Genomic DNA, 57,671 nt, shown 5'->3' on the forward strand with positions numbered 1-57,671 from the left:
CCATGTTAACTAAAGCATCAAGGTGATCGAGACGATACTCGATGAATAAGTCGAAGTCTCGCGCGAAAAATACCATTGATGGTCTCACGCGTACTGGCAATAGAAATTGACAGTCAAAAACGTATGTGTGGGAAAAGTTAAAGCGACGTTTTCATTGTGCGTATTAATCTCGGCCCCCAATTGGCCAGCTTTCCTTCTGACAAAGGAAGCAAACCAGCATTACACGGAGTCGTGGGGTCGTTTGGTGAATCACTACTATTCCGTCAAGGAATGCGGAAACCACCTAGCAAACTCACGATTCCATCCCACCCGCTGAGAGCTGGTGAGGGATTAAACAAAGAAGGAAAGGCTGTTTGACATGACGAGGATCAACACCAACGTTGCATCATTACGAGGCTTGAGGAGTGTCGAACGCGCCAATTCACTCCTTAACACTTCACTCCAAAGACTTTCAACCGGTGTGCAAATCAACTCCGGGAAAGACGACCCGGCCGGTTTGATCGCCAGTGAGACGTTGAAGTCTCAGATTGTCGCGATCGAAACGTCGATCAAGAATAGTAATCGCGCCAACAACGTGATCGCCACCGCCGACTCGGCGTTGGGCGAAATCAGCGGGTTGCTCAATCAGATCCGCGGCTTGGTCCAAGAAGGACTGAATACCGGTGCCCTGTCGCAAACGGAAATCGACGCGAACCAGTTGCAGATCGATTCCGCGCTGTCGGCCATCAACCGGATTTCCGCCAACGCGACCTTTGGTGGCGATAAGTTGATCGACGGATCAAAATCGTTCACAACGCAACTCACCACGGCAAACTCAGCCAAAATCAGCGAGTTCCAAATCGACGAAGCGGTGTTCGGCTCCAGCTCGACAATCTTAGTCGATGCAACGATCACGACCGCAGCCGAAAAAGGATCACTCGTTTATACCGGTGGAGACCTGACCCAGGAAACCACGGTTGAAATTGCAGGCTCCGTCGGCAGCCAAGTGTTGTTCTTCGGTTCCTCCAGTACTTACGAAAACATTCGCGACGCTATCAACGCCGCGACCGACGTCACGGGTGTCGAAGCGACATTTGTCGACGACGCTGGGACTGCTGCGGCGACAGCTGGTACGGTGACCCTCGCAGCGACAGGTGCTGCCGCAACCGCCGGGACCGCCACGTTTACTTCCGCTGGTAATGAAAACGACTTGTCGTTTACAGCAGCGACCGCCGGAGCCTTTAGTGGAACGAACGCCGTTTCGGTCGTCTTCTCGCTGAACGCCGATACGAACGATGCATCTTCGGTTTCAGTGACTGGTAACGAAATCACCATCTCACTGGAAAATGACACGAATGCTGCGTCGGTTGCCGTTGCATCGGACATCGAAGCATTGTTCAATGCCAATACGAACGCGACAGCCCTGGCCAGCATCAGCCTCCCGGATGACTCAGGGACAACCGGTTCAGGTGTTGTGTCGGGTGGTTTGACGAATGCAACGTTGAATAACGGGACCGAAAACTTCGATACCAACAACGACATCGTTATCACCAACGATACCTCAGGACTGCTGACCGGTACCAATATCCCGTCCGTCGCTTTCTCGCTGCAATCGGACAGCAACGACGGCACCTCGGTGAGTGTTTCGGGTTCCGCCATTACAGTTGCCTTGGCTGTTGACGCCACACAAACGGACACTTCCAGTGTCCAGGCTTCGGACGTGATTGCGGCAATCAATAGCAATACTTCCGCTGCTGCTCTTGTGACCGCTTCGAATGCCTCGGGCAATGACGGCTCTGGAGTCTTTAACTACACCTCTGCAGCGCAAACGATCAACGGAACGGATGCATCGTCAGGCAGCACTGCAGCGTTGACCCTCACGTCCCAGAACTTTGGGTCAGCTGAGTTCGTTGAAGTCAACGTCCTGGCTGGATCATTCGACACGTACGATTCCACAGGAACATCGGCCGTCCAAATCTCACGGGACTCCGGTACCGACGTCGTCGCCAATATCAACGGTCAAGTTGCTCAAGGGACCGGCCTGAAAGCCTCTGTCTCCAGTGCCAACTTGGTCGCCTCCTTGACCTTCAATGCGGTCAACAACGTGGCTGCTGAAACAGCTCAGATTACGATCACCGGCGGCGGCTCGCTGTTCCAGATCGGTCAAGAGGTTTCCGCTGCCGGCCAATTGGGCATGGGGATCGAAGCGATCAACACGGCCCGTCTGGGTGGAATCTCGGGTAAGATTTACGAACTCGGCTCCGGCCGGGGCAAAAGCCTGAACGATGTTGGTCCCAACGTCACTGGTGCCGACTTGGTGAACATCATCGATGAATCGATTAACCGTGTCTCCAACCTGCGTGGCCGGTTGGGTGCGGTGCAAAAGAACGTGATCGAAACGAACATCACCTCGCTGGGTGTGGCTTTGGAAAACATTTCCGCCGCCCGTAGCGAAATCATCGATACCGACTTTGCCGCGGAAACGGCCCAACTGACGAAGAGTCAAATCCTCTCGCAGGCGGCCATCTCCGTTTTGCAGATCGCCAATAACAACCCGCAGCAGGTCTTGACCCTCCTCGGTTAAGCTCTCACGCCGTAAGGCGAAACGCGGAACTAGACAAACGGCGTCATTTCTTCACCGAAATGACGCCGTTTTTTCGTTGGTATTTCCAAGTCACATCATGCTGTAGCGGCGGCCTTGGTCTTGAGATACCCGTTGCCGGGAAAACTCGGCTCATTCCACACATTGCCCCTAGCCGATAAATTCATTACCGCCGCTCGAAGTCCGTGGCTGCGCCGTCGTTATGACTAAGCGGGAATAAAACAAGACAGGCGTGAATGACACAATTCACGCACAAAACCAAATTGGATGATTTGTCGGTTACGGGCCTTGCGCGGTCTATCTCGGAACGGATTCCGTCGGAATAAATACGATGTTGACCACCTCAAAACAGGGCACGATGCCGCCGCGATTTACGAATCCGGCAGATCTGCAAAACGCGGAACGACTCTGCCGTCAGATTCTTCGCATCGAGCCTGCGCAGCGGGATGCGTGGCATTTGCTGGGTATCGTCGCACATAACCAAGGCCGCAATAGCGAAGGCGTCGACGCCATTCGCCATGCCATCGCGCTACCTGCAGCGAACCCTACCGCCTTAAACAACGAACCGGCTGCCCAACAAACACTGGATCGAGCCGTTAAATTGTATCGCGGCGCGCTGGAACAAGATCCGTCGAGTGCAGCGGTCTATTACGAATTGGGCCGTGAGCAATTAAAGGCCGGTCAATGCCAAGAGGCGATTTGCAGCCTCGAACATGCATTGGCGATTCGCGGTGACTGGACCGAAGCTCAGGAGGCATTGGCTGAAGCCTCTCTCAAAACTGGTCATGCTGAACAACCGGTTGATCTGTTGCAAACAGCGAACCAGCACTATCAACTCGGTCGGACCCATTTCTCGCAGCAACGATTCCAATTAGCGGATCAAAGTTTTGCGGCTGCTCTGCAAATCGATCCAAATCATCAGGCAGCGTGGCATGATCGCGGCGCCGTTTTCTTAAATCAAGGAAAAATGGACGAGGCCCGACGGCACTTCGACAAGACGCTCGCGCTCAATCCTCAACACGCCGATGCACTTTGCAATCTGGGGCTGATTCATCTATTGGACAACGAATTGGAGATCGCGCTCGATTATTGCCGTCGTTCGGTCAAAATAAATCCCCAGCATGCCAACACGCGTAACATTCTCGGAAATGTGCTCCGCGGACAGGGAAAACTGGGGGAGGCGGTCGCGGAATTTCAATGTGCGATCCAATTGAATCCCGCATTCACCGAAGCGCACAACAATTTGGCCCTTTCGTACCAAACCCAAGGCCGGATCGAAGAGGCTGTGGCGCATTATCGCCAGGCGGCAGAAGTCCGCACCGACTGCGCCGCCACGCATAGCAATTTGTTGTTGAGCCTCTTTTACGTACCGGAGAATGATCGTGAGGCGCACTTTCGCGAACACGAAAAATGGGCCGCGGTGCATGGGCGGTGTTCGCAGATCGAGCACTACGAGAATTCGCGCGATCCCGACCGAAAACTCCGCATCGGATACGTCTCACCCGACTTCCGGGCGCATCCGGTGGGAACATTTATCGAACCGATTCTCAAACTTCACCAAGCGGCGGACTATGAAATCACCTGCTACTCCAACGTCACATCTCCGGATGAAGCAACAGCGCGATTTGAATCGCTCGTGGATCGTTGGCGGGTCACGAATTGGCAGAACGACGACGACCTAGCCGCGACGATTGTTGCCGATGGGATCGATATTCTCATCGATTTGGCGGGACATACCGCCGGAAACCGACTGGGACTCTTTGCCCGCAAACCAGCGCCGGTGCAAATGACCTACTTGGGTTATGGCGGCACGACCGGCTTGGACACGGTGGACTATCGTTTGACCGATGCCGTCGCAGATCCTGCTGGAGAACCGGTCTCGCATACCGAGCAACTCATCCGCTTACAGCACGGGCTATTGTGTTTTCAACCGCCGACCGCCGCGCCGCTGGTGGCCGAAGCGCCGCTACTGCGCAATGGATGGATCACTTTCGGGTCATTCAACAATCCCGCCAAAATCAATGCAAAGACTGTGGAACTGTGGGCTGATGTTTTAAAGAACGTACCGACCGCGCGTTTTCTGTTGAAATATCCGACGTTCAATGATTCCGAAACAGCGGACTACTACCGTGAACTGTTCGCTCGTCACGGGATCGCTCCGAGCCGCCTCGACATTCGCGGTGGAAAACTACCGTTCGATGAACATTTGGCGGTTTATGGCGAGATCGACATCATGTTGGACTCGCTGCCGTATACCGGTTCCACCACGACCTGTGAATCGTTGTGGATGGGCGTGCCGGTGCTCACGCTCTGCGGCGGAAGTTTTGTGCAGCGGATATCCGCTAGCATACTCACGCAATTGAACATGCCGGAATTAATCACTGCCACAGCGACGGAATTTGTCAGTCGCGCCACACAACTTGCCGCTGCCACGGAAGATCTATCTCGAATTCGCCAAGCGATCCGCGAAGAAATGCGCGTCTCGCCGTTGTGCGATGCGGACGGTTACACGCGTGAATTGGAAACCGTTTACCGCCGGGCATGGCAACGGTGGTGTCACCACAATCGACAATCTCCTCAATGAATATTCGCACCCCAACGACATTCATGAACGAGAACCGTGACCTCTTTAAAGTCGCGTTCGAAAATCATCAAGCAGGGCGACTCGGTGAAGCCGAAGGCCTGTATCGTAGCGTGCTGCGCGTAGATCCGGCTCATACGGATGCCCTGCATTTGTTGGGAGTCGTCGCCCACCAATCGGGTCGGCATCAAATAGCTGTGGAAATGATCCAGCGAGCGATCGCAATCAACGGAAACAATCATCTCTATCACAGCAACCTGGGTGCCAGCCAACTGGCCATGGGGCGGCTGGGCGATGCGATTGCCAGTTGCCGACGGGCGGTCGAATTGGCTCCCAACTACGCAGCCGCACAGTTCAATTTGGCCCGCGCCTACCAAGCTGCCGGTGAGACTGCAGCTGCGGAAGCGGGTTATCGCCGCACATTGCAGGTCGATCCCCGGCATGCGGAATCGCGGCTGAATTTAGGGAACCTGTTGTTCGACCGGGGCGAGATTCAAGCCGCGATTGTGGAGTTTCGCGCGTCCGTTCAATGCAATCCCAACTTTGCGTATGCGCATTATAATCTTGGAAATGCCTTACTTGAAATCGGACGGACCGACGAAGCGATTGCCTGTTTGCAAACAACGATCCAACTCAAACCGGACTACGCTGAGGGATACAACAATCTGGGCAATGCCTACCGCAGCCGCGATCAACTTGATGAAGCCCTGACATTCTTCACCACAGCCTGCCGACTCAACCCTCAACATGCGATTGCGCACAACAATCGCGGCTCGGTTTTACAATCTCAGGGATGTCTAGCCGAAGCGTTTGCGGCCTATACACGGTCACAACAAATCGCGCCGGCCGATGCAGCCACGCATAGCAACGCTCTGGTCGCAGCGAATTATCTCGCAGAGCAGTCGCCGCAGGAGCTGTTTCAGCGACATCGCGATTGGGCTGAGCAACATGCGGTGGACTGTCCGCCAAGACAATTTCTCAACGTGGCTGATCTGGAGCGTCGATTGCGGATCGGATATGCGTCGCCCGATTTTCGCACGCATCCAGTGGCCTCTTTCTTTTTGCCGTTGCTGCAGCAACATGACCGCACTGTTGTCGAAGTGACCTGCTACAGCAATACCCCTCGCCCGGATCGCATGACCGCCCAGTTCGAAGCAGGTGCGGACCGTTGGCGGGACGTTCGCCGTTGGAGCGACGAGCAGATGGTGCAAGCTGTACTCGCCGACGAGATCGATATTCTGGTCGATTTGGCCGGGCATACAGCCCATAACCGATTGCAAGTCTTCGCACAAAAGCCGGCGCCGGTGCAAGTTAGTTTTTTGGGATATCCCAATACGACCGGTTTGCCGACGATCGACTACCGCATCACCGACGGGATTGCCGACCCTGCGGGCGAAGCACGGACGCACAGTGAAACATTGATCCGACTGCCCGGGCCATTTTGTTGTTATGCGCCGCCAAATATTGACGTCGAGGTTCGCTCGTTGCCCGCGGACCGGAAGGGCTATGTGACGTTTGGGTCGCTACACAACTTGGCGAAACTCAATCCGCAGGTCGTCGAAACCTGGAGTGCCGTATTGCGCAGCGTGCCACAATCGCGGTTGCTGATTGCTCGATCGACGTTGTCGCGGTCCTCGGCCGAACGTTTATCTGCTGAGTTTGCTGAACGGGGAATCGCGACAGGACGGATCGATTTCCGCCAACTCTCTACGGCAGAAGGCAGCTATATGCGTGTCTATGATGAGATCGATGTCATCCTCGATGCGTTTCCTTGGAGCGGCCACACGACCACTTGCGAAGCTCTCTGGATGGGGGTCCCGGTCCTCACGCTCCGCGGCAATCGACACGCCGGTCGCATGGGAGCCAGTTTGCTAACGCACATTGGACTGCACGAATGGATCGCTAAATCGCGGGAAGACTACGTGTCTCAAGCAGCGACACTGGCTACGGATGTGGCTGCTCTGCGTAGCCTGCGAAGTTCCTTGCGTGACCGATTTTTAACGTCGCCCCTCTGCGACGCGCGGCGCTACGCTGCCAACATGGAAGAGGCTTACCGCAGCATGTGGCGACGTTGGTGTCCTGTAGAGACGTCGTTTGTCATTGATACTTGCGAGCAAATTTTACGATGACCGAAGTGGTTTCAGAATTGCGTGAAGCGTTTGACAGGCACCAGGCTGGTGACCTGCCGCAAGCGGAACGTCTGTACCGGGCAGTCTTGCAGGACGATCCCACACACGGCGAGGCGCTGCATTTGTTGGGTGTGCTCGCGCACCAAAGCGGTAACGCCACGGCTGCGATGGACTTGATCGGCCGCGCGGTGCAACACGTCGATCCACCGCGGGCGATGATGTACAGCAACCTGGGCGCCGCGCATCAGGCAACCGGCGATTTCGACATGGCGATCACACACTATCGCCGCGCTGTACAATTGCAGCCTGACTTTGCCGATGCCCAGCACAATCTCGCAACCGCATTCGCGGCACAAGGCAATCACGATCAGGCCGTCGGCGCCTACCAACAATTGCTCGCAACGCATCCCCAGCATCGCGCCGGCTGGACGAATCTCGGCAAATCACTCCAAAACCTCAAGCGGTATGAAGAGGCGGCGCAGTGTCACCGAACGGTGCTCGACAATCATCCTGACGATTGTGAAGCGTGGCTGAATTTGGGAGTGGTACAGGCATCGTTAGGGCAACTGGACGCGGCAGCGGACTGTTTCTCCCAACTGTTGAAACGTGCACCGCAACATGCCCTAACGCACTTCAATCTGGGCCGGATCCGCCAGGACCAAGGCCGACTCAAGGAGGCGGTGTCACACTATCGTCAAGCGGTCCAATGCGACACAGCCTACGTCGATGCCTGGAACAATCTCGGCGTGTCACTGAAATCTCTGCAACAGTTTGCCGAAGCCGAAACATGCTTCCGGAACATCGTGACCCTGTCGCCAAACTCTGCGACGGCCCACTTCAATCTAGGCAACGTGCTCCGCGCGCAAGACCGGTTTCAGGAAGCGGCCGCAAGTTATCGCCAAGGACTGCAGTTGGATCCGCAGCATGTCGAGTCCTACATCAATCTGGGGACAGCTTTGACGTCGGCGGGAGATTTCAGCGCTGCGGAGCATTCCTACCGCACAGCGCTGCAGGCTTGTCCTCAATCGATCGAAGTTCATCTAAATTTGGCATCCGTTCTGCAACTGCAGGGACGTATGGACGAGGCTGCGGCGGTCTATGAACGGGCGGAGGAAATTGATCCGACCTGTGAGGCCGTCAAGAGCAGTGCCCTCATGCTGCCGTTGTATCAACCAAATATCTCGCAAACAGAGATTCTTCGCCGACACTGTGAATGGGGTGCGCGGCTGTCGAGTTTGGCCGCAGCGGATTCATCATTCAACCACGACTGCAATCCGCAGCGTCGTTTGCGAATCGGATATGTCTCGCCCGACTTTCGCATGCATCCGGTCGGGTTTTTCATGGAATCGATCCTGCGAAACCACGACCGTGAGCGTTTTGACGTAACGTGCTACGCCGAACATCGTGACGACGATCATGTGACGGATCGTTTGCGGCCTTTGTCGCACGCTTGGCGATCGACGTGTGGGCGGACGGATGACGATGTGGCGCGGATGATTCGCGACGATCAAATCGATATTCTCATTGACCTAGCTGGTCACACGTCGGGCAATCGGCTGGCGGTCTTCGCCCGTCGTCCCGCGCCGGTGCAAATGACCTACTTGGGATACGGGACCACGACCGGATTAGCAGCAGTCGATTATCGGATCACCGACGCCATCGCCGACCCGCCCGGAGAAACCCACGGACATGCCGAAGAACTTCTGCGCGTTCCCGGTGGAATCCTCTGTTACTCACCACCGCCGAATGCGCCCGAAGTGGTCTCGCTACCGGCGCTACAGAGCGGACAGGTTACGTTCGGTTCGTTCAACAAACTGAGCAAACTGAGCCAACCGACCCTCGACGTCTGGGCAGCTGTCCTGCAGGCGGTCCCCGCGTCTCGACTGATCCTCAAAAACCGCTCATTCGCCAACGACACCGTCTGCGCACGTTATGTCGCGGAATTCGCAGCACGGAACATTGACGTCGACCGCATTGAACTGATTGGCCCCACGGATTCAATCACGGAACATTTGGAGCTCTATGGCCGTATCGATGTGGCATTGGATCCATTTCCATACAACGGGGCGACGACGACGTGTGAAGCGTTATGGATGGGTGTCCCCGTGATTTCTCTTCGCGGTAATGCGTTTGTCGAGCGAATGACGGCGTCGTTGCTGACCACAGTTGGATTGACCCAGTTCATCGTTGAATCACGGGAAGAATACGTCGCCGCCGCATGTCGCTGGGCAGATTCGATCCAACCATTGGCGGAGCTGCGACAACGACTGCGCTGCATGGCGAGTGAGTCCCCGCTGTGCGATGAACCGGCCTACGTGCGCGGATTGGAAGAACAGTATCAAGCAGCGTGGCAACGGTGGTGTGCGACACCGGTTGTGTGATCGTCGAATTCGGTTAGGAGAGTTCCATGGATGGACAACCTGTCACAATTCAAGCGGCTGTCGCGCTGCATCAAGCAGGAGCGTGGGACCGCGCCGCTCAGGCGTACGAACAAATCCTGACTGCCGATCCGCAAAACGTTGATGCGCTGCATCTCACCGGTGTCATTGCTCATCAACGGGGAGAGTACGAAGACGCGATTCGGTGGATTCAACGCGCGCTGCAACTGCGCCCGCGGAACGCCACCTTTCACAACAATCTGGGCAATGCGTTCCAAGCCGTCGGCCGTTATGACGCTGCCGAACAACACTTTCAAACCGCTTTGGAAATCAGCCCCCAATCTGTTGATGCCCGTTTCAACCTCGGCGCACTCCGTCAGGAACAAGGCCAGTGGAATGCCGCCCTGGCTGAATTTGCCGCAGTCGTTCGCCAACAACCCGGTATGGCCAAGGCCTATCATCGGCTCGGTATGATCTTCAAACGTCAGGGGCAACTCGCCGAAGCTGAGCGATGCCTCAGCGAAGCATTGGTGCACGACCCCGACTTCGATGAAGCCGCTTTGCTACTCGCCAAAACGCATTGCGCGGCAGGCCGTACAGATGAAGCGCTCGAACAGTTTGAGCGGTTGTGTGCAAAATCCCCCCAACAAATTGACGCCCATTTTGAATTGGCTGCGACGCTACTGGATTGCGGGCGATACGATGAAGCGATTGTGCAACTGAGCAATGTGATCCAGCGCGCGCCGGAGCATGCTCGCGCTCATCATCACTTAGGGGTCGCCCATCTGCGGCGCCTGCATTTGACCGAGGCCGAGGTATGCTTTCGAGAAGCAGTCCGCTTGCGCCCCGATTTTGCGATGGCACACAACAGTCTGGGCAGCCTGTTGCGCGAACGGGGCGAATTGTCAGCAGCGGCTGACTGTTTTTCAGAATCGTTCCGCCTACTCCCACAAGCTGCCGAGCCCCGCGCCAACTTGGCAGGCATACTCCAATTACAAGGCCGACCCACCGAGGCAATCGCCGCCTATCGCAGCGCACTCCAAATCGACGACAGCTCCGCGCGGATTCATAGCAATCTGTTGATGACTCTTCACTACGATCCTGAACTGTCCGCCGAAGAGATTTTTGAGGAGCATCAACGTTGGTCCCGACGACACGTGGTTCCGACAGCGGCAGCTCCGCGACTGAAGAACAATCCTCTGCAGTCACGTCCGCTACGAATCGGATATCTCTCCGCTGATTTTCGCGCACATTCCGTCGCCTCTTTCATCGAACCCTTGTTGAAGGCCCACGACCGCCGCGCAGTCCACGTGAGCTGTTACTCCGACGTGACGGCTCCCGACGATGTGACCGTCCGGTTGAAAACCCATGCCGATACTTGGCGAGATGTGCAAGGAAAAACCGACCAGGAAGTTCTCAAGATGATCATCGACGATGAAATCGACATCCTCGTCGACCTGGCGGGGCACACCGGTGGTAATCGGCTGCAAGTCCTCGCGCAGCGGGCCGCCCCGGTGCAAATCACGCATCTGGGTTATGGCGGTACAACGGGGATCCCTGCGATCGACTATCGCCTGACTGACGTCGTCGCCGATCCGCCCGGTGAGTCGCGACGGCATGTCGAGGAGTTGGCCTATCTTCGCAGCGGAATCTTTTGTTATGCCCCCCCACTGAATGCCCCGCCGGTGGCGCCCGCGCCCTGTCTCGAAAACGGTTACGTCACGTTCGGCTCATTTAACAATCTCGCCAAGATCAACAGCAGCGTGGTGAAACTGTGGGCGGCCATTCTTCACGACATGCCGACCAGCCGGCTGTTCATGAAAAGCCATTCATTCCTCGATGCCGCTACCCGTGAGGACTTTCTCCGGATGTTCTCACAACACGGCATCAATCCCGCGCGGCTCGACCTATTGGGACAGGTTGCAACATTGCGAGAACATTTGGAACTGTACGGCCGCATCGATATTGCGTTGGACTCATTCCCTTATACCGGCGCCACCACGACCTGCGAGTCGCTGTGGATGGGCGTTCCCGTGGTGACATTGCGCGGACATCAATACGTCGGCCGATTGTCCGCCAGTCTACTGACGCAAATCGGTTGCCCGGAATTGATCGCAGAGACACCACAGGCCTATCAAGAGATCGCCTGCACGTTGACGGAGAATTTGCCGCGATTAGGGAATGTTCGCACGCAATTGCGAGAACAAATGGCACAATCACCGGTCTGTGATGCAGCGAACGCAGCCCGGGAGATGGAGACGTTGTATCGCGACATGTGGCAACGTTGGTGTCGGGGCAATCGTAAGGCAGGTTAGAGAGTTCTTGAAGCCGAGAGAGCAAACAGGCATCGGAAAAGCGGACCGGAGAATTCGGTATGGCGTTGAACTACAAACTACATGCTCCTGCAGCAAACGCGGCTGCTGATTTGTCGGGACACTTTCTGCGCGGCAATGAATCGTTGGCCGCCGGTGACTATCGACAAGCGGCGGAGTGTTACCATCAAGTACTGGCGGTATCGCCCGATTTGGCCGAGGCGCACAACAATTTGGGTGTCGCCCTCAAACGACTGCAGCAATTCGATGACGCCGGTATTGCGTTTCAGCGCGCCGTCGCCGCGCGCCCCGATTTTGTGGATGCCTACGTCAATCTCGGCGACACATTGCGGCAGTTAGATCGCCTGGAAGAGGCCCGTATCTGCCTACAAGCGGCCCTCGATATCGATCCCACCTGCCCGGCCGCTTACAACAATCTGGGCATCGTGCATCGGCGATTAGGAGACAACGAAGCGGCGATCCAGTTTTTTCAACGGGCACTCCATCTGCAACCCAATCACGCCAGCGCAGCCGACAACTTAGGGAACGTGCTAGCGCAAACAAACCGCCTGGAGGAAGCTGAAGCCCAATTCGCTCAAGCGGCCTGCAGCGACGCGCAGTCACTCAGTGCGCACAATCACATGGGACTATTGCGGCAACGACAAGGACGTTTGCGCGAAGCGGAACAGGAATTTCAAACGGCGATTCAGCTCGATGCAAGCTATGCGACGGCGCACCTCAATTTGGGCGTGCTCTATCTCTATGAAGGCCGAGTACAGGAGGCACAGCATTGTTTTCGGAAAACGCTGCAACTCCAACCGCAATTCATCAAAGCGCATAGCAATCTGCTGATTTCGCTCGGATACGATCCCGGCGTCGACCTGGATGAGTTATTTGCTGAACATCTCCGTTGGCAACAGCAACATGCCGCCGATGTTCCTCACATCACAACGCATGCGAATTCGCCTCAGCCGCGACGGCGTTTGCGCATTGGGTATATTTCAATCGATTTTCGCCGTCATCCGGTGGCGTCGTTCATTGAACCGATTTTGAAATTGCGTAACCCTTCTGAGGTCGAGGTCGTTTGCTATAGCGATGTCCCTGCGCCTGATGCGGTAACTGAACGTTTAGAAACGTTGGCGGATGAGTGGCACAACGTCGCCGGCATAGCGGATACGGAACTCGTTGAGCGGATTCAACAAGACGGCATCGACGTGCTCGTCGATTTGGCGGGGCATACCGCTGGAAATCGACTGATGGTCTTCGCCCAAAAACCGGCGCCGGTACAGTTTTCGATGCTGGGATACGGCAACACGACCGGGTTAACCACAATCGATTGCCGCATCACCGATGCCATCTGCGACCCGCCGGAGGAACCCTGCCGACACACCGAAACGCTGGTCCGCATTCCCTCGGGAAGCTTTACCTTTGCCCCGCCACAAACCGCACCCGATGTGCAGCCGCCGCCGGCGCTGAAGAACCGATATGTCACATTTGGTTCGTTCAACAACCTCGCGAAAATCGGGCCGGATGTGATCGCCGTTTGGGCTGAAATTCTGGCGGCGATTCCCAACAGTCGCCTACGCTTAAAAAACGGGGCGCTGGGGGACGAGAAGGTGCGCCAGCGATATCAGGAACTGTTCCGGCAACATCACATCCCGGCAGAGCGGATTCTCTTTCAAGGATTCGTCGAATCAGCAGAGGAACATCTAGCGGCGTATCACGATGTCGATGTCGCGCTCGACCCCTTCCCCTACACCGGTGCAACGACCACTTGCGAAGCTCTTTGGATGGGCGTGCCGGTGGTCACTCTGCGCGGCACGAATTACGTCGGCCGCATGTCCGCCGGCATTTTGAACCAAACCGGCTACGGATACTTAACCGCTGCGTCGAAACCACAATACGTTTCGACAGCCATCGGGATTGCCAGCGACGTCGCCCAGCTCAGCGAAATCCGCAACGATTTACGTCAGCAACTGCAATCCTCGTCGCTCTGCCAACCGGAATCGATCGTCGCAGAAATCGAAGCCGCATACCGCACCGCTTGGCAACACTGGTGCCAAACACAAGTAGACGCCTAAGACATGCCGTGCACGGCGGCCTCGTCCTCATACGAAAGTGCTAAGAGGAGCAACTGCCCCCTCTTTCACCTCTGTGCCCTCCGTGCCTCCGTGGTGCCCCCCCTGCCCCATCAAATCGTCAACTGACGGTCGCGGGCAACGATGTCCCAGTGGTCGACCACTTTGCCGCCTGAGACGACCACAATTTCCTTGTGCATGGCTGATGTGGGGCAGATGTGGGTGGGAATGGCCAGCAATTCGTCGCCCGGTTGAAAATCACCGGCGCGATCGGTTTCGAGCACGAGGTGTTCTTCGTTTTGCAGCACTGCCACGGCATCGGGCAACTCGGGAAAAGTACATCGCTTGCCGGCCGGGGGGTCGGAGGCGACCGCCTTATAACCCAAATCGAGAGTGATACGATTCTCCGTGGGGCGACTGATGACGCGGGTTAGCACGCCCGTCGCAGGAGGGAACTTGAGATCAGGAAAGGCAGCGGAGTAGCCCGCATCGTTGTAGACACAGGTCCCGGGACTCAGTTCAATCGTCGGATCGTCTTTGGTAGCATAAACCGGAAACGAACCGGTGCCGCCGGCGACAATGCGCGGAACGGGCAATCCGGCAGCGACCAATTTGTCGCGTAGCTCGATCACCTTGGCCCACTCAACATCAATAGCGGCTTTCCGCTCTTCGTGCGACTGTTGGTGTTGATGCCCATCGTAGACATGAAATCCGCCGGGAATCAAACCCTCCGTCTCGGCAATCAACTGATACAACCGTTCCGCTCGTTCGCAGCAAGTGACGCCGGTGCGGTGCTGTCCGGTATCGACGTCGAGCAAGACTTCGATGGTCGTTCCCGCTTCGGTCATCGCATGGCCGAGAGCGGCAATGGGAATTTCGTGATCGGCAGTGACGGAGAAAGTGACATCGGGATACTTCTGTCGAAACGCCACCGCTCGGGCGATGTTGGGACCGACAAGGTTGTACGCCAAACAGATATCACGGCACCCAGCCTCAGCGACCATCTCAGCTTCGGCAAACGTGGCGCATTTTTGTTTCGTGATGCCTTGTTCAGCCTGCAACCGGACGACCTCAGCTGTCTTGTGCGTCTTACAATGCGGCCGCAAACGCGAGGCATCGCCGGCGATTTCGATGATATGGCGAATGTTGTCATCCAGCAATTCGCGAAAGACGACCAGCGCGGGTGTAATAATGCCGCTCGTGTCGTCGATCTGGTATTTGGCATCCATGGGAGTGGCTCGTTCATTTGGCGTGAGATTCGGGTACCCTGTTACGCCAAGATAATGGGCGAGCAGCAGGTTTGCCACAGAAGTGACCGGCTTTTGGCTCTAGACTGTAGTCCGTTGGAAAAGCTTCGGCACCGAGTCCCGAAAGCCCAAGGTCCAAAACCTCCAAACTTTGCCCATCCCCCCGTGTCCTCCGTGCCTCCGTGGTGAAAAAAGGCACGAAAGATGCCTCAGTCACCGACACAACGGCAAAAACAGCGTGGCGCAGGCTTTTCGCGGGGCTCGATTCCTGTTATTCTGCCTGTTTCCTGACCAAAACCATTAGGTCGCCTCGCGACCGGTACGTACGATCGAAAATAGCGGAGAAGTGTAGTCATGGCACATAAGAAGGGCCAAGGGTCCAGTCGGAACGGTCGCGATTCGAATGCGCAGCGGCGCGGCGTCAAAAAATATGGCGGCGAAAGCGTTTCGCCCGGCAATATTTTGATTCGTCAGTGCGGCACCAAATGGCATCCGGGTCGCAATGTCGGCATGGGAAAAGATTACACAATCTTTGCCCTGGTCGAAGGGACTGTTGTCTTCGACCAAAAGGGTCGTCGCATCAACGTCGAAATGGCCGAAGCCAACTAATAATCGCGACCCGGGAGGGCGAGGCTCCTGCCGAGCCGCGCGCGACCAAACTGCGAAAAAAAACAACTCACAACGGCGGCCCAATATTTCGGTCCGCCGTTGTTTTATGCGCGAGCGCCAACTCAAAGAAAACAATCCAGGGTGCCACTGGCGGCTTGCCCGCCAGTGCTTACAGCTAAGCAAGACTGTGCCCCAAAAGATTGAGCTTTGAGTGTGCGCTAGTCACCCAGTACGGGTAGGGCTGATGACTGAATTTGTCCACCAACGCTACAAGCCGCTCAGCCCGCTCGATCAACCTCGCGAACTGATCGTCGCTTGTCCGCCACTCCGGAGCAACGTGAACCTCTCCCGCATCATCCGCGCCGCCGGCTGTTGCGGGGTGACGCGCGTGCTCTGCACGGGCACCGCCAAGGTGATCCGCAAAATCGCCCGCGACGGCGCCGATGCCGTCGAAGTCGAAGTCCACCGCACACTCGAACCGCAACTCGAAAAACTCCGCGGCGAAGGCTACGCACTGGTCGGCCTCGAACAAACCAGTGGCTCACAATCCCTGTTCGACTACCCCTTCGCCCGCAAGACAGTCCTCGTCCTGGGCAACGAACGGACCGGCATCACCGAAGAGATCCTCGCACTCCTCGACGCCACCGTCGAGATCCCCACCTACGGCATGCCCTACAGCCACAACGTGGCGACAGCGGCAGCGATGGGGGTTTATGAGTACTGCCGTCGGTATCCGCGCGGGTGATGGTGGGGGGCGAAATTTGACTGCTTGGGGATGGCCAGATCTGGGCGCCCGGGTAGTTCGGGTGCATGCAAACTATAGCAGACCCCCATGGCAAAAGCCATTCTCGGACAATGAGTTGTGGCTTGTTGTCCTTTCCTTAGATGCTAGACATGCATCAGATTCGTTGCGCATACGTGAGGACATCGGTTACGACTCATTTTTCGTCTTTTGCATTTTTTCAGCCAGACGGGACATTACGAGATCAACGTCCAAGTTGGGTGTACCGAGCCGGCCATAGTATCGCGAGAACCCCGCGAGCATAGATTCTGCAAATGGGCTATCAAGCGAGGCAACTCGATTGTCTAGCGAAAGTTTTTCCGTCGGAACTTGCTTCAACGCCTGGAAATCGACGACCAAATCAGGAAATCGGAACGTACCTGCAAGGAATCTATATCGCTCACGTTGGCCCGAGCGATTATCCCCGATCAGGCTTTTCAGTTTTTTGAGCACATTATTGGATGGATCTTCTTTTTTGTGAATCGAATCGCTGTAATCTTTAAACTCTGTTTGCTCTGAAAGCAAACCGCATTTTGCAAGAAGTGTTTGGTGAGCTTTTCCTTGTTCAAAATCGCACGACGGCGTCAAAACAATCCAGTACTCCTCCTTTTCGCTGACGGTGAGAAAAAGCAAGTCTCCAGCAAGTAATTCAGGGTTATTCGGCGGAATGACGTACATTTCCATCGGATGCACAACACTCAAGTCATTCGGGGTCGGCGCGGCTTGTCCATGATCCGTCAAGAAGCGACGGATCGACTCACGACTCAGCGTGCTCGCCAATCGCCGAGCAAGAAGCATAGAAATATCGGTCTGCTCATTGCTCCTATTCATATCCGTCCAGTGATGGTCGACGAACTCCCACATATATATACGCAATTCTTCGTTCAGGTGACGTAATAACTGAGGCAGCTTGGTCGAGAATAACGCTTGAACCGCAACTCTTAGATCACGTGGTGAATCCCGACTCACCACTCGAACAAACGGATTACTGATATCGTCAACTTTCTGCGGATAAGCAGTAAAGAAAATGACTGGAACGAATCGTCTTTCGCGTATCTGCTCGTAAACTTGCAACCCTGGCAAGATACTCTCATCTTCCAATTCAATGGAGTCGTCTCGAAGATCGAGGACAACCAAGTCAACTCGCTGAGAATCAAGCACTGAAAATGCTTGGTCAAATTGATCGCAAATTCTACACTCTGCTAGAGCATCAGGAAAAACGCCTTCGACGGATAAAAGCTCACTAACATCGTCACCTTGGCTGTCGTCGACAATTAGCACGCGCCAAGTCGTATTGGGCACCATCTTTAAACTCGCTTTCTCAAGCTGATTCGAAAAACGGCACCAGGCAATGGACCGTGATTTAGCAATTCAAGTTTCCCACCGTAAAAGTCACTGATGATTTCGCCTGCAATCGCCAATCCCAAACCAACACCGTTTGGCTTGGTTGAGAAGTAGGGCTCAAATATATATTTGCGGTTTTCCTGGGGTACTCCTGGTCCGCTGTCAGCAAATAGCACTTCAACGTGATCCGATGCCACTCGCTTTATTGCTATAGAAATACGACGGTCCTCAACCTTTTGAAGCCAAAACATGCTATTTTGAATCAAATTGGAAAACACTTGCTGCATTTCCGCAGCGTCCAGACGTACAAGTGTTTCCGTGTTCGGCAATGTCACCACAATGCCGAGCTTTTCGATTTCCGTACTGAATATGCCAACCGAGTCTCTGATGATCTTCTCCAGGTAAAGTTGAGACGGTTTGCCGCGACGTCGCCCACCGAACGGTTCAATTCGCCGAAACACCGTTTTCAAGACTTCGCCTTGAATTTCAATTTCTGCAAACCTGCGATGCAAGGTAGGAAAGAGACGTACGTCATCTCTCGACGACTTGTCAATTTCCTCTTGCCCGAGCAAGGATTCTTTCTGGATCTTCCCAACTGGATGCCTGCCGTCATGCAACACGACGTCGATAAGTTGCCCCAAGGTCGCAAGGCTATGATAACGTGCCAATACAGTTTGAACTTCTTCGATTTGTTTGGCGATCTCCCGTTCCGCACGTTCGATTATTTTGGGCATCTCAGTGTCTTTCGGATGCGCCTGCGCAAGGTGTTCACGCAAGGGCGCCAGGTCAAAGGCCGCGAACAAGCTGCCGAGCGGTCGTTTTGACTCTTCGGAGATCTTCCGAGGCCGTACGGCAAATCGCGTCTTCTCCATAAAGGAAAGTACTTCAATCAGGATTTGCCGTAGATCATCCAGCGCTTGATTTTCATCCAAGCCCTCGCGGTTCGACTGATCTCGCAGCTTAGGGTTTTCATCAGCTGTAATACTGACATACCCAACGATCTGATTATTTGAAAGGCGCAAAGTCGGGTTTTGTACGCGGCGCATATCCAGACGCAACCAATCGTCGCGTGGTTCACCGTAGGGCAGAACGCGAAACTCGTCACGGTAGATGTTCACGCCCGCCATTGCATCCAAATCTCGCCGTACATCGGAAATCGTGGAACTCGTCTGTTGGACAACATTGCCAAGTTCGTCACGATCCCAAACTCGCAGCTCCAGCTCGAATGGTCCACATTCAGGACGCTGCCTTTTGTCCTCGTCCATCTCCCCTTCAGCAGCATCAGGCTTCAAGAGTTTCTTCGTGTATTTTCTTGCCTCCTCACCCTCTATTTTAAGGAGTTTTTCAGCATCATTTGCCTCATGAACGAAGTACCCTGATTCTTTAAATGTTTGCCCCTCGGAGTAAACACGGTACGTGAAGTTGAATTTGCCGGTGGCGTCAACCGACCCTTTAACGGAATAATGCGGATACTTGATAATTTTCGGCGGCGATACATCCTGTGCGAATTCAGCAAGATTGTCAGGAAGTTCCAGTTTTATCGAAAACTCTGACTGTTTTCTGAATGGTGAGACTAAGCGAGCCAAACCTCGCTGCAACTCTTCAAAGTCCCTTTTACTCCAAACCTTCTTCAACCCATTCATTCGGAGAATGGTTCCGTGGCTCAAATCTTTGCCATGGGGCTGCTCCTTGGATTTCCAAAGCGACTCAATAGCCCCATTTCGGCAGATCTCTTTTCGGGGACGCTGTTCAATAAGGATTAGAATCTCGTCTAGATATTTCTGCTCGTCATCAAATTGTGTCCAGTCGAAGACGCCGTAGATCTCGAGAGAGGATGACACTTGTTTCGTCACCAATTCCAACTCATCGGCAAGACGCGAAGCTGCAAATCTTCCTATCCCTTTTTCCCCCAGGACTCGCCGACCAAGTTTTGAGCTACTTTTCTTATTGTGTTTGTTGTAGGTCGCCGGTTCCATCCAAGCTTGATCAATAACATTTAGAGACATACCAGTTCCGTTATCGATTACTTCAATTGCTCCCTTACCAGGCTCAAGCTGCCCGGTAAAACGTATTAGGACGCGTTCGGCATCTGCGTCATACGAATTCTTCACCAACTCAATAATCGCAACAGTCTCACTGCTAATCAACTCTTCACCGAGCGTGCGGAGAATCCTAGCTTTTGGGCGAAGCGCTAGGTATTTAGGTTCGTCTGTTGTGTTGGACATAATCTTCTTCGCTAATAGGTCACGCTTGTCTTGTTAAACCCCTCACCGCGGCTCGCATCACAGGCGGGCAAACGGCATTACCAAGCAACTTAATACTATCACGCCGACTACTAGTTTTGACAGAGAACTTCATAGGCATACCCATGGCAGCCTTTAATTCCGGCACCTGAAGCATTCGCATAAAATGCTGTGCCTTCTTAACTTTTACATATGCAAAACGGTCAAGCGTAGTAATAGTTCGTAAGGGACGTGTAAGCCGCTGCCATCCTCCTGCATGATCGCTACCGTAGTATACGATTAGAAATGGGCGTTTCGTTCCCACGACATCCATCGCCCTCTCGGCGCGTGCCAACGTCGCGTCTGCTCTTCCAGGCTGTCGCAATGGCGTGAATCTGTACTCGCTATTTTTGACAATGATGCTTGAGGCTGGAATGGGAAACGCGAAATTGGATGTGATCGATGCCGGTTCGCGTTCTCGATCACAAAGAAGAAACAGTCTACGTCGCGTCTGTGGCACACCGAAAAGCGACGAATCAAGCACCTGTGGGCTAACGTGATAGCCGAGTCCTATGAGATCATCCAGGAACTCGTCGTAGCGTGACCAGTTACGCATATTCACAACATTTTCCACGATGATCCAACGGGGCTCAAATACTTTGGCAAAGCGTATTACATGAAAGGCTGTTTCCTTGCTTTTCTCGCAACGCGGACTATTGCCTTTAGCAGGACTGTGGTTGGTGCACTCTGGTGACGCAATCAAGAGGTTAATGTCTTTTATTTCACTTCTCAACTGCCGGTTGGTCCAGTCTTCCAGTCGCCCCTCAAAAAACCATGCGTCTGGAAAATTGGCAGAGTACGCATCACCTGCGATATCCCATTTATCGAATCCTGCGACGACCTCGGCACCAGCGAGTTTGGCCCCCCAGCTGCTTCCACCTGCGCCGCAGAATAAATCGATGGCCCGAACTCCTGCTGAATTGTTTATGCTCGTCCTCACCATATTCGCCTTCTCCAATGTCAAGGGGCCATAACTTCACCTAATGTAAGGAGTTATCGGCAAAAACAGTGCAGAACACCAGGTCGCTTCCTGGCACCGTGCACGGTCATAGTGGTGTAAGTAGCGATTGGAGCCACATATAACGGCATTTTCTCGCTCATTGCCAATGGCTTAAACTGCATGCTTGGCTGGGCAGTTCACCACGTGAGATCGATTTCTCGCCGAGACACCTGGGACAGGGCCGGTGTTGAAGAAGGGTGACCGTGTGCGGCTTCAATTCGACATTCAGCTCAACCGTGGCGACTTTGTTGCCAAAGACCGCGACGAGATATTGACCGTCGGTGCCCGGCATCTGATCGCCGGTTTCCGCTACGGCCTGGAGGGGATGCGCGTCGGAGGCATGCGTCAATTCCGAGCGAGTCCGCATTTGTGTTACCGCGACGAAGAGCTTCAGGGCATCCCGAAGAATGCCGTGCTGGTTTTCAACATCAAGTCTGTGGAGCTCATGGGCTAACGAAGCATCGCATGTCTTCCAGCCAAATTGGATCGCGCGCAACACAAACATCTCTTTGAGCAACTCGTCGCGCGTCGCCAATTCCGCGCTCTTTTTCTGCCATAACGTTATGCAACTTGCATAACTTTTCGAGGCTCAGCGTGCTTGCAGGAATGTGTTCTAAGAATCTCGGTAATTTCCCTATTTTTTTGTTTACATTCCTTAACAAATCCGTAGACTCATTAGCTTAGTAACCTTTGAGGTCAAATGTCACAGCGTGGCATTTGAAGTCAAGCAGGCGTTTTGAGCCTGCTTCAGGAGATACAAACTCTCGCAGTTCTCGAAAGTTTGCCGGCGATGAAAAAAGCAGTGCGCGCTGCGACGTTGCGCTGTTTTTTGAACGGCTGGAAAACTTGAATAGCAACGATTTCTCTCCCTCTCATTGAATTTCGAGGCTCAGTTCATGGCTCGCGCAATTTTCGCAGCTCCTCTTCGAACACAATTGACGCTTCAATTGTTCCGCCCGCTGGCCGTCTTGTTTGCCATGGTGTTGTTCTCATCGACTTTGACCGGTTGCGGCGATACTTCGCACGGCGACCGTGTTCCACTGACTGGTACCGTCAAAAAAGGAGGAGAATTGTTGCAGACAAAAGCAACGATTTACTTCAATCCTTTGCCGGATCAAGGTGGAAACGGCTCCAGTGGCGAGGTTGCCGAAGGTCGGTTTACGATCCCCGCAGAAAGCGGTCCGACACCGGGCAAAAAGTACAATGTTTCTGTGATCACATCACCTGGTATTCCTGCCGACGACACGCCGCGGGACCAGATCAAGCTTCCGGAACGCTTGGAAACGACGGTCGAAATCCCGTCGCGCGACAGTGAGGACAGTCCGGAGCTAGAGATTGTTTTTGACTGACGTCATCACCAATCTTTCTTTGAGTTGACACGATGTCCTTTTTAACCCTTTTCAGCGGGAGGAGTTATGTTGCAAACACGAAAACGCACGTCGGGATTCACACTCATTGAGCTACTGGTGGTGATTGCTATCATTGCCATTTTGATTGCTCTGTTGTTGCCAGCTGTCCAGCAGGCACGCGAGGCAGCTCGCCGCACCCAGTGCCGCAACAACCTGAAGCAAATCGGACTGGCGCTACACAACTACCACGATGTCCATGGGACATTTCCCATCGGCAACCTTTATGCCGGAACAGCCACCTCCAATGGCTGGTCATGGATTGCTTACATTCTCCCGTACATGGATCTTGGAAACGACTACGAGCAGTTGGACTTTGCTTATGCCGACCCCGCTTCCACAGGTCGCTGTTCAGAGTTCATGGGCCAGCAAGAGACCAACTTTCCGACTGAAAACTGGACGTGGACACAAACCAAACCGGTTTTGGTTTGCCCAACCGATCCGTTAGCAGGGGGGAAATTCACCGGAATTACTGGATCTGGAACCTATGAGATCTCCAACGGATCAATGGCCGTGGCTAGCTACTTGGGTGTCGCTGGGAAAACACTGAACTGGGAATGCGGCATGGGGTCGTTGTGGTCAATCACATCACCCGACGGAGTTCCCTGCCAGGATGCGTCAGGTTATGAAGGGATGCTCTACAGCAACAGTCGAACCCGGATCCGCGACGTCATTGATGGTACCTCGAACACTTGCATGGTCGGCGAACGTGGTCAGCATGAGTCGTTGACCTATGGCTGGCCGCTGTGTGGTCGCGGGTATCCCCCGCTCTATTCCGGCCGCAAGGATCACATTCTCGAGATGTTCACCTTCTCCCAAGGCGTTACCGACGACGATCCTGACTCCGGCCCCTCGACGCAAAAGTTTTGGAGCCATCACACAGGCGGAGCGTTCTTCGTTTTGGCTGATGGATCCGTGCACTTCCTGAACTACTCGATAGATACCAACCTCTATCAAGGATTAGGAACACGGGCCGACGGCGAAATCTTGGACGAATTCTAAAGCCCTCTGGGACGGATTCAAACTCTTCGTCTCGTCTTCACACATGGCTCTGCCGACTCTCCTTGGGGAGTCGGCAGGGCTACTTTCTTCGAATGTACGACTGGACTTTGAGAATGCTTCCCGGCAGCTTGCTGAGTTGTGGCTTTTCAAGTGTGTGATTTGGGTTGGAAGAAGCAGGCGTTGGAAAGCTCAAAGATGATTTCGGGGCTGCTTGCGGTCCCACGTTACTCAAGCACAGTGACGACGGACTGAGTAGTCACTTTTAATGTGAGCTTGCGTTTCAGCGTCGACACATCGTGTCTTATTCAGGGCGGTTGCAGCTCCTTGACTTCCTCTAAGGGGGAAGTCCGCGACTTGTTCTAGGAGTTTGCTGACACCGTGACCCGCACCCCCTCTCGACGTGAGGATCCATTCGTGACGCATGATGCTGACTCCGTTTTGCTGACCGAACCAGGAACGGCAAAGAATGCCGACACTGACATTGTCCGACCGCGACTGGATAACGTCGATATGCTGCGGGGCTTGGCAATCGTCTTGATGAGCCTCGACCATGTCCGCGAGTTTCTCTCCGCGGCTCAGTACAGTCCCACTGACGTCGCGAACACGACAGCTGCGCTGTTCTTCACGCGCTGGGTGACGGACTTTTGCGCACCGGTGTTCGTGTTTCTGGCCGGAACCGGAGCTTACTTGTATGGTCGCCGCGTCCACTCGACAGCTCACGCTTCGAGGTTCTTACTCACACGCGGGTTGTGGCTCGTCGTGTTAGAGTTAACGGTGATCCGCTTGGCATGGTTTTTTAACTTCGATTATGCCTCTGGCAGCGTGGGACAAGTGATCTGGACGATCGGTTGGTCGATGGTCGTGATGTCGGGTTTGGTGTTCTTGCCCATCTCGGCCATTACCACGATTGGTATCTTGTTGATCGCTTTTCACAATGTGTTTGATCCCGTCTCGGCCGATAGCTTTGGTGAAAACTGGGCGTGGCTGTGGCGGTTTCTCCATGCGGGAGGCGGGGTCACTCCCTTTTCCGGCGTTCCCGTGCATGTGGCTTATCCGCTGATTCCCTGGGTGGGTGTTATGGCAGCTGGCTATGGATTCGGGCCACTCTTGAAACTCCCGCAAGGTAAACGTCGCGTAGAGACATTAGCATTGGGCATCGTCCTGACGCTGACATTCTTCGGCCTGCGTGCGACGAATATGTATGGCGACCCGGGGCAATGGAGTTCGCATCCCGAGTTCGTGCGAACAATGCTCTCTTTCTTAGCCCTGCAAAAGTATCCCCCGTCGCTGCTGTTTTTGTTGATGACCTTGGGTCCGGCACTCATCGTGTTAGCAGCCGCCGATCGACCGCTGGGAAAGTTCGGACACTTCTTGGTCATCTATGGCCGCGTGCCGCTGTTTTATTACATCTTGCACCTTTTTGTGATTCACGCGCTGACGATTGGGATTGTCTATCTGCAGTGCCAAGAGACACCCGCCTGGTTGTTTTCATTTCCTCCCGGCCATGCCGGTCTGGATAGTGCGGGCAACAACTGCGGAGTAGATCTGCCGGTGCTCTACGGCATCTGGCTCGGCGTTGTTGTCGCACTCTATCCTCTTTGCCGTTGGTTCGCCGGCGTCAAACGCCGCCGCCGCGATGCGTGGTTGAGTTACCTGTAACACGCCGGCGAACGTGGACTTGCCAGCGACCTTATCTGCGGTCCCATTTCCCTTTTCCCAGATCTTGCCAGCCATCGATTCCCGCACCTGTCGTGATCGCTTTGTTGTTATAGATGCGGACCCAGCGTTGCTGATCCCCGTCATAAATTGCCAGGAATTCGTCGGTCCGTTCTCGTTCTTCGAACCGACCAGAGATTTGGCCGGACGGGTCGAGTGCGAGCCATTTTCCATTTCCCTGGTCGATATACATGCCCCCCATGGACGATTTCCAAAATCCCGTGGTCTGCACAGGGGGACGAATTACCCAGCTGGATGTCGACTCTCTTGGGACGGTGAATTCTGCAACCTTATTGCCTTGCAGATCCTTGGCAAACCAGAGGTGCCCCACAAAGGAAGGCTGTTCGTAATAGTCGTCTGCCTTGAGCTGATTGTATGGCAGTTCTTTATTAGTTTTCGCGTCGTAATAGCTGATCTTCACGCTTTGCCCAGAGTTGTTGATGACATTCAGCAGGACTTCATCGTTCGGTCCGATGGTGTCCGGTCCAGGTTTTGTTTTTTGGACTCCCACAATTCGCATGCGGGTTTCATAAAAACGGACCGCACCGCCGCCCATGACATCGCCCTTGAATAAAACTCCTTTATCGCTTCGCGGCCACCGCAGTGCGAGCTTGTGCCGCCGATTATAATAGCCCACGTAACGCGGCGTATCGTATTCTTCAGAACGTTCATAAACGAATCGTTCACCCGCGAGTTTCAGTGTCAGCACTCGGCCGGATAAGCGGGCAATGCTGAACACATTGGTGCCTGGAATCGTGAGTTCAAAATTGACCACAGGGCTCGGTGCAGGAAGATTATTGGGGGAATTGAGGAGGACAACCAAAGTGTCCGGTGCCAATAATTCTAGCCAACGTGATTTGATAGATTCTGACGCAACGACAACGGGGGTGGGGCGGGTAATCCGTCCATAAACTTCTCGATAACTGACATCTTGACCGAGGACGGTGCGGAACTGCGTATCGGTAGAGGGCAGTTCGATTCTGGTTGGAACTTCAATTTGAAACTCCTGTTCGATTTGCTCTTGGATAGTCACGATGCGGCCATCAGCGGTCGTGACCTCTCTTGGGACCGTCACCGAGCGTGTCCGCGTTTCGGTATGCATTTCGATTAAGTTCAGCGTGCGGCCTTGTCCACGATCCAGTTTTGCGAACTTTGGTGTGGCGGCCGCGGCAACCTGCCCTAATCCGGTTGCCAAGATTAAAACCACCCATGCGAACGTCTTTGAGAAGTTTGTCATGTTTTCGTCAAACCTTTCTCACATTCAGTGAGACATTGTTGAAGGGGAAATTAGCGATCTACTCTTAGATGCCCAACGGTACCCGTCACGAGCCACAAATTTGAGAGAAAATTGAGAAAAAGCCGATAATCCTTGTAACACGCAATATTCCAACCGAAGAGAATGTGACGTAAGCCTCTTAAAACAAACAAGATACAATTCTTGCCCCCGGCAGGCTCGCCCCAAAAGTTCTTGAAGAGGAACTGTTCCGGGAGGACATTTGTGTCGGCGAGGGAAAACTGTTTAGTCGCAATAGCCCGGACAGCTACCGGACCCGCAGAGCTGTCGCCCCCCAAAAGAAAACGCTACCAGCGAACCTATTTTTCCGTAGCGGGGAGTTGGAGGCGACAGCAGTTGATGGATTGGACGACTGCAAGGTGTTCAGCCGACATTACAATGTGTAAAGCCAGTGATTGACATGCTAAACATCCGAGACAGCGCGAGACGGCCCCTCCTTACCGGAATAATCCCGACATTCCACTCGACTGCCTCACTTGTGTTGCACCGACAGGGCAAATAGTGATTGTTTGGCACGATTTTCCCTACTGGCTCAATAAGTCGGCCATCGTTGATGTGTTTTGTGCGACACATTGCCCGACTTTAAAAGGAGAAAGCTGGCTTTCCATCCTCCACGGATGATGATCTCCGAGCGATGATTTCGGAGTGGTCGGTTAGCTCACCGCACCAGGGAAGAATCATCAATTTCAATTGAGCTAGGCAACTTTGAGACGAACTTCGATGATCAGAATTTTGATGCTCGCTACGGTCGTGTTGGCCGTTTGCGGGGTCGACGCCCGCGCAGGATTTATTGACTTTGATAGCGGGTATGTCGACCTGGAAACGATCGACAGTCCCATCGACACGGGGGACAACCTCGTCACGATGACTACCTATGGACCCGCAGCCAATCCCAGCGGCTTGCCATACATAGCCGCCGTTGGTTTGCCCCGCAGTGCGTTTACAACCTCGTTCAATCCCGACCTGACCAATGATGATGTGATCAACGGCCGAGGCGGATCGTTCTTTATGACCGATGAACACGTCACCGACACCGGGATTTATGCTTCGAACTACCTGTTTGAATTTGCGAATGGCATCACCGAACTGAGCCTGGATATCTTTGACTTCCGCATCGACGGCGGAGCACAAGGGACTTCGAACGCGCCTCTCGATTCAGCGACCGCAACGTTAACGTTATTCGCCGATCAAGCGATGACAAATATCGTTGGTATGTCGTCGTTAACGGTGAACATGCAAACTCAACCGATTGATGGCAACTGGGAATTTCTTCAGGTCTTCGCCGCCGGTGTCGCCGTCAAAGCTGTGTTGGAATTAGGCGATCTGGACCGCGGTGTGGGGGTCGACAACATCGGATTTGTCACCCAGCCGCCCCCGGTGAATCCAGTCCCCGAACCATCCGCCATTGTGCTACTGGGCATCGGCGGCATCAGCTTGGCACTCTTTGGCTGTCTCAGACGTAGACGCCTAGCACCCTTAGCGTAGGACGATTCAATGCGATAGGCGTCAGGCGGGAGCCTGACCTACGTTTATTTGCGGCCGATGAAGACGTAGTACGGCACCTGCACCAACGGTAGGTAGGGGACGCTGCCGGTCTTTTCTTGTAGTTCTACTTGCTCAAAGCAGCGCTGCAGGTACGGGATGTGGTCTGGGTTAAGGTTGACGTTGTCGCCGGCAAACCAGAGCGGCCACAACGTCCGTGTCCCCCAACCGTGCTGTGTGCGGCCAGGGGCGGGGTACTTGCGAGCGACATAAAAATCAACCACACCGATTGTCCCCCCCGGTTTGAGGAGCTGCCAAGCGTTTTCAATCGCGGCGAACCAATCGGGGATCATCGTCAGTGAATATGAGAAAGTAATCACGTCGACCGTGGCTGGTTCACACGCAAAAGTTGTTGCATCGGCGTGCACCGGTTGCACGTTTTGCCAGCAGTGTTGGGCCACGCGTTGCTGGGCGACCTTCAAAAGTGACGGACAAAGGTCAACTTGATAGACCTGCTTCAGGTTTTTTAAGCGCGGTCCGACCCGTTCTGCGTTTTCGCCGGTCCCCGCACCGATATCGATCCAGGTCCCCTGATCAGGAAATCCGAGTGTATCAATCAGTTCTTGCCGGCCATGCAACAATCGCGAGCGAAACGAGTCATACCCGGCCGCTTGTGGACCATAGAACGATTCAAGCCGTTCGCTATGCGATCTGCCGCGTACACGTGATAACGTCAGATGAAACAGCGTTTTCAGATCGCGAAACACGTTCGTAGCAGTGGAGGTCGGGGGCATGCGCAGCAGTCCTTGTGCCGAGTCGTGATCACGCAGCTGCCAAGTCAGCGATGAAAAAACTGCCGTAGGTGTTCACACGGTCTTTTTGATGCAGTTGTTCGGCCAATGGCGTGTGATAGTGCAGTCGCTCGCCAATCGGCCGTGCGCGGCCGCCGGATTTGACAAGAATCGGATCGACGAAATCGACTTTCAAACCGGCGCTACGCCAAATCAAACGGCAATCGGGCGAGGCATGATCGGCCATCGCTTGCCACTCGGCGGCGAGCACATCTTGCGCGTTGCTGTACAACCAATCCATGTGGTCCAACAACACGTAGCGTGAAATCGTGCCGGGATGCTGGTCGAGAAACCCCAGGACCGAATTCGTCTGCACGCTGATGCGATCGACGAGGCCGTTTTTGAGCAACTCAAAGTTGTGCGGTTTGAGGTATTCGGGGCAACAGGCGCGTGTGTATTCGCCGGTGAGATAGACCCGCCAAAAGTAGTTGTCGTACAGCGGCAAGGTGCGGAAGACGGTTTCAACACGATCGACAATAAACTGCACCGTTCCGCCGGGGTAGCCGGTGTCAATCTGTCGCCGTTGGCTTTGCGGCACGCCCAGCAGGGCCATCGTCATGTCGCGATTCATGCACCACTGCACCAGCGGACGCCACAAGGCTTCGTTCAATTGCCGACTGTCATAGATTTGTTGCTGTTCGGTCACGGTGGAGACATCGAGCAGTTCGTTCACGTCGTTACGAATGCGAGCTAATCGATTGATGTAGCCGTTGATCATCCACGCGAAAAATCCGGAGGAGCCGCGGAAATAAAAACTGTTGCGTCGTCCGCGTCCTTGAAACAACACGCCCCAACGGTCCCAAATGCTTTGCGCAGCCGGCGAGAGTTGCGGTCGCAATCGACCGGTATACAGCGAATCCCACGCAGCGACCCGTCCGCGGCCGAACAGGTTGAAGAATTCGTCGTAGTCCAGCGCACGGATGCCGGCGAGCTTTAATTCCAGGAGAGCATTTTGCCGCGGATTGACGTCGACGGCATGAATTTGTTTTGGTCCAACGAGTGCATAATCCAGAGCATTGCAACCGGCCGAGGTGATCATCAGGATTTCATCTTCGGGGCCAAGCTGCAAAGCTTGACGGTCCAGCCGGGGATCTTCCCAACAGGCGTTGTAGACGAGGTTGTGCCGGTGAATCCAATTGAAGCAAGCTTGGTTAATGGATCGCGCGTTAATCATTCAGGTCTCCCGTGGCAATGGTGCAAGCTGTGACTTCCGGCAGCGACAGCATCGGCCGCGCCAGTTCGAGCGGCCGGGCTGGCGTGGCAGCGACGCGGCGCGGGGGTGTCTTTTGCACTGCGGCTTGCGGATAGTAATATTCCAATTCGAGCGCGCCGTCGTTGTATTCAAATAGCGCGGTGCAGTTTTCGACCCAGTCGCCCGTATTGCAGTAAGTCATGCCGCTACGGTGCACAATGGCGGGGGTATGCAGATGCCCGCAGATCACCCCCTGGCAACCTTGTTGTTTGGCATGCCCCATCAGTGATTCTTCGAAGTGGCTCATAAAACGAATCACAGCTTTGACACGATTTTTAGCCAGCGCGCAAAGATGATACGGGCTGCGTTTGGTGTTGCCCGTCAAACGGCTCAACCACCAATTCAGCGACAGGGCAACGTTATAAATCCCCGTGATGCCCATCGACAGCCATTGCGCTGACTGTTCGACGCAATCGAAGCGGTCGCCGTGCGTTACTAAAAAACGACGATCGTCAGCCGCTTTGAAGATGAACTCTTCGGCAATCTCCACACATCCTAGTTGTTGGACCAAACTGCGTATGAAATCCTCATGCCTCAAAAAGTCGTCGTGATTGCCCGGCAGGTAGAAGATCCGCGTCCCCCGTTCAGCCAGAGCGGTGATGTGTTGCAGCAGGCGGGTGTAGGAAGGGAGCCAACGAAACGAGCGTTTCATTTCCCAACCGTCGATCAAATCGCCGACGATGTAGAGGGACTCCGGCGTGACATCCTCAAGAAAATCGAGCAGTGCCTGACATTGCGAATGCCGATTGCCGAGGTGGACGTCGCTCAAAAAAACGGTGCGTACCTGCCGTCGGGACCCTCCCTGGGTTCGCTGCATTCCATTTCCTCCATGACTTGTCGTCAAGATCCAACAGAACGGGTCAGATCTGTTTTGGCATCCACGTCAGGGAGAGCAGATTAGCGCGTGATTATGAGCATGTGATGAAAAGCTCGTGAAACTCAGATGAAACAACCGAATTGATCCGCAGCGCAATAAGACGCAATGCGACCCGCCAAATTCCGTAGATGGGGATGAAAGCTCGTTGCTGTGATACAACCAAGTTTGATTTCACGCAACAATTTGGTCCTATCAGGAGCAACGAGCATGTCCAGTTTATCGTTTTTTGTCGGACTCGACTACCACCAGTCGTTCATTCAGGTCTGCGTGTTGGATCGCGAGGGCAATGTGTTGGCTAACCTCAAATCGCCGAACAGTGCGGAGCATGTCGCCTTACTGGTGCGCGGGGTGGTTCCCAAATCCGCACGGGTCTTCGTCGCCCTCGAAGCTTGTACCGGAGCAGCCAACTTTGCTGAAGAATTGGTCCGCCACACGGGTTGGTCCGTCGATCTGGCCCATGCCGGCTACGTCGCCAAACTCAAACAAAGCCCCGACAAAACCGATTTCAGCGACGCGCGTTTGTTGGCAGACCTGGAACGTGTGGGGTACCTTCCGCGGGTCTGGATGCCACCGGAGTCGTTGCGGGATCTGCGGAGGCTGGTGCGGTATCGTCAACAGTTGGCCGCCGCGCGGCGAAACGTCAAGTTGCGGATCACGGCTCTGCTTCGCGAGGAACGTATCGTCGCAGAGCAGCGCCGCTGGACCAAAGCGTGGCAGCACTGGCTGGCCGGGCTGGACGAAATCTCGCCTCAGATGCGGTGGGTGATGGACCAGCATCTAGAGGCGCTGCAGCGATTGGAACGGGAGATCCGCGCAGCCGAAGCACGTCTCTGCGCGGCGACCTGCGATGATGCGATCGTCCAAAAACTGTTGGAGATCAAAGGTGTGGGCTTGGTGACGGCTGTGACGTTGCGTGCGGAAATCGGCCGGTTCGACCGCTTTCGTACGGGGAAACAGTTGGCTCGTTTTTGCGGCATGACTCCGCGAAATGCCTCCAGCGGAAACCGCCAGGCGGACGCCGGTTTGATCAAGGCGGGGAATCCGGAATTGCGGCGTGTGATCATCGAGACCGCCCATCGCCTGGGCCGTTACGACCTGCGTCTGTCGAAGATGAACACGCGTTTGCGTCGACGCGGCAAGCCGGGCAGCGTGGTGGCGGCGGCGATCGGCAACCGTTGGATGCGTTGGTTGTACCATCAAATGAAAACCATTTCCGTTTAAGAAAGCGTTCGCCATGTCCAGACCTCAACTCCAGCTCAACAAACGAGGGTCGCCACGCCGTCCTCTCGACCTCCTGGTTGTGCAGGCCGAGACGACGGCGAGACGAACGAGGCTCATCGAACGTATAATGAAAAAGTGAATGCAAGTGACGATTGTTGATGATGATTGCTAACCCGTGCTGATGCTGACTTGCTCGAGCCTGACCTGGGCCGGCGGCCGCCGTGTCGCTACGCTCGTCCTGTAGATGGGGCTGTCACATCACCTCGAAGCCACCCACTTGGGCTGGGAGAATTCCCTTGCTCGGATAGAAGAATGGGGACGCACGTCATCACAGCATCGCCACTTGACAAGCAACGAACTTTCATAGAAGGTCAGGCTCCCGCCTGACGCAAAGACCAATGGACAACCAACTGCACCGTCCGCCCCAGTTGTCCGGTTTGCCTAACGAAATAACGGCCAAGAAATTTGTCTATTCATACAATCAACTCACGCCGTAGAATTGCTGCCAGTGGTCACAAGAATACAGGAGCGATTCAATGACACTGAAGAATCAAGTTCGCGGCAGTGGAGTCTTTGTTGCCGGTTTGGCAGTCGGACTCATGTGGGCTGGGTTGTTGGGCCCTGCGACATGGGCAGCGGGGGAGGACGGGAGCGAGAGTCCCGCCGCGCTGCGTGCGGAACTCGACACGATCAAAGGCAAGCTACCCGGACAAGCGCACGCAATGATGGATGTCGCTTACCACTACGACAACTTGTGGTTCGCCGGCCAGCACGGCAATTGGCCGCTGGCACAGTTCTATTTCAACGAGACCCGTTCGCACCTGCGGTGGGCAGTGCGAATTATCCCGGTCCGCAAAGACAACCAAGGGCAGGAAGTCAAACTGGCGGACATTCTTGAATCACTGGAAAATCGCCCGTTGAAGGACTTGGAAGCAGCGATCCAATCCGGCGACCGCGAAAAATTCAACACCGCCTACCGCTTCACCCTCGAAGCCTGCTACGCCTGCCACAAAGCCGCCGACAAACCATACCTGACGCTGCAGGTCCCGGATCATCCAGCGGAGTCGATGATTGATTTTGAGGCGGTGGTGAAGTGAGGGGGCGCTAGTTCGCTATCTGAACGGCGAGTAGCGGCTTTGTATTCATTCCAACGGAGGGTCCGGCGGAGTGGTTTATGACAACTCTTCAATTTCGTCTTCCGTGAGGATGCGGGTTCTTCTGGCTAGTCTCTTTGCCTTGTTGCCGTTTGGATAGCGTGATTGGTTTTCTCCAGTGATGCTACAGTGGCCTGGATCGTCATGCGTCGGGGTGAATGCAATTTCAAGGCCAATCTCTTTTATATCGGAAACCTTAAACTCGCAGACAAGGAAATCCAAAGGGTCTTCCCCCTGAAGGATCAGTGATTTAAGCAGTTGTTGCGGCGTAGTGATTTTTTTTCTTGAGCACGATAGTTCATTGTCCTTCGTCTTCATTGCCCAACTAGTAGCTTGGTCGCCTCCATCGGGTCGTTTCTTGACTGTGACGTTGCTGGCGGAGGGCCGCCTAACTCGTCGCAGCAAGATTTCGTCTTCCTGGATTGGTTGATCCTGCACTGGGTTCACAATCCATTACCACGCCGTTAACAGGTTTGCGATTATGTTTAGATCTCGGGTGGTACCTTCTCGATCAAGGTCGGGATTCTCCTCGTCTAAATACGAATACCGAAAAGAAATATCTGGAAGTATCTCTACGTCTAATTCGCGTGAGCAATCCTCCCATTCCCAGGATAAGCCGACGTTCCCGGCAGGCGATGCAGCGATATTGGGTCGACAAATTCCGATCACCTCGGCGAGTAGTTTGATGATCGCTGCTGCAATAGCAATTGATGTCAAATCAACAGATCTAGCACCATAACTGTCCCAATTTTCTTCCAACTTTCGAAGTTGGTCGAGGGCAATCAATCTATCCTGGAGCCAATCTGCTACGAAATCACGACGCGCGAACACAAGTCCCTCTTCCGTTCCGCCAGCTGTCGCATCAAGTGCTTCGGATTGCGAAATTGCGGTTGAGCTTTCAGCGGCAAATGAAGTGTGCGTCATTATTCCTGTCCCCAGCGGTTATGGCGTACTTCTTCGTCTGTAACACTAACGAAACTCTTAACGACCCATTCATGGGCTAAATCCAGACTTTCAATCAGCTGATCACCGTCATTGTGAGTGACTCTTGCAGTTATCTTTAACAATATGAATTGCTTGGTATTTTTTCCACTAGCGATGTTCGCCTCGATGTAAAGTCGTCCTTTTTTGGGTGGAATCATAAAAACGCGATTGAAGGTTACAATTTCAGGAGGTTGCGGCAACCAACCGTCGGTTGATATCCAATTCACTCCAGCAAATACAGAAGCAAAACAATCCATCACGTCTTCGTTGTCTTGCGGGTGAATATGATTTACATAGATCACTTCACATAGATTAGGTCGTATTGCCCCTAATTCCTGAGCGGTTGCAAACTCGTTAAAATTCTCAAACTCTTCCAGAAGTTTTGTGCGATTGGGCTCGTATCGCGGATATTCTGGCGCATCATTCCGTCGACACCAGTTGAACGCTAGCCGATCGGGTTGGAGTTGGATCATTTCACAACCGGAATGGTCGCGAAACCAAACTCGCTCAGGCGTGCCTTCATGAGGCGTAATTTGAAGTTTACGGATTCGGGGGGTCAGCGGAAAAGCCTCGGTTATTCCATCCAACCGCTGCTTATCCACTGCATCCGGATATCGGTCCATCGTCGTCGAATGAAACAACCCAAAATGCGTCGTGCGGAACTTCTCCAATTCATCGAACTGAATTGAGAGCACCGTTTCCACGACCGGCGGATTGCCAAACGACGGGCTGGGTTCTTGACTCATATAAAAAGTATCCAATCCACGGTACCATCAGTATTTTACGCGCTGGGACTCTACTTTTGTTGGTAAATATCGTCAATGGATCGTGTACTGTTGAATGTGCTGCAAGTATCGTCAACAGAAACCATGGTTAATATTCGACGTAAAGTCAACCCCGAAAGCAACTTCCGCATGCCAAGCAGGAAACGATACTACCTTGGGTAGGATGGTAAGAGAATGTTGGCAACCGCATCCCGATTGAAAAATCTACACCCTCACAACTGAAACAACGCCCCACCCGTCTTGCGCTGCTTGTTGATCCGATTATGACAATGCAGTCCTTCTAGGATGAATTCGGCGGTGCTGAGGTGGAGTTCGTCGGCGGCGGGGCCGGTGGCTAGGTCGGGGGCGAGTTGGGTTGCTAGGCTTTCGATTTGGTTTTGGAAATCGCGGATGCCGTACATACTCTTGAGGCTGTCGGACGTGTTCACTCCGTCGCCGACTTCCAGCGCGTTTCCGGCGTCGAAATATTCCACGACGTTGCGGAACTGGCTCGGTTTGCAGTGCAAGTCGAAGATGTTTTTGACTCCCTCTTCCACTAGACGGTTGATCAACCGGTCTTCTTCGCCGGATTCCTCGGTCATGTTCAATTCCAATTTTCCGCGGGAACTGGCCGCCAGGTGCGCCAGATCGCTGATGCGGGGGACGACGACGTTTTCTCCAAGTGCCACGCCGCGGCGTTCAGCATTGGAGAGCATGCATTCGTAATTGGCGATCGACATGCGGACGCTCACGCCGGAAGCTTGATTGACATGGCCGCTGCTCCGCGCCAGGCGAGATGTCTCTTCGATGATTTCCTTCATGAACCCCGGCACGCGGACGTCGACCTCACCATCACGATCGCGCCAAGCGTTGGCTTCGGTAATTTCGATCCCCAATTCCCGCGTCAGTGGATAATGCGTCTGCACCACCGAACCGATGCGGTCTTTCAGCGGCGTAACAATGCGTCCCCGGTTGGTGTAGTCCTCCGGATTGGCGCTGAACACCATCTGCAGATCAAGGTTCAATCGAATCGGAAAACCGCGAATCTGCACGTCGCGCTCTTCGAGCACATTGAACAGTCCAACCTGGATTTTCGGGCTGAGGTCGGGCAGTTCATTCATGCAGAAAATGCCGCGATTGCTGCGGGGAATCAGGCCGTAGTGCATCACATCTTCGTTGGAGAGATGTTTGCCTTCGGCATGTTTGATCAAATCGACTTCACCGATCAAATCGGCGATCGTGACATCGGGCGTGGCCAGTTTTTCGTGATACCGGGCTTCGCGACCGACCCATTCGATGGGGCAGTCATCGCCGCGACTGAGGACGTGGTCGCGGGCGTATTTGGAGATCGGATGAAACGGATCATCATTGATTTCCGAACCGGCGACGATGGGCATGGCCTCGTCCAAAAACTGCGACAACATCCGCAACATGCGGGTCTTGCCCTGGCCGCGCAGGCCGAGAAACAGCATGTCGTGCCGCGACAAAATCGCGTTTTGAATTTGCGGGATGACCGTCTCTTCATAGCCCAGAATGCCGGGAAACAGCGGTTCTCCGCTGCGAAGTTTGGCCAGCAGATTTCGCCGCATTTCCGCTTTGACGCTCTGGGATTTGTAACCGCTTTCGCGGAGTTGTCCGAGTGTTCGAGGTCGCTCGCTCATAGTAGGCCGTTGCTGTGTGGGAGAAGGGAGTCATCGTGGCTGTTCGGCGTGATTATAGACCCGCGCGGAAGCAAGTCAACGTGATGCCTGTACATGCGCATCGCTTATTGGATCGGTGTCGTTGTTTGTTGCCAACGGAAAATCGAATGCGGTGCTGACTATCCGATGCCTCGCAAGAGTACGCCCACGACATACGCTACTGTTGCTGCGGAGCCACCGAGTAATAACGTCTCCGCACCAGCGCGGAACCAGTGTTCGACGCCGAACCGCGACTTGAGCGCACCGACGGCAAAGAAGGCGAGCCCGGTGAGGACCGAGCTGGCGGCAAAGAGTTGGGCGGAACTGATATCTTTGCCCAGAGAAAACGTAAACGGCAACAGAGGAATAAAGCCGACAGCGACAAAGGCGCAGAACGTGACAGCGGCGGCTTTCCGAGCGTTGGGTCCGACCAGCGACAGTCCCCATTCATCCTGCAACATGGTTTCGACCCAGAGGCGGCGGTCGGAGGTAATAACTTTGACCACACGTTCCAACAGCTCTCCGTCGAAGCCTTTTTGCCGGAAGATTTCACGGATCTCTTCGACTTCGCCTTCCGGGATGATGTCGATGTGATTTTCCTCTGTGCGGCGGGCGCGGCGTAGCAATTGTTCCTCTGCGCGGGTTCCCAAATAATTGCTGACCGCCATGCTGAAGCCATCGGCAAACAGGTTGGCAAAACCCAGGATCACAACGACATTCACAGGGAGATCCGCACCAATCACGCCGGAGACCACGGCGAATGTCGTCACACATCCGTCAATGGAACCGTAGACGAAATCGCGGAGATAGTTTTGCAACGGCTCGCCGGCAATTCGCTTGGCAACCGCCTCGGGTCGGTGCTCCTTGCGGAGTTGTTCATCTGGTTGCTCATTCATGATCTTGCATCACCCAGCGCATCATATTGATGGATTTTCGAGTCAATGGCGTGTGCCAAAAGACAACATCGCACTCAGCCCATTGTCACAATTTGTGAACGTGTTTACTAGTTGCCTCATGTCATCGGGAATTCAACGATTCCTGCGCAGATTCATTTGACTCTCGCAAAAGCCACACTAGTTTTTAAGTAGGAGCTAACCACACAAACGCCAATCCCCCAGTCGATTCGTCGGCGGCGACCTTCTCCTCGGAAGTCGTGGTTCACCCAAAACTTATTACCAGGTTGTCGGCATTAGAGCGCATTAAAGCCGACATTGCGTTCCACGATCGCATTGTCAGTGCTCAAGATGTCGATTCCCTAAGTACATTCGCGGAGCGAGCGCGAATTCCGTGCTCGACTTTGTTCGTTCCGTTAGTCTCTTGGGAGAGGGGAAAATTTATGCTTCGGCTCAAGTCTACAATTCGGGCGTTATCTGCCCAAGCCAGAGAACGCAAAGGCTCCGTGTTGGTGCTGGCCGCGTTTTGTATGGTGATGCTGTTCGGATTTACCGCGTTCGTGGTAGACGTCGGTTACATCGCTTATTCCAAGGCGCAATTGCAAAACGTTACCGATGCTGCTGTCCTGTCCGCCGCATTGGAATTGGACATGATGAGCGATCAGGGTGATGTGGAAACCGCTGCCACCGCAGCCGCCATGGAAGTCGCTTCAACGAATCCGGGCGGAGAAATCACCGTCCAGGGAGAATCCGAAGGGGAGCCGTTCCAGACCGTCCAACCGATCGACATCGAATTCGGGCGGCAGGAATTCAACCATGACACTGGCCGCTACGAGCTCTCGTTCGGCGGTGGTAGCGGCGATTCCCCCTACAACGTGATCAAAGTCACGGGCAAACGCACGTTTCGTCCAGGAATTGCACCGGGTGGTGGAGACATTGACGCGCGACTCCCATTATTCTTCGCGCCGGTCATCGGACACGATTTTGCCGAGATCGAAGTCACATCAATCGCGACGTTCCAACCCCGCGACGTAATCCTAGTGGTCGACCTCTCTGGGTCGATGAACGACGACAGCGAATTGAAGTCCATTAACAAGTTGGGGCACGATGCAATCGTAGACAACATGGAGCAAATCTGGGGCGAAATGACGGATCCCGGGGCCATGGCCGCCGAAATCGGTGAGCACCTGCCATTCGCGCCGGATTATGTGACCTTCGAAGGTCAACCGGCTTCGGGAGCGATTCCGCATATTAAGGTCACCTTGAAAAGCAAGAGAAAAATCTTCGTCGAATCGACGAAAGACCTATCGAATGTGGTCGTCGAGTACACCAACGGCAACAAATACAAATACGACAACCTCAACGTGGGCCAATCACACACGTTTAACTGCTCCAGTAATTTGAAACGCTGCTGGGTCAAGTCGGGTAGTAACGCCAGTGGCGAAGGATCGGGTTATGGCGAGCGGTTCGACTTCACCACCAGCGCCATTCAAGAAGCACTCGGGTTAAGCGATGTCGATTATCCCTTCGGTTCGGGAAGCTGGAGCAGTTATTTCAGCTACGTGCAAGGCAACTCGGCACTGAACCAGGGTGGCTACGACTACCGGTACAAGTACGGTGGATTGTCGATGGTCAACTGGTGGTTGGGTAGCAAACCTGCACACAATCAGACCGAAGACCTTTGGAAGGCGAGCGCTCAACCAGTGACTGCTTTGAAAGATGCCGTATCACTGTTCGTCAACTATCTGGAATCGGTGAAAGCCGAGGACAACGTGGGCTTGTCGCTGTACAACAACGCGAATCAAGACGCCTTGTTGGAACATGGGCTGTCACAGAACTTCTCCGCCATTCTCGAAACGACCACGCATCGTCAGGCGGGTCACTATAACAGCTATACCAACATTGGTGCCGGTATGCGTGTCGGTCGGGAAGAGATGATCGCCAACGCACGGCCCAAAGCCATGCGGATGATGATCCTGATCACCGATGGTATTGCCAACCGGTCCTCGACCGGAGCTTCGCCGGCACAGTCGGCGCTTGACGAAGCCTATTACGCCAAGGCGGCCAAGATCAAAATCATGACCGTCAGTATTGGTGCGGGTGCGGACACGGATTTGATGCAGGAAATTGCCGACATTACCGGCGGTGAACACTTCAATGTTCCCGGCGGCCAAACCGTCGCGCAATATGCCGATCAACTTCAAGCGCACTTCAACACGATCGCAGCCGACCGGCCATTGAAGCTGATTGATGAGGAATATAACAACTAATCCCTCAGCACAATTGCCCTCGCCTAAGCGGGACGCGACTTCGGTTGGTCCGCTCAGGCAGGGCATCGGCTGGATGCTATATTTTTGGCACGAAGACACAGATTGAACTCTCCCAATTTTAATTTTAAAGTCTCTCAACCGACTTTCACTCGCATAGAATTAGCTCGCACAGGGGCAGCATGATGAAATCGATTTTTGCTCGAAAAGGCTTTTCCGAACGACGGGGAGTCGCCGCCGTGGAAATGGCGTTGGTGGCGCCGCTGTTCATGTTGCTTGTCCTGGGTATCATCGAATTCGGACGGTATCTGATGGTCGGCCAGTTGGTCGTCAATGCCGCTCGCGAAGGAACGCGGATGGCAATCAGCGGCTACTTCACCGAAGAAGAGGTCCGGACCGACGTCGAGAACTTCGTGACCGAAGCGATCGGCCTTGAGCCGGAAGATGTCACCATTGAAATCGAAACGGCCAGCGGTGAAACCATTTTCGATGCCGATGCGAAGGATTTGATCACGATCCGTGTCGCTGTGCGATTTGTCGATGTGACCTACCTGCCAATGCTTGGAGAAGGTGGAGGCGGCGAGGACGACCCGTTCGTCGGCCTACGCGAAAATCACGACGACACCAAATGGATCTCCGGCGTCAGTTCGATGCGGAAAGAATAGCGCCCGCTCGGGGGGGCGCATTCTGCGCTCCCATTCTCTTGGTTGCTCGCGCTCTCGCTCGCCTGGGCGCTCGTCAGCACCGCGCTCACTCTCTCGCTTTTGACGAATGCTTCGTCAGTGCAAAAATAATCGGTTAAACGATTTGACTTTTTGCGTCCATGACCTAGGTTTGATTTGGCGATTCCGATTGCGAATCGCGCCGAATCCTCTCGCAGGCAACCATAGCTTCACAACAATGTCAATCGGCCCTTCAGGTTGGATTGATGTTGTCCTGACTTGAGCGGCCCAGAAATCCCAGCATCGGCAGACTGTCATGCGGATTTCGTAACCGTCTAGTCACTGGGAGAGGGCCATGTTGAGCTGCGAATTGTTTTTGAGCCGCCGCGAGTTGCTGCTCGACAATGTAGCCGCGACAAAATCGGCGCGCTGCGGGCAGAATGCTTCTAGAACCAGTTTCAAAACCTGGTTGCGCTTGATCTCGAGACGTTCAGATCAATTTCAGTGGGACGCGTCAGAGGGTTTTGAAACTACTTGTAACGGGTATGGGTGCGCTATCACCCATAACTCCTCGCTGATTGCCGATCAATTCGACGGCCTGCCTTGGCAACGTCTTGGTCGCCGCCCTCGATCGCATCGTTCTGAAATCTGCTCAAACTTCACGGCGTTATTTGAGAAGGGTGATGGTCATGTTTAAAAGAACCCCAACCAGCAGGCCGGTCGAGAGGCAGGATTCTGCAGAGCATCGCCACGGAACCGCTGCAGTGGAATTTGCAATCTGCCTTCCCGTGATCGCCTTAATGTTCATGGGCTCAATCGAAGCCGCGAGCATGATCTTCTTAAAAGAAGCCTTGACCGTCAGCAGTTACGAAGGGGCTCGTACGGCGGCTAAGTACGATTCTGAGACTGATGATGTCGTGGCCAAGGTGGAAGCCATGCTTGAGCTTAGAAACGTATCCGGTGCGGTCATCACCATTTCACCGGCCGAAGTCAGCAGTGCCGAGCGTGGCGATCAGATCACCGTAACCGTTTCCATTCCATGCAATGCGAATTCACTCGTTCCCCTACAGTTTTTCAACGATCAATTGATCACCGTCCAGTCAATCATGGTGCGAGAATAGACGCCTGTTGAAGTTACATTTTGTGAAATCTGGGGAGATATCATGTACAAGTTACGACGAATGGTCGCATCAAAAAATGAATCGTCAAATCGCCGCGGTGCCATGGCTGTGCTGGTGGGTGCCATGCTAGTCGTTTTTGTCGCTGCCGTCGCATTTTCGGTGGATGTGGCATACATGCAGTTGTGCCGGACCGAACTCCAGGTGTCTACCGATGCGGCCGCTCGTGCAGCCGGCGAAGCACTCACCCGCAGCCAGGATATGGAGGCTGCACGACAAGCAGCACGCGACTTGGCAGCTGTTAATCTTGTCGCAATGCAACCTTTGTTGCTGGACGACGCAGACATTATTCCTGGCAACTCCGATTTTCAAGAAAATGGTAGCTGGGCGTTCACCCCTCAAGGCACCCCGATTAACAGTATTCGTGTGATTGGGCGCAGGACAAGGACTTCTCCTTCAGGAAGCATTGGCCTGTATTTCGCGAAGATCTTCGACCAGGATGACTTCGAGGTGACCCGCGCTTCGACGGTCGTCCGTCTCGACCGAGACATCTGTATCGTCGTCGACCGTTCCGGTTCCATGAAGTGGGACGTCGAAGGGGAAACGGCTTGGACCAGCTCCAACATGTATCGCTTTGAAATTCCTCCGGAACCCGATAGTCGCTGGGTCGCCTTGTCGGTCGCCACCAAGGCCTTTACCGAGGCGCTGGGGCAGACTCCGCAAGTCGAGTGGGTGGGATTAGTTTCCTATGCCAGCGACTACACGAATTTTGGGGTCCATAACCATCGAGTCGACATCGATCAAGAACTGACAGAAAATCATGCCTTGATCGACTCCGCCATGGATGACATTACGGCCCGAATCTTTAACGGGGCGACCGACATCGCCGCCGGAATTGACTCGGGGAAATCCGTCTTGTTGGACCCCGATCATTCCCGACCGTTTGCCGTCAAAACCATGATACTCATGTCCGACGGACATCCGACCAGCGGCGGCGATCCACTTGTGTCTGCGAATTACGCTTCGCAAAACAATATCACGATTCACACAATTTCGTTTGGAGAAGCGGATCTCAACTTAATGCAACAAATTGCCACGGCAGGAGGCGGCCAACATTTCCACGCGCTGGACGCCGACTCATTGAAAGCCATCTTTAAGAAAATCGCTTTGACAATCCCTGTGACATTCACAGAGTAATTCGGGGCGAAGGCAACACCAGCTGGGAGTCACAGCTCATGCGACAAATCAAACAAAACAAATCCCAACAAAGCAAACGGCGCGGCGCACTGACTGTCGAATTTGCACTGGTCGTTCCCGTGTTATTCTTATTCTTTTTCGCCCAGTTAGAGTTTTCACGCGCCAACATGATTCGCAACATGATCACGACCGCTTGCTATGAAGGAGCACGCGCGGGCGTTGTGCCGGGAGCAACGGCAGACCAAGTCCGCGCGACGGCACAAAACATTCTCGACATTGCCGGCGTCTCGGTCTCCGAAATCACCGTGATCCCCAGTGTGGTCACGACCGAAACAACTGTCGTGACAGTCACGATTGACGTTCCACTCGATGACAACAGCTGGATCATCCCACGGTATTTCATCGGCCAATCCTTTACCGATTCGGTAACACTCGACCGAGAACGAATGGATTTGATGGTATTCTGAAAAGCCGAGCCGTATTGAATCGCCCGTAAACAAACGATCCATTCTCCAACTGACACGAGAATCACGACGCGTCCCATCGTTTCTTTCATATCAGCCCGAAGCGGAAGGATTTGACACCCCGCTCGGGCTGCATTTTTGTGCTCGCTGAAATCGACCGACTTGCACTCACGCTCACCTGGTCGCTCGCCGACGCAAGAGGTCCACTCAACCAGCCGGTGCGATTGCGTAGCGCGGAGGCGGCGCCCCAGTCGCCATTTTCTCCCCCCATAGCCAGAAATTTTTAAATGCTCAAAAAAACGAACTAAAGCGGAATGCGAAAATTGGACCTTGATATCGCTGCAAATGAAGGGGGTTTTCAGCCGAGCTGGCGGAAACAGCCCGTCATATTGATAAAAACCCTTATATTCGGAAAAGTTGAGTAAAATATGATTGCTCACTCCTATCGCGCATCGTCATAATGGTCTTATCGGGCCAACACATTTGAGAAGAGGTAGATTCAATTTTGCGAGGAGGTCCGGCTATGCAGCAGAAAACTAAGCTAACGATTTACAGTTGTCTTGCAGTTCCCATACTGCTTTTCGCCTTTGAGACGAGGGCACAAGCTGGTCCAATTTTGGGCTTCGGACGTCTCTCCGCGAATAGTGTAGGCGACTCGGTGATTGGTGAAACTCAGCTCACTGTTGAATTGAGTGATGTCGGTAGCGGTCAGGTCGCATTCATCTTTAGGAATTCTGGCCCCGACGCTTCGTCGATTGCGGATGTCTACTTCGATGACGATGGGAACTTGGCAAGTATTGCATCGCTGATTGATGCTGACGACGGTGTTGGCGGAGACCCTGGAGTTGACTTCAGCACAGGTGCCAGTCCCCCGAATATCCCCGCCCACAATAACATTTCCCCCAGCTTTTTTGTGACGGCAGGATTATTAGCCGATTCTGATGCTCCAGCGCAGCCAAATGGTGTGAATCCGGGCGAACAATTGACCGTCATCATGAATCTGACGAGCGGCGTGACCTTCGCCGATACAGTTGCAGCGATCGACCTCGCTGGTGCCGCTGGAGGACTTCGCATTGGCATCCATGTCCAGGGCTATGCCAGTGGAGGGAGCGAGACTTTCGTTAACCTGCCTCCTGGTCCCGACCCTGGACCTGGTCTCGTCCCCGAACCTTCGAGCATGCTACTAATGGCCATGGGCATGTTCGGACTGGCCGGATACGGCTGGCGAAAACGCAAGTCGCAAGCTGCCTAATAGGCAATGATTTCAAGCTGCTCAGGATCTCGCAAATCCATAAAGCCGCCCTCATAACTGGGGGCGGCTTTTTTTGCGCGACGTGGTCCTGTCTCGCTAACGGGTATCTTCGCCGCAAAAATAGAGCGTTGTTTAAGAACACGCCCTTCGTTGGAGGTCGTCCACGCATGGGATCGGCTTATTTGGGCGCGATGCTAAATTGCAACAGCGCGCAACCCGCTCACCATCAACGAAATAGCCGACACCTGGGCAATACGTGCGCCTCGAATCTTTACTTTCAACGAACAAATTCGTCTTAAAAAATTCGCAAAATGATTTGCTCTATTGCGCCCATGACCTACGTTTGATTTGGCGGTTCCAAATAGGTACCACGCCGAAACCCCTCTCCCGGCTATTACGAAATGTCAAACAATTCGTAACAGCCGGTCTATCAACCCGGTTTCCCCTCGGTTTGATGGACTCCTGACTAGCGCGGTCCGGAACATCCAGCATTTGTAGTTCGTTGTTCGGATTTCAAAACCGTTTTCGTCATAGGGAGAGAGTCATGTTGATTCGCGCGTTGTCTGAGAGATGTCGTAGTCTGCTGCGACATCGTACCACCGCTGCTTTGGCAGCCGTGGCATTCATGGTTGCCGGAACCTCCGTCTATTCATACGACGCGACGCCCGACGTCCTGCGCGTCGAAGAAGATTGGGAGCTCATTCTCGATGAGCCGTCCAACTCCATATCCGCTCCGCAAATGATGACCGTGATGAGCCCCAAGGAAGATCTCGGAGACCTCTATGGAATGGTCACCTGGAATTACCGCGAAATCCCCAGCTTCTATTCCGGTGGATTGCAATTGCAATCGTGGTCGGATGATTTGTTTCTGTATTCCAAGAATTTTCATGAAGGTGAATTCAGCACCAAGGGCGAGACGATCACTTGGACACAATCTTTGAAGGTCAACAACAACATTTTGACCCTACGGATTAAAAACGGGCAGTCTGATACCTGGGGATCGTTCGGCGGAACCCAGATGCAATTGAGCGAGTTGATTTTGGTCAATAACCTCAACAGCTATTCGCCCGAAACATCAGTGGAAAACTCAGCCGTCACCTACGGTGCCTATCGCGTTGTCAGACTGCGAATCAAAGAAGTCCGGTATTACGACGCGGACAATAATTTGATCTCCACCGACAGCGCGTCGCGAGTCGTGCACGAACGACCGAGCAATAACTAATTCACCGATCCCCACCCGCGGAGACATCCGCGGGTTCTCAGGGGGCGGCCTGTTTCAGTCAATTGATGAAGGTAGGCACCATGAAAATTCAACACCATCTGCGACAGGCCGCGGAACAGGCCCGAAGCCGTAACGGAAATATCCTGGTTCTGGCCGCGTTCTTTATGATCGCCATGATGGGCTTCACCGCCTTTGTGGTCGACGTCGGCTATATCACACTGACCAAATCCCAGTTACAAAATGCCGCCGACTCCGGCGCGTTGGGAGCAGCGCTGGAGCTACCCGACGGGATCGGAGGGGGTGCTTTAAAGACTCCGACGGAAGTCGATACCGCTTCGCGTGATGTGGCCGTCGACATGGCTGGCTCGCACGCCGGTGGCGGATTGGCGGCAATCAGCGCCGACCAACAACAAGACGTACGCGTTGGCCATGTGGAGTGGGATGCCGAATCTGGTTCGTGGGTCAAGACCTGGGGAACTGCCCCTTACAATCTGGTCGAAGTCGCCCTGCACCGCGATGGCAATAACGCCGATGGCCCGTTGGACTTGTTCTTCGCCCCAGTGATTGGACACAACAACGCCAACGTCGACGTCGTTGCTGCAGCCGCCATGATGAACGGCAGTGGATTTCGCGTGGAACCAGGTAGCACCGAAACCACTGGGCTACTCCCGATCGCCGTCGATTGGGACACCTGGGTGGACTTCACAACCGCCACGACACCCGGTGGACTGTTCACCGACAATTACTATTTCCATGAAGATACCGGGACCGTTTCTTCAGGATCCGATGGAATTCTGGAATTGAACATGTACCCCAACGGCACGGTCGACTTGCCTCCGGGCAACCGGGGAACGGTCGACTTGGGGAGCCCCAACAACAGCACCAATGATCTGAAGCGGCAAATTTTGTATGGACTGAACGACTACGATTTTTCGTTCTTTCCCAACAATGAAATCAAGGCGAGCTGGGCCGAGCCGTTGATTGTGAATGCCGATACCGGTTTGAGCGCAGGAATCAAAGCGCAATTGACGGCAATTATCGGACAGCCGCGGGCCATTCCAATCTTCTCCGAAGTTGGCGGCGGCAATGGCAACAACACCATGTACACGGTCGTCAAGTTTGTTGGCATCCGAATTGTCGCCGTAAAACTGACCGGCAGCCCCAGCAAAAAACATGTCACCATCCAACAGGCCCCCTACACAGGACCGCACATCATTCGGAGTTACCAGACGTTTCAATCTGATGAAATTATGGCACCACCGTTTCTGATCGAGTAACCCCTGTTCCCAACACACTAAGTACGTTTGTCGCTCAAAATGAAGTTCCCAACGAGATACAACGCGACATTTGGAGGAGTGCAAAAGATGAAGATGTTTCGGATCCAACGCGAATCGTCAGATCGACGCGGTGTTGCCGCAGTTGAAATGGCATTCGTATTCCCCGTTTTTATGCTGCTGGTCTTAGGCGTCATCGAGTTTGGCCGCTATATGATGGTCGGCCAACTCGTCACCAACGCAGCCCGCGAAGGCTCGCGACTGGCCATCCGTGGCACATTCACTGAAGAGGAAGTGAAGCAAGACATCCTAGGCTTCATCACTGACGCCGTCGGCGTCGAAGCGGGACAGGTCGACATTGACGTTTCGACCGAAAGCGGCGACACGATCCAATCCGCCGAGTCGAAGGATCCGATCACCGTCAGCGTGGCGATTCGCTTTAAGGATGTGACCTATCTGCCACTTCTGGACGAAGGGGGCAGCGGTGACGATGACCCTTTCTCCGGACTCCGCGCTCAACACGACGCGGACGATTGGATTACCGGTGTGAGCGTAATGCGTAAGGAATAGCGGGCTGAATCACTACCCGGCAAGTTTTAGAAACGCCGTAAACACACCGGCGATCGTCAAACCGATGCAGGAAATAATCAGCAATACGTCCCACAGCCGGCCCGGACAGAGCCGGCGGTCGGTCATGCGGTAGCGGAAAAAGAGCGCCGCAAATGCCAACATCGGCAGCATGACCGCCTGCGTCAGCCCGCCGAACATCACCAGGGCCACCGGATTGGCGTTGGGAATCCAATACACGCCTGCGCAAATCATCGGCAGCACCATGCCGAAAATCATGATCGAGCGATCATGCGTCTTCTCATTGTGCGGATCCATCACACCGAGCACCTTTAAGAAATCGGTATACAGCCGCGCGAAGCCGGCATTGGCGACCAGGAACGTGGAATACAGCACCGCGATCGCGCCGATCAAAAACAACCAGCGGGCATGCTCGCCAAAGACCGGGACATATTGCTCGATCAGCGTGCTCACCATCCGCATGCCTTCGGGCACCAGCCCTTGCTGATACAGCGCGGCTGCTCCCATCACAAAGAAGGCCAACGTGGCGATCGTATAGACCACCATCGACGCAAACGCATCGTAGTGCATGACCATCATCCAGCCCCGCGCCCGTTTGGCCCAACTCTCGTCGGGGCTGCGCGGTCCGGCATATTTGGCATAGCCTTTTTCCAAACACCAATAGGGATAGGCGACCAATTCACTCGCCCCCACCCCGATAATCCCAAACGTAAACATCGCCGCCTTCAACCCCGCAATCCCTTCGGGGATGTGGAACGATAATCCGTACAAATAATCGTCCATCTTGAGCGCGAACTCCTCATGGGTTTGCAACGATATCACATTGCCGATCGTGATAAACGTAAACGACACGACCAACGTCATCGACAAGTTTTGAATCAACTTGTACCGCCCGCGGCACAACAGCCCCACGGTGATCAATGCAATGATTGTGCCCCAGATTCGGTCATCAAACGTGAATGGACTGGTCATCTCCTTCAATTGACTTTTGATATCGCTGACAGTCTGTTCCCGCTGCGCCAGTTCAATTTGAGCAGGTGAAGCGGACTCACCGTCGGTCGGTGCGGGGGTCGTGTCGGCAATTTCCGCCAGTTGTGATTGTGCGTGAATCAGCTCGCGCGTGGTGGCAATCAATTTTCCGCCGCGTTCCCCCAGCCGTTCCATCCGTCCGGCGATAAATTCGTTGCCTCGTTTGATACGGGCGGCTTCCTCCGGAAGCTCATCGGGACTCGTCACTTGGTCGTGGTCAATGAAATCAACATACCGCAGCAGATCAGCTTCGTTCGGCACTTGGACCGCTTTTGCATAGTCGCCCGTGATCGGGACCGCAATCGCCAACGATTGCCCCACGCCGCCGACAATGCCGCCTGCTTGACCCAAGATGGAGATCATCATCACCAACCAATACCACAGCAGCCAATTGACGCGCAGTCGCGGTCCAGGGACGCGGTTCAGCGCAGCTAAGGGGGTCTCGCCGTGGCTGACTGTATAACGGCCGATTTCGATTTGCACGAAGACCTTGATCACACACCCAATAATGATCAGCCACAGCAGCGTGATTCCCGCCTCGGCGCCGGTCTTGGTCGTGGCAATCAATTCTCCCGAGCCGACAATGCTGCCGGCAATGATCATCCCCGGCCCCAGCCGCTTGATAATGCCTATAAAATCACGTGGCGGGTCCTCTGTGCCGCCCCCTACCGCGGGATCCATGGAAGGGGGCAACGTGTCGTGTTCGTCGAAATTCGGCTCGGTCATGGGGGGAATAGGGCCTTCGGACAAGAGACGCGGTCAAATCGTAGCTCCCACCCTACCCTGCCCCGTTTTTGTTCGCAAGAAGTCATTGCTAATATGTCGCGGTTCAGCACGCACAAAATTTTGACTTTTCCCACCCCGATTCAGTATCCTTAAAGAACCAGCGTGCGGCATGCCCGCACTGGTCGGCGACGTTCCTCATCATCACGATTCACGTTTTCAAGGAGCCGAAGCGGATGATCATGATCAATTGGCTGGCATTTTTAGGCCAAACCGGACAGGTTACAGGACAGGGAAGTTGTCAATGTCGCACCAAGCGAAAAGCCGGTTGGGCTGTATGTCCCGCGGTTTGTAAGACCCCCTGGCAACCTGCCGCCATCCCCGTCCAGCCACACTATCACGCATCCCGCCACCACGCCGAACGAACCGCCGCCTGGAACCGTCGCCAACGACTCGGATAATCCGTTCCGGGTAACCGCAATGGCACAGACATCGGGGCGGGCGCAGCCCGCACGAAGCCGCAGTTTCCGCGCTCTGAAACGAGCAGAGTCTTATTGGTTAAAGACAGCTCAAACTGCTGCTTCTTGTGCCTGCGGCACACCGATTGCCGTTGGCAATCGCTGCCACCCTGTGATGGTTTCTTCACGGCTGAATACAATTTGTCGCTATCGCTAAAGAAACCGGGGTGGTGGTCAATCGATGCCCGGCAAGATAGGATGCGGGTTGTATCCAGTTGCACTGCGCTACCGAACTATCCATTTTAATAGGCCCCGATAAATGTCATTTGGATTCCGAAACCTAGCGATCACAATCTGCGCCGTTGCGGCGATTGTTCAAATAAATATTGCGGCCCATGCCGACGAAACCCCCAAGGTCAACGTCCTCTCCGTCCGTCGCGGTTTTGACAACGGCGAGCATAACGCTTTCACCGACTTGTGCCGCTTTGGCGACAAATACTACCTCGCCTTCCGCACCTGCCCGGACGGGCACATGGTGCATCCCACCTCGTCGATCATCATTCAATCCAGCGACGACACCAAGACCTGGAAAACCGTGCACCAATTCAGCGTCCCCAAACGGGACGTTCGTGACCCACACTTTTTGGTCTTTAAGGACAAGCTGTTTGTTTATACCGGCGCTTGGTATTGCGGAGACACGTCGCCCAAGAATTATAAAATGGACGACCACCTGGGCTATGCGGCGTGGAGCGACGATGGCGAAAACTGGCACAGTCCGGTGATGCTGGAAGGGACCTACGGACATTACATTTGGCGGGCCGCGGCGCACGGCGACAAAGCCTACCTGTGTGGCCGCCGCAAACGAGAATTCGCCAAAACCACAACCCGCGCCGAGCGCGATCCGCTCATCGAGTCGGCCATGCTGGAGAGCGACGACGGGTTGATCTACCGCAAAAAGGCGCTGTTTCAAACCACCAACGGCGACGAAACGGCCTTTTTGTTCGAAGACGATGGATCAGTACTTGCCGTCGCCCGTAGCGGCAGCAAACTCAACGCACAATTGTGCCGCTCCCAGCCCCCCTATGAGAAATGGGACCGTACGAATTTCGATCGCTACATCGGCGGCCCCCTGGTCGCCAAATGGGGGGATCGCTATTTGGTTGCCGGACGCAAAACAATCGGGCCGGCAGTCACCGCGTTGTATTGGCTGGTCGATGGCCAGTTGCACGAATTCGCCGAACTTCCCAGCGGCGGCGACAATTCCTATCCCGGTTTCGTCGCACTCAGCGACACCCGCGGCTTTGTCTCGTATTATTCCAGCCACGAAAAAGATGCCGACGGCAAATCAATCACGGCCATCTATTTCGCGGATTTGGAAATCGAAGAATAGTCGGGTGCGCAGTCGGCGTGGTTTTCCACGCAGCCAACTTTTTGAATTCATAGCAAGCGGGCGCCTGCCTTCAAACTGCCCCATCGCCCGCTTGCTGAATGTGAGGATTATTCGCGGACCACCTTCACAGCGAACAAGGCCTCTCCTCGCCGCAGCAACACAAGCTGCTCGCTCCACAAGGCGCTATAAAGCACGCTGGCGGAGAATCGGTCTGTTTTCTCGCCGGCGACCGGTTCAGGATCCTCGGGGAGTGCTTCCCATTTCGAGAGCTCTTGATCATCGCCGTTGTTCGCCAGCAGGTTGATTTTTCCATCCCTGCCGCAAATCATCACCAGCTCGCCGATTCCGATAGGAGTCGCCCAGACGCCTCCACCGAGCCGTTTGTTGAATTTCTCCTGACCGGTTTCCAGGTCTAATCCAAAGATCACTCCGGTTTTATTGATGAAGTAGGCTGTGCCGTTGTGTGCCATCGGTGAACTGAACGAACTGGTGGCCCGTTTCGCCCGCCAAACATAATCAGCTTCCCATGCGCCGTCGTCATTCTTTGTGATTTGAATAACACCATTCGATTTAGCGGATTTCCCCGCATCGGAATTCCCACGACCCACCCTTGCACCAATCAGAAACCGCCCTTCACCCAGCGGAACAGGAGTGGGTGTCGTGTTGCCGGAAATACCCTCGACGGCCCACAGTCGCTCTCCCGATTCCGGATCCAAGCCGACCAAATGTCCCGACGCGCTCAACACCAAATGGTGTCCGTCAGCCACCGGAACAAGTCGTGGACTCGACCAACTCGTCGCGCCCAAGCCGGCGACCTTCCAGTTGTTCTCTCCCGTTTTTTTATCCACCGACAGGACATACGGTTCTTCGCTCCGCTCGACCCAAATGAATGCAGACCGCTCGTCTTGCGCCACCGAAGCAGCCAAGCCGTGCCGCGAGCTGATTTCTCCGTACTCTTCTGCCAGATTCCGTTCCCAACGCACGTCGCCCTTGTGCGTGAAGGCCAACAGGTTGCCCCCTTCGAAGAAACAAATGACCCCCTCCGCATCAGCTGCCGGGGTCGGTGCTGCGCGACTCACATAATTGCTGCTTTTTTGCGGCGTCGCGTTTTTGACTTTGTGTTGCCAAACCTGCTTGCCATCAGCCAGCGCATAGGCCGAGACCAGATAGGTCTCTTTTTCAGGACCTTCCACCGATGTCACATAAACATGCTCGCCCCACACGACCGGTGAGGATTGCCCATAACCGGTGAGATCCGCTGTCCAGGCAAGCTCGGGAGCGAGTTTCCAGTCCCCGACCTCCGCAGAGTTGGACAGCGACACCTGCCCGCCGTTTTGAAAAGAATCCCAATCATTTCCCGCGGATACGACTCCGCTGCCGAAAACAACTAGTAATGCGGCAAGCCAGCATCGGTTCCCGCGAATATAGGCGAGCGGTCTCATCGTCAATCATCCTCGTTACGGTTTGACCCAAGGTCGGTCCGGACGAATGCGTCCGTTTCCTCTTGGGATATTTTGAAAGCGCCAATGATACGTGTTGCCGCCCTCTGTCGGACAAAGGGCGGCAACAAACGCATCACCAAAGTCGAAATCCTGGCCACTTCACCGTCGGCGCTCAATACGTTAGCAGAACCGACAAGGCGGGCGCTAGTCCAACTGCAGGATTTCCACCTCTTCAAACTTGCCGATGCCCATATTCGCTCCGCCGACAATCAGCAGGCTATTGTTGGGATACGGCAACATGCGATGGAAGAAGCGGGCGGTCGGCAATTGTCCCACGCGCTCCCAATGTTGTTGATCCGGGGAGAGTCGGAGCAGACTCCCATCGAAAGTGCTGACAAACAACCGGCCGCCCGTAGCGAATGCTGAACACCCAAATCCGGCCATCTTTTCGCCTGGCAAGTCTTCCAGTGAGGACCACTGCTGCGATTGGGGGTCAAACACATTGGTCTTGCGCGACGGTCCTCCTTTTTCGGCCATCCCGCCCAGGGCAAAGATTTTTCCGTCATGGGCGGCAACGGCCAACGCGCGACGCTGAAACGGTGGTGCGGGAATGGATTCCCACTGCGGTTTCGCTGCCGACAGGTCGAGTTTCCAAGCTGTCTTATGCCACACGGCATCCTTGTCACCCTGCATTTGCCATCCGCCGATTACATAGATCGTGTCGCCCAACACGGCTGCGTCGAACGACGACCGCGGTTCGGGCAATGCGGGCAGATCGGTCCATTTTTTCGTGGCTGGATCGAAACCCGCTGTGGAGTCCTGCGACCACAGGTCCCGGTCTTCGCCCGATTCGTTTTTAGCGGTGAAGCCTCCCAGACGATAGACTTTGTCGCCATGCGGGACCAAAGCCAGACCCTGCAGATGCGGACCATCGATCACATCTTCCCAGGCACCCGGCTTGCGAAGATTAAGCCGCTGCAGCGTGTGCGCTTGTTCTTCGTGCGAATAGGAATGTGCTGCGCCGGTATGCCCGCCATAGATGTACAAGTAATCCCCGGCAACAGCGCCCCCGAAGCTGGTTACGCATACGGGAATCTCCGGCAACGTGTCGGCATCGGTCACAACTTTCGCTTCGGGCTTTTCGGCTTCGAAGGTCACTGTCGAATAGTGGCGAATGTCGTCGTATTTTTTACCGTCCAATTCGCCGGCGGTCGCTTCGACGTGCTTGGCGCGGAATCCGTACTCACCCGGTTGCACGACCGCGACCACGACGGCACCATCCTTGTCAGTAGCTGCTTCGAATTCATCCAACTCCGGTCCGTAGCCTTTCACTTCGGCACCCACAACCGGTTTTCCTTGAAAGCTGACAACGAGCTTCAGCTTGCCGTCTTCCATTTTATGCGGAACGATATCCAAATCGAGTTGTTCGGCCGTCTTCACATTCGTCCAGGCGGCATCGGTCAGAGCGGGGCCGGTCTTGGCGTAATAACGAAGTAAAAACGGTTTCTCGCCGCGGGTGATCACACCGTAATCGTGTCGCCCTGCGAACAGCGAAGCTGTTACTTCTGCAACGTCCGTTTCGGCTTGGAGTGCTTCTTCTGTTTTTTTCAGCGACAATTTGATCGGTTTGCCTTTGGCCGACAACCGCCAGACAGTCATACCTTGCAAGCCTTCCAGCAATTCGGGGTCGTCCGGCTGGGCCGCTTCGGAAAAATAAACATCGACCTTTTGCACATCCTTTTCCACAGACGGCAGCAGCCAAATAAAATGCGCGTTTGCCGTTTGTAGAATTGCGCATTGCATGAACAATGCGGCAGCGGAGAAAACTAAAATTCGTCTCATCAAATGTGTCCTCAATGAGCAAAGGGGGTTTAGCAAACGGTAGCAAGTCCCGTTGCGATTTGTGTTTTAACTAAACATGGAATGCCGTAACCGAAGCCGTTTAGCGCCGGCGACGCCTGCTGGTCGTGAGTGGGAATTCAAATTCGTTAGTCCCCTCCTCGCGAACGGTCTCGGTCAAGCGGCTATTTGCATTAAAGGCTGCCGGTACTCGTACGACATCGATACGGCGGGTTCTCGATTCCTTCAAACGATCAATCGCTGACTCATCATCCCGAGCGTAACCACCGTCGTCGGTCGATTTGATTTCGATACGGTGCTTGCCGACCACCGGGCCGGTGGAATCATCGGCAGAAAACTTCCCGTCCGCAATCGCAATCGACGTCTTCGGCCCGGGTGTTCCCTCAAGCGGAACAAACAGGATCACTCCTTTCGGCAACGGTTGACCATCCAAGGTCACGACCCCCCGCACATCGGCGCGGGGAGGTCCTTCAGCTGCGCCGGAACCGCAGCCGACAATCAGGCCGCAAAACAACATCGCAGCCAACAGCAGATTGTTGGATGCTTTAGTTGTCACTGATAATCTCCCCACCGTTTCGAGTCGCCAAGGCATCCAAGACTCCCGCGTCGATACTCTCGGCCACAAAATGCACCGAGCCGTCAGCACGGACGAAAAAGACACCTCCGACATGGTCGCTACGGAAGGAACGGACCCAGTTGGGATCGAAATCGCCATCATCGAGTTTGTCGTGAGGGTTGAATGCGTATTCGGTCGTGCAAGCAGTGGAACCAGGATACGGATTCGACCAATAAGTGAACGAATAACGCGGTTCGTCCAGGCAGGCTCCGGAACTGAATTTGTAGTCCGGCAGATTGTAGGCCGTTTCACCGATCATCAGCGTGTTGCTTGCGCCATCGACGAAATGCTTCAGCGATGTCTTGCCATCAGCTGAGTCGGTATAGACGATTGCTCCGTCCAACGAGGGAGCTGGCTCACCATAATATGACCAGTACTGATTGAAATCCTTCGAACCGATGTTCACAGCATAGTTTCCCGGTGCACGCCCCGCGTCGACATCGCACCCCGGGACCATACGAGGTTCCGTCGACGAGGGACACATAAAGACCGGAATCCGCTGCCCCGAGACGGCGACATTTACCGGATCGGAGTTGGATAAGTTGAAATCCCACAAATTGTATCCATTCGCCTGATCGATCAACGGCAAGATCGAAACAAACAAGCTTCCGCCGCTCAGCGAACTGTTGGCGTTGGCATTGGGAAATTGCCCATAAATGTCGTGATAATTGTGTGTCGCAATCCCAAACTGCTTCAGATTGTTGCGGCACTGCGTACGGCGGGCTGCTTCGCGGGCTTGTTGCACGGCCGGCAACAGCAGTGAAATGAGAATGGCAATGATCGCGATGACCACTAGCAATTCGATGAGCGTGAACCCGCGGCGAGCAGGTTGTGTAGAAACGGACATGGAAAGCATCTCCTTTGCAGAAGCCAAGTTAAGAGTAAAATTGCGGCACAGACGCTGGTGCGTTGTGATCCGCGGTCTCTTAATGTGTGGCTGGCTGCGCGGAGTTCCGCGTCGAAGCTTGCTGCAGCATTCTAGAGTTGACACTGAGTCTCAATGTCAACATAATGCCGACTTGTGCCATTGTTGTCAATCGCGAAAGCACCCGGCCTGAAAATTTCCGCCTGATTTTTTTCGCCGTGATCGCAGGCAACAAATTGCTCACTACGACCTCGCCCAAAGAATCCACGGCACCGCCACCATGAATATGCATGACCCCAGTGAGACTCCGCGAATTCCCGCAGAGAAAAACAGCGACCCCGGCGATTCCGATCCCCCGAAATCGATCACCTTCGAAGCACTCGCCGAGGGTCAAACCGAAGTGCTCATCGAATTTCACGGTCAGGTCTACCGCCTGCGCTCAACGCGGAACAAGAAGCTAATCTTGAACAAGTAAACGCGGCGCGCAAGCTGTGCGCAAGAAATTGAAAACCGGTGTTGGCCGCGCTGACAGCCTCGCAATCACTCCACGATCAATTCGCCGTTCATCACCATCCAGTGCCCCGGAAACGTGCACAGGTAGGGATACCGCCCCGGGGTTTTCGGCGCGCGAAAGTAAATCGTGAACTGCGATTTGGGTGGAACGACATCCGTGTAAAACAACACGTCGTCGGTTCGCGGAATGTAATGCCGCGCCACCGCTTCGGGATCCGCCACCAACCGGTTAGCCATCTCCCCCACGCTCTTGAGCGTTCCCGCTTTGACCAACGCCCAGTTGTGCGGGACCACATCGGGGTTCACCAAATTCAAACGGATCGCTTCGCCCGGTTTGGCCCGTAACTCACGGGTCGCGAACGTCAGGTTCTTGCCCGTCTCCAACGTGATCGGCCGCGCCTCGGGAATCGCTTTCATAAAGGGATTGCGAATGCGAATCGTGGCCAAGGCCAAGTCAGAAAGAATCGGGTGCGGATGTACCATTTTCGCCACCGGGCGATAACCGGGGTAGTCGCTAAAGGGCCGGTCTAAACGATGCACGGTTAAAAACATGTCGCGCGGTTCCCCCGCATCCACCTGCAATTGCAAATGCAGTTGGCTCACCGGTTGTAGATCGGGGATTTCCAAAAACAGCGAGCGGCCATCGGGCAATACATGCGCCGACGTGATCGGCAAATGATCGTGCCCCCGCATGCCGTGGTGTCGCGTGGAAAACTCCGGCGAGCCATACGCCCCGCTGTACCGGTAATTCCAACACTGGGCGAATTGATTTTCGATCTTCGCGGCAACAGCGGGATCAATCGGCTCGGTGAATTTTACCGTCACCCCGTTTTG

The 57,671-nt window shown here is 54.5% G+C and carries 46 protein-coding genes (1 of these 46 cut by a window edge); 26 read left to right on the top strand and 20 right to left on the bottom strand.

Annotation, left to right across the window (positions count from 1 at the left end):
• The first annotated feature begins 358 nt into the window (after positions 1 to 358).
• The 6 genes from Mal52_RS29005 to Mal52_RS29030 all read left to right on the top strand — a co-directional run bounded on the left by Mal52_RS29005 (position 359) and on the right by Mal52_RS29030 (position 14,062).
• On the top strand, positions 359 to 2,563 hold the full coding sequence (locus Mal52_RS29005) for a flagellin N-terminal helical domain-containing protein (RefSeq protein ID WP_145380383.1): 2,205 nt from the start codon (positions 359 to 361) through the stop codon (positions 2,561 to 2,563).
• A 349-nt stretch (positions 2,564 to 2,912) separates the two neighbouring features.
• Entirely contained in the window at positions 2,913 to 5,165 is a 2,253-nt protein-coding gene (locus Mal52_RS29010; RefSeq protein WP_145380384.1) for a tetratricopeptide repeat protein, read from the top strand.
• A gap of 23 nt (positions 5,166 to 5,188) precedes the next feature.
• Entirely contained in the window at positions 5,189 to 7,291 is a 2,103-nt protein-coding gene (locus Mal52_RS29015) for an O-linked N-acetylglucosamine transferase, SPINDLY family protein (protein ID WP_197534550.1), read from the top strand.
• Positions 7,288 to 9,672 carry a tetratricopeptide repeat protein gene (locus Mal52_RS29020; protein WP_145380386.1) on the top strand — a complete coding sequence of 795 codons (2,385 nt, stop codon included), beginning with the start codon at positions 7,288 to 7,290 and terminating at the stop codon, positions 9,670 to 9,672. Before Mal52_RS29015 ends, Mal52_RS29020 begins: the two co-directional genes overlap by 4 nt.
• 26 nt (positions 9,673 to 9,698) lie before the next feature.
• Positions 9,699 to 11,984 carry a tetratricopeptide repeat protein gene (locus Mal52_RS29025; protein WP_145380387.1) on the top strand — a complete coding sequence of 762 codons (2,286 nt, stop codon included), beginning with the start codon at positions 9,699 to 9,701 and terminating at the stop codon, positions 11,982 to 11,984.
• Between the two features lie 59 nt (positions 11,985 to 12,043).
• Positions 12,044 to 14,062: an O-linked N-acetylglucosamine transferase, SPINDLY family protein gene (locus Mal52_RS29030; protein WP_145380388.1), complete on the top strand. Its 2,019-nt coding sequence runs from the start codon at positions 12,044 to 12,046 to the stop codon at positions 14,060 to 14,062.
• 110 nt (positions 14,063 to 14,172) lie between these two features.
• On the opposite strand, the gene Mal52_RS29035 is transcribed toward Mal52_RS29030, so the two are convergent.
• Positions 14,173 to 15,288, bottom strand: coding sequence for a D-TA family PLP-dependent enzyme (locus tag Mal52_RS29035; protein WP_145380389.1), 1,116 nt, complete (start codon positions 15,286 to 15,288; stop codon positions 14,173 to 14,175).
• Between the two features lie 372 nt (positions 15,289 to 15,660).
• Between Mal52_RS29035 and rpmA the strand changes: the two genes are divergently transcribed.
• Together rpmA and Mal52_RS29045 are read left to right on the top strand one after the other, a co-directional pair.
• Positions 15,661 to 15,915 carry a 50S ribosomal protein L27 gene (gene rpmA / locus Mal52_RS29040; RefSeq protein WP_145380390.1) on the top strand — a complete coding sequence of 85 codons (255 nt, stop codon included), beginning with the start codon at positions 15,661 to 15,663 and terminating at the stop codon, positions 15,913 to 15,915.
• A 244-nt stretch (positions 15,916 to 16,159) separates the two neighbouring features.
• Positions 16,160 to 16,660, top strand: a complete 501-nt coding sequence (locus tag Mal52_RS29045) for a TrmH family RNA methyltransferase (RefSeq protein WP_197534551.1) — start codon at positions 16,160 to 16,162, stop codon at positions 16,658 to 16,660.
• A gap of 186 nt (positions 16,661 to 16,846) precedes the next feature.
• Here the strand turns inward: Mal52_RS29045 and Mal52_RS29050 are convergent, their stop codons facing one another.
• The 4 genes from Mal52_RS29050 to Mal52_RS30665 form a co-directional block, all read right to left on the bottom strand.
• A complete protein-coding gene (locus Mal52_RS29050; protein WP_145380391.1) occupies positions 16,847 to 18,001 on the bottom strand; it encodes a response regulator transcription factor in 1,155 nt (384 codons plus the stop codon).
• A gap of 2 nt (positions 18,002 to 18,003) precedes the next feature.
• Entirely contained in the window at positions 18,004 to 20,265 is a 2,262-nt protein-coding gene (locus Mal52_RS29055) for a sensor histidine kinase (protein WP_145380392.1), read from the bottom strand.
• 19 nt (positions 20,266 to 20,284) lie between these two features.
• Positions 20,285 to 21,265, bottom strand: coding sequence for a DNA cytosine methyltransferase (locus tag Mal52_RS29060; RefSeq protein ID WP_145380393.1), 981 nt, complete (start codon positions 21,263 to 21,265; stop codon positions 20,285 to 20,287).
• Positions 21,266 to 21,419: 154 nt separating this feature from the next.
• On the bottom strand, positions 21,420 to 21,857 hold the full coding sequence (locus Mal52_RS30665) for a hypothetical protein (RefSeq protein WP_231962480.1): 438 nt from the start codon (positions 21,855 to 21,857) through the stop codon (positions 21,420 to 21,422).
• A gap of 361 nt (positions 21,858 to 22,218) precedes the next feature.
• Here Mal52_RS30665 and Mal52_RS29070 point away from each other — a divergent pair, with 361 nt between their 5' ends.
• The 3 genes from Mal52_RS29070 to Mal52_RS29080 all read left to right on the top strand — a co-directional run bounded on the left by Mal52_RS29070 (position 22,219) and on the right by Mal52_RS29080 (position 25,389).
• The gene (locus tag Mal52_RS29070; RefSeq protein WP_145380395.1) at positions 22,219 to 22,671 is read left to right on the top strand and encodes a hypothetical protein; all 453 of its coding nucleotides are present in this window, start codon (positions 22,219 to 22,221) and stop codon (positions 22,669 to 22,671) included.
• Between the two features lie 66 nt (positions 22,672 to 22,737).
• Complete coding sequence (locus Mal52_RS29075) at positions 22,738 to 23,730, top strand: DUF1559 domain-containing protein (protein ID WP_145380396.1); 993 nt, start codon at positions 22,738 to 22,740, stop codon at positions 23,728 to 23,730.
• 414 nt (positions 23,731 to 24,144) lie between these two features.
• The gene (locus tag Mal52_RS29080) at positions 24,145 to 25,389 is read left to right on the top strand and encodes an acetyltransferase domain-containing protein (RefSeq protein WP_145380397.1); all 1,245 of its coding nucleotides are present in this window, start codon (positions 24,145 to 24,147) and stop codon (positions 25,387 to 25,389) included.
• A 31-nt stretch (positions 25,390 to 25,420) separates the two neighbouring features.
• Here Mal52_RS29080 and Mal52_RS29085 read toward each other — a convergent pair whose 3' ends face one another.
• Complete coding sequence (locus Mal52_RS29085; protein ID WP_145380398.1) at positions 25,421 to 26,683, bottom strand: hypothetical protein; 1,263 nt, start codon at positions 26,681 to 26,683, stop codon at positions 25,421 to 25,423.
• Between the two features lie 777 nt (positions 26,684 to 27,460).
• Here Mal52_RS29085 and Mal52_RS29090 point away from each other — a divergent pair.
• Positions 27,461 to 28,225, top strand: coding sequence for a PEP-CTERM sorting domain-containing protein (locus Mal52_RS29090; protein WP_145380399.1), 765 nt, complete (start codon positions 27,461 to 27,463; stop codon positions 28,223 to 28,225).
• Positions 28,226 to 28,269: 44 nt separating this feature from the next.
• On the opposite strand, the gene Mal52_RS29095 is transcribed toward Mal52_RS29090, so the two are convergent.
• Genes Mal52_RS29095 through Mal52_RS29105 form a run of 3 tightly spaced genes read right to left on the bottom strand, consistent with a single transcriptional unit; the run spans position 28,270 to position 31,142 of the window.
• The gene (locus Mal52_RS29095) at positions 28,270 to 29,016 is read right to left on the bottom strand and encodes a class I SAM-dependent methyltransferase (RefSeq protein WP_145380400.1); all 747 of its coding nucleotides are present in this window, start codon (positions 29,014 to 29,016) and stop codon (positions 28,270 to 28,272) included.
• Between the two features lie 28 nt (positions 29,017 to 29,044).
• Positions 29,045 to 30,244 (bottom strand): BtaA family protein, encoded by a 1,200-nt coding sequence (locus Mal52_RS29100; protein ID WP_420824963.1) that lies wholly within the window; start codon positions 30,242 to 30,244, stop codon positions 29,045 to 29,047.
• Positions 30,240 to 31,142 carry a UDP-2,3-diacylglucosamine diphosphatase gene (locus Mal52_RS29105; RefSeq protein ID WP_145380402.1) on the bottom strand — a complete coding sequence of 301 codons (903 nt, stop codon included), beginning with the start codon at positions 31,140 to 31,142 and terminating at the stop codon, positions 30,240 to 30,242. The genes Mal52_RS29100 and Mal52_RS29105 overlap by 5 nt, the downstream gene beginning before the upstream one ends.
• Positions 31,143 to 31,409: 267 nt before the next feature.
• Between Mal52_RS29105 and Mal52_RS29110 the strand changes: the two genes are divergently transcribed.
• Together Mal52_RS29110 and Mal52_RS29115 are read left to right on the top strand one after the other, a co-directional pair.
• Positions 31,410 to 32,423 (top strand): IS110 family RNA-guided transposase, encoded by a 1,014-nt coding sequence (locus tag Mal52_RS29110; protein WP_145375389.1) that lies wholly within the window; start codon positions 31,410 to 31,412, stop codon positions 32,421 to 32,423.
• A gap of 536 nt (positions 32,424 to 32,959) precedes the next feature.
• On the top strand, positions 32,960 to 33,520 hold the full coding sequence (locus Mal52_RS29115) for a hypothetical protein (RefSeq protein ID WP_145380403.1): 561 nt from the start codon (positions 32,960 to 32,962) through the stop codon (positions 33,518 to 33,520).
• Between the two features lie 75 nt (positions 33,521 to 33,595).
• On the opposite strand, the gene Mal52_RS29120 is transcribed toward Mal52_RS29115, so the two are convergent.
• The 5 genes from Mal52_RS29120 to Mal52_RS29140 all read right to left on the bottom strand — a co-directional run bounded on the left by Mal52_RS29120 (position 33,596) and on the right by Mal52_RS29140 (position 37,900).
• Complete coding sequence (locus Mal52_RS29120; protein WP_145380404.1) at positions 33,596 to 34,015, bottom strand: hypothetical protein; 420 nt, start codon at positions 34,013 to 34,015, stop codon at positions 33,596 to 33,598.
• 15 nt (positions 34,016 to 34,030) lie between these two features.
• Positions 34,031 to 34,501 carry a hypothetical protein gene (locus Mal52_RS29125; RefSeq protein ID WP_145380405.1) on the bottom strand — a complete coding sequence of 157 codons (471 nt, stop codon included), beginning with the start codon at positions 34,499 to 34,501 and terminating at the stop codon, positions 34,031 to 34,033.
• Positions 34,501 to 35,307 carry a TIGR04255 family protein gene (locus Mal52_RS29130; protein ID WP_145380406.1) on the bottom strand — a complete coding sequence of 269 codons (807 nt, stop codon included), beginning with the start codon at positions 35,305 to 35,307 and terminating at the stop codon, positions 34,501 to 34,503. The genes Mal52_RS29125 and Mal52_RS29130 overlap by 1 nt, the downstream gene beginning before the upstream one ends.
• A 251-nt stretch (positions 35,308 to 35,558) precedes the next feature.
• Positions 35,559 to 36,986, bottom strand: coding sequence for a sigma 54-interacting transcriptional regulator (locus Mal52_RS29135; protein WP_145380407.1), 1,428 nt, complete (start codon positions 36,984 to 36,986; stop codon positions 35,559 to 35,561).
• A 158-nt stretch (positions 36,987 to 37,144) separates the two neighbouring features.
• Positions 37,145 to 37,900, bottom strand: coding sequence for a VIT1/CCC1 transporter family protein (locus tag Mal52_RS29140; protein ID WP_145380408.1), 756 nt, complete (start codon positions 37,898 to 37,900; stop codon positions 37,145 to 37,147).
• 440 nt (positions 37,901 to 38,340) lie between these two features.
• Between Mal52_RS29140 and Mal52_RS29145 the strand changes: the two genes are divergently transcribed.
• The 10 genes from Mal52_RS29145 (at position 38,341) to Mal52_RS29190 (ending at position 47,923) form a co-directional block, all read left to right on the top strand.
• The gene (locus tag Mal52_RS29145; protein WP_145380409.1) at positions 38,341 to 40,167 is read left to right on the top strand and encodes a VWA domain-containing protein; all 1,827 of its coding nucleotides are present in this window, start codon (positions 38,341 to 38,343) and stop codon (positions 40,165 to 40,167) included.
• 179 nt (positions 40,168 to 40,346) lie between these two features.
• Positions 40,347 to 40,829 carry a TadE family protein gene (locus Mal52_RS29150; RefSeq protein WP_145380410.1) on the top strand — a complete coding sequence of 161 codons (483 nt, stop codon included), beginning with the start codon at positions 40,347 to 40,349 and terminating at the stop codon, positions 40,827 to 40,829.
• 352 nt (positions 40,830 to 41,181) lie between these two features.
• Entirely contained in the window at positions 41,182 to 41,523 is a 342-nt protein-coding gene (locus Mal52_RS29155) for a hypothetical protein (protein WP_145380411.1), read from the top strand.
• Between the two features lie 67 nt (positions 41,524 to 41,590).
• Positions 41,591 to 41,947: a TadE/TadG family type IV pilus assembly protein gene (locus Mal52_RS29160; protein ID WP_197534553.1), complete on the top strand. Its 357-nt coding sequence runs from the start codon at positions 41,591 to 41,593 to the stop codon at positions 41,945 to 41,947.
• Positions 41,948 to 41,989: 42 nt separating this feature from the next.
• Positions 41,990 to 43,141 carry a vWA domain-containing protein gene (locus tag Mal52_RS29165; RefSeq protein WP_145380413.1) on the top strand — a complete coding sequence of 384 codons (1,152 nt, stop codon included), beginning with the start codon at positions 41,990 to 41,992 and terminating at the stop codon, positions 43,139 to 43,141.
• A gap of 38 nt (positions 43,142 to 43,179) precedes the next feature.
• A complete protein-coding gene (locus Mal52_RS29170) occupies positions 43,180 to 43,608 on the top strand; it encodes a TadE/TadG family type IV pilus assembly protein (RefSeq protein WP_145380414.1) in 429 nt (142 codons plus the stop codon).
• Positions 43,609 to 44,128: 520 nt separating this feature from the next.
• Positions 44,129 to 44,857, top strand: coding sequence for a PEP-CTERM sorting domain-containing protein (locus Mal52_RS29175; RefSeq protein ID WP_145380415.1), 729 nt, complete (start codon positions 44,129 to 44,131; stop codon positions 44,855 to 44,857).
• 544 nt (positions 44,858 to 45,401) lie between these two features.
• A complete protein-coding gene (locus tag Mal52_RS29180) occupies positions 45,402 to 46,079 on the top strand; it encodes a hypothetical protein (protein ID WP_145380416.1) in 678 nt (225 codons plus the stop codon).
• 80 nt (positions 46,080 to 46,159) lie between these two features.
• Positions 46,160 to 47,356: a pilus assembly protein TadG-related protein gene (locus tag Mal52_RS29185; RefSeq protein WP_197534554.1), complete on the top strand. Its 1,197-nt coding sequence runs from the start codon at positions 46,160 to 46,162 to the stop codon at positions 47,354 to 47,356.
• Between the two features lie 87 nt (positions 47,357 to 47,443).
• Positions 47,444 to 47,923 (top strand): TadE/TadG family type IV pilus assembly protein, encoded by a 480-nt coding sequence (locus tag Mal52_RS29190; RefSeq protein ID WP_197534555.1) that lies wholly within the window; start codon positions 47,444 to 47,446, stop codon positions 47,921 to 47,923.
• A gap of 12 nt (positions 47,924 to 47,935) precedes the next feature.
• On the opposite strand, the gene Mal52_RS29195 is transcribed toward Mal52_RS29190, so the two are convergent.
• Positions 47,936 to 49,696, bottom strand: a complete 1,761-nt coding sequence (locus Mal52_RS29195; protein WP_145380419.1) for an Nramp family divalent metal transporter — start codon at positions 49,694 to 49,696, stop codon at positions 47,936 to 47,938.
• Positions 49,697 to 50,470: 774 nt separating this feature from the next.
• On the opposite strand from Mal52_RS29195, the gene Mal52_RS29200 reads away from it, so the two are divergent.
• A complete protein-coding gene (locus Mal52_RS29200) occupies positions 50,471 to 51,541 on the top strand; it encodes a hypothetical protein (protein WP_145380420.1) in 1,071 nt (356 codons plus the stop codon).
• Between the two features lie 107 nt (positions 51,542 to 51,648).
• Here the strand turns inward: Mal52_RS29200 and Mal52_RS29205 are convergent, their stop codons facing one another.
• From Mal52_RS29205 to Mal52_RS29220, 4 genes are all read right to left on the bottom strand, one after another.
• Positions 51,649 to 52,983 carry an outer membrane protein assembly factor BamB family protein gene (locus Mal52_RS29205; RefSeq protein WP_145380421.1) on the bottom strand — a complete coding sequence of 445 codons (1,335 nt, stop codon included), beginning with the start codon at positions 52,981 to 52,983 and terminating at the stop codon, positions 51,649 to 51,651.
• 204 nt (positions 52,984 to 53,187) lie between these two features.
• Complete coding sequence (locus Mal52_RS29210; RefSeq protein WP_145380422.1) at positions 53,188 to 54,825, bottom strand: DUF1668 domain-containing protein; 1,638 nt, start codon at positions 54,823 to 54,825, stop codon at positions 53,188 to 53,190.
• Between the two features lie 100 nt (positions 54,826 to 54,925).
• Positions 54,926 to 55,399, bottom strand: a complete 474-nt coding sequence (locus Mal52_RS29215; protein ID WP_231962481.1) for a hypothetical protein — start codon at positions 55,397 to 55,399, stop codon at positions 54,926 to 54,928.
• Positions 55,389 to 56,306, bottom strand: a complete 918-nt coding sequence (locus Mal52_RS29220; RefSeq protein WP_145380423.1) for a DUF1559 domain-containing protein — start codon at positions 56,304 to 56,306, stop codon at positions 55,389 to 55,391. Before Mal52_RS29220 ends, Mal52_RS29215 begins: the two co-directional genes overlap by 11 nt.
• A gap of 298 nt (positions 56,307 to 56,604) precedes the next feature.
• Between Mal52_RS29220 and hemP the strand changes: the two genes are divergently transcribed.
• Positions 56,605 to 56,799 (top strand): hemin uptake protein HemP, encoded by a 195-nt coding sequence (gene hemP, locus Mal52_RS29225; protein WP_231962482.1) that lies wholly within the window; start codon positions 56,605 to 56,607, stop codon positions 56,797 to 56,799.
• A 65-nt stretch (positions 56,800 to 56,864) separates the two neighbouring features.
• Here hemP and Mal52_RS29230 read toward each other — a convergent pair whose 3' ends face one another.
• Positions 56,865 to 57,671 carry the final stretch of a DUF6797 domain-containing protein gene (locus tag Mal52_RS29230; protein WP_197534556.1) on the bottom strand. It continues 3,690 nt past the right edge of the window, so only the last 807 of its 4,497 coding nucleotides appear in the window; its start codon lies beyond the right edge, outside the window — the gene reads right to left on this strand; its stop codon occupies positions 56,865 to 56,867.

Origin of the sequence: Symmachiella dynata (assembly GCF_007747995.1) — a bacterium.
Taxonomy (GTDB): Bacteria; Planctomycetota; Planctomycetia; order Planctomycetales; family Planctomycetaceae; genus Symmachiella; species Symmachiella dynata.

Coding starts and splice junctions, on each gene's coding strand:
- Mal52_RS29105 (WP_145380402.1), bottom strand. CDS start 31,142: ATGCAGCGAACCCAGGGAGGGTCCCGACGGCAGGTACGCACCGTTTTT.
- Mal52_RS29135 (WP_145380407.1), bottom strand. CDS start 36,986: ATGAGCGAGCGACCTCGAACACTCGGACAACTCCGCGAAAGCGGTTAC.
- Mal52_RS29180 (WP_145380416.1), top strand. CDS start 45,402: ATGTTGATTCGCGCGTTGTCTGAGAGATGTCGTAGTCTGCTGCGACAT.
- Mal52_RS29190 (WP_197534555.1), top strand. CDS start 47,444: ATGAAGATGTTTCGGATCCAACGCGAATCGTCAGATCGACGCGGTGTT.
- Mal52_RS29205 (WP_145380421.1), bottom strand. CDS start 52,983: ATGAGACCGCTCGCCTATATTCGCGGGAACCGATGCTGGCTTGCCGCA.
- Mal52_RS29220 (WP_145380423.1), bottom strand. CDS start 56,306: ATGTCCGTTTCTACACAACCTGCTCGCCGCGGGTTCACGCTCATCGAA.
- Mal52_RS29185 (WP_197534554.1), top strand. CDS start 46,160: ATGAAAATTCAACACCATCTGCGACAGGCCGCGGAACAGGCCCGAAGC.
- Mal52_RS29060 (WP_145380393.1), bottom strand. CDS start 21,265: ATGGTGAGGACGAGCATAAACAATTCAGCAGGAGTTCGGGCCATCGAT.
- Mal52_RS29115 (WP_145380403.1), top strand. CDS start 32,960: ATGACACTGAAGAATCAAGTTCGCGGCAGTGGAGTCTTTGTTGCCGGT.
- hemP (WP_231962482.1), top strand. CDS start 56,605: ATGAATATGCATGACCCCAGTGAGACTCCGCGAATTCCCGCAGAGAAA.
- Mal52_RS29015 (WP_197534550.1), top strand. CDS start 5,189: ATGAACGAGAACCGTGACCTCTTTAAAGTCGCGTTCGAAAATCATCAA.
- Mal52_RS29170 (WP_145380414.1), top strand. CDS start 43,180: ATGCGACAAATCAAACAAAACAAATCCCAACAAAGCAAACGGCGCGGC.
- Mal52_RS29070 (WP_145380395.1), top strand. CDS start 22,219: ATGGCTCGCGCAATTTTCGCAGCTCCTCTTCGAACACAATTGACGCTT.
- Mal52_RS29110 (WP_145375389.1), top strand. CDS start 31,410: ATGTCCAGTTTATCGTTTTTTGTCGGACTCGACTACCACCAGTCGTTC.
- Mal52_RS29140 (WP_145380408.1), bottom strand. CDS start 37,900: ATGAATGAGCAACCAGATGAACAACTCCGCAAGGAGCACCGACCCGAG.
- Mal52_RS29155 (WP_145380411.1), top strand. CDS start 41,182: ATGTTGAGCTGCGAATTGTTTTTGAGCCGCCGCGAGTTGCTGCTCGAC.
- Mal52_RS29020 (WP_145380386.1), top strand. CDS start 7,288: ATGACCGAAGTGGTTTCAGAATTGCGTGAAGCGTTTGACAGGCACCAG.
- Mal52_RS29150 (WP_145380410.1), top strand. CDS start 40,347: ATGATGAAATCGATTTTTGCTCGAAAAGGCTTTTCCGAACGACGGGGA.
- Mal52_RS29095 (WP_145380400.1), bottom strand. CDS start 29,016: ATGCCCCCGACCTCCACTGCTACGAACGTGTTTCGCGATCTGAAAACG.
- Mal52_RS29055 (WP_145380392.1), bottom strand. CDS start 20,265: ATGTCCAACACAACAGACGAACCTAAATACCTAGCGCTTCGCCCAAAA.
- Mal52_RS29035 (WP_145380389.1), bottom strand. CDS start 15,288: ATGGATGCCAAATACCAGATCGACGACACGAGCGGCATTATTACACCC.
- Mal52_RS29025 (WP_145380387.1), top strand. CDS start 9,699: ATGGATGGACAACCTGTCACAATTCAAGCGGCTGTCGCGCTGCATCAA.
- Mal52_RS29130 (WP_145380406.1), bottom strand. CDS start 35,307: ATGAGTCAAGAACCCAGCCCGTCGTTTGGCAATCCGCCGGTCGTGGAA.
- Mal52_RS29075 (WP_145380396.1), top strand. CDS start 22,738: ATGTTGCAAACACGAAAACGCACGTCGGGATTCACACTCATTGAGCTA.
- Mal52_RS29200 (WP_145380420.1), top strand. CDS start 50,471: ATGTCATTTGGATTCCGAAACCTAGCGATCACAATCTGCGCCGTTGCG.
- Mal52_RS29195 (WP_145380419.1), bottom strand. CDS start 49,696: ATGACCGAGCCGAATTTCGACGAACACGACACGTTGCCCCCTTCCATG.
- Mal52_RS29165 (WP_145380413.1), top strand. CDS start 41,990: ATGTACAAGTTACGACGAATGGTCGCATCAAAAAATGAATCGTCAAAT.
- Mal52_RS29125 (WP_145380405.1), bottom strand. CDS start 34,501: ATGACGCACACTTCATTTGCCGCTGAAAGCTCAACCGCAATTTCGCAA.
- Mal52_RS29175 (WP_145380415.1), top strand. CDS start 44,129: ATGCAGCAGAAAACTAAGCTAACGATTTACAGTTGTCTTGCAGTTCCC.
- Mal52_RS29030 (WP_145380388.1), top strand. CDS start 12,044: ATGGCGTTGAACTACAAACTACATGCTCCTGCAGCAAACGCGGCTGCT.
- Mal52_RS29050 (WP_145380391.1), bottom strand. CDS start 18,001: ATGGTGCCCAATACGACTTGGCGCGTGCTAATTGTCGACGACAGCCAA.
- Mal52_RS29210 (WP_145380422.1), bottom strand. CDS start 54,825: ATGAGACGAATTTTAGTTTTCTCCGCTGCCGCATTGTTCATGCAATGC.
- Mal52_RS29085 (WP_145380398.1), bottom strand. CDS start 26,683: ATGACAAACTTCTCAAAGACGTTCGCATGGGTGGTTTTAATCTTGGCA.
- rpmA (WP_145380390.1), top strand. CDS start 15,661: ATGGCACATAAGAAGGGCCAAGGGTCCAGTCGGAACGGTCGCGATTCG.
- Mal52_RS29090 (WP_145380399.1), top strand. CDS start 27,461: ATGATCAGAATTTTGATGCTCGCTACGGTCGTGTTGGCCGTTTGCGGG.
- Mal52_RS29045 (WP_197534551.1), top strand. CDS start 16,160: ATGACTGAATTTGTCCACCAACGCTACAAGCCGCTCAGCCCGCTCGAT.
- Mal52_RS29145 (WP_145380409.1), top strand. CDS start 38,341: ATGCTTCGGCTCAAGTCTACAATTCGGGCGTTATCTGCCCAAGCCAGA.
- Mal52_RS29010 (WP_145380384.1), top strand. CDS start 2,913: ATGTTGACCACCTCAAAACAGGGCACGATGCCGCCGCGATTTACGAAT.
- Mal52_RS29005 (WP_145380383.1), top strand. CDS start 359: ATGACGAGGATCAACACCAACGTTGCATCATTACGAGGCTTGAGGAGT.